This is a genomic window from Tabrizicola sp. T74, assembly GCF_057219935.1.
Genome location: NZ_JBXVVT010000001.1, coordinates 548101 through 601946, shown reverse-complemented (window position 1 = coordinate 601946; position 53846 = coordinate 548101). Strand labels below are relative to the sequence as shown.

The window sequence follows — 53846 nt, the reverse complement described above, 5'->3', positions numbered from 1 at the left end:
GCGGGTGATCGTGGCGGGGGGCACGTCGGACAGGTCCGCCAGGCGGACGAGGGTGGAAACGGCCACCTCCTCGGGGTGGTTCAAGCAGAACTGCGCCACCTGCGCCAGCCGCTTTGACAGACGGTCGGAGCGGGCGACCAGCGCCATGCGCAAGGCCTCGAAATCGCGGGGCGGGCCTGCCTCGGTCATCGCGCGCCTGCCACCCGCTGCTCGAAGTCGATGATCGCCCCGCTCATCGGGGTCGAGGCATCGGACAAGAGGAACGCCGCCAGCCGGGCGCATTCTTCGGCGGTGACGAGCCGACCCAGCGGCTCGGTAGCGGCGACCTTCGCCTCCCAGTCCGGTCCCAGAAGCGCGGTCTGAAGCCGGTCTTCGGTTTCCGTGGCGACCCAGCCCAGGTTGATGCCGTTGACCCTGATGCGGTCGGCCATGTGGGCGTTGGCGGCGTTCTTGGTCAGGGTGACCATCGCCCCTTTGGAGGCCGCATAGATCGCCAGGTCCGGGATGCCGCAATGGGCGTTCATTGTCAGGATGTTGACGATGGCCCCTGCCGCGCCGCGCCCCCGCATGTCGGCGATGGCGGCCTGCATCAGCAGGAACCCGGCGCGGGCGTTGACGGCAAAGAGCTGGTCCCAGGTCTCGGCTGTGCCGGTCACGAAGGACGCCCGGGTGGTCAGGCCCGCCGCGTTCACCAGCCCGTCGATCCGGCCAAAGGCCCTGCGCGCGGCGTCTGCAATCGTGGCGGGGGCGGCGGTGTCGGTCAGGTCGGCGACGATGGTCTGGACGGCGGTGGTCGGGGAAAGCTCGTCGCCGATCCGGGCAAGCCCCGATGCATCGCGGTCGGTCAGGAGCAGGGCGCCCACGCCCTCGGCCGCCAGCATCCGGGCGATGGCCGCACCGATGCCGCTTGCCGCCCCGGTGACGATCACCGCCTGCCGCTGAAGGTCCAGGTTCATCCGCCGATTCCCGCCAGAAGGCTTAGCCGATTCCGCCGGGCCATGGTGACGAATGCCCGCGCTTCCGGGAATACCCCTTTTGCGGGCAGGGTCGGGCCCAGGCTTGCGCGGTGGGGGACCTGCTGTTGACTCCCCCGGTTTCCCTTGTATAAGCCGCCCGTCCCGGAAGCGATTCCGGGGCTTTTCATTGGTGTTGGTGGCCCCTGCAAGGGGATGCCTGTCGCCGGGGAGACCCGGAGAGGACAACGCCCTTCATCGCCGCCCCGCGCGGCACCATAGAAGGAGATCAGCGGTGACCAAACGCACCTCTGCCAAGTACAAGATCGACCGCCGCATGGGCGAGAACATCTGGGGCCGTCCGAAGTCCCCGATCAACAAGCGTGAATATGGCCCGGGCCAGCACGGCCAGCGCCGGAAGAACAAGCTGTCGGACTTCGGTACGCAGCTGCGCGCCAAGCAGAAGCTCAAGGGCTACTACGGCGACCTGACCGAAAAGCAGTTCCGCAAGATCTATGCCGAAGCCGAGCGCGTCCGCGGCGACACCGGCGAGATGCTGATCGGCCTGTTGGAGCGTCGCCTGGACGCGGTGGTCTACCGCGCCAAGTTCGTCCCGACCATTTTCGCCGCCCGCCAGTTCGTCAACCACGGCCACGTCCTGGTGAACGGCAAGCGTGTGAACATCGCATCCTATCGCGTGTCGGAAGGCGACGTGATCGAAGTGCGCCAGAAGTCCAAGCAGATGGCCGCGATTACCGAAGCCATCGCTCTGACCGAGCGTGACGTTCCGGACTATCTGGAAGTCGACAACAACAAGCTGACGGCCAAGTTCGTCCGCACCCCGGGCCTGGGCGACGTGCCCTATCCGGTGCAGATGGAACCGAACCTGGTCGTGGAATACTACGCGAAGAACTAAGGTTGCAGTGCGCTGTAGCGCACCCTACGATCCTGGGCCGTGCCGTGAAAGGTGCGGCCCTTTGCGTTTCCGGGAGCGGGTGATGAGCGACAAGAATTTGGTCGAGACGACGTTCGAGAAGGGCCTTTTCGCCAGCCGCTGGCTGATGGCGCCGATGTACCTGGGCCTGGTGGTGACGCTGGGGATGCTGACGGTGATCTTCGTCAAGGAGCTGTTCTACTACCTGCCGCAGGTGCTGGACCTGACGGCCGAAGGGATGATCCTGGTGGCGCTGACGCTGATCGACCTGACGCTGGCGGCGAACCTGCTGCTGATCGTGATGTTCTCGGGCTACGAGAGCTTCGTGTCGAAGTTCGACATCGACGTGGGCGATGACAGGCCGGGCTGGATGGGCAAGGTCGATTTCGGCGGGCTGAAAATGAAGCTGATCGCGTCGATCGTGGCGATCTCGGGGATCCATCTCCTGAAGCGGTTCATGGAGATCAGCGACCTGGATACCGCGACGACCTTCGGCGAGACCGAGATGTACTGGCTGGTGGTGATCCATCTGACCTTTGTGGTCTCGGGCGTGCTGATGGCGCTGATGGATTGGCTGCAGGCCAGGACCTACAAGTAAGGAGAGAGCCATGACCTACCCGGTGCATGCGCGCGTGGACGGCGCGCTGGTGATGATCGGATTCGGTTCGATCGGGCGGGGCGTGCTGCCCTTGATCGAACGGCATATCGGGTTCGAGCGGGAGCACTTTACGGTCATCGAGCCGACGGATGAATATGCGCATATCCTGCGCGACCACGGCATCCGGCATCTGCAGGTGGCGCTGACGGCAGAGAACTTCGCCGAAGTGCTGCGCAGCCTGTTCCCGGCGGGGCGGGGGATGATCGTCAACCTTTCGGTGGACGTGGATTCGATCGAGCTGATGAAGCTCGCCCAGAAGATGGGGGTCCAGTACATCGACACGGTGGTGGAGCCCTGGCCGGGGTTCTACTTCGGGTCCTCGCTGCCGAATGCCGACCGGACGAACTATCCGCTGCGGGAACGCGTGCGGGAGCTGGGGAAGGCCTATGTCGGCGGGCCGACGGCGGTGTCGTGCTGCGGGGCGAACCCGGGGATGGTCAGCTGGCTTTTGAAAGAGGCGCTGCTCCGGCTGGCGGCGGATACCGGCGTCAAGGCCGATCCGAAGTCGCGCGGGGATTGGGCGGCGCTGATGCAGGGGCTGGGGGTCAAGGGCATCCATGTGGCCGAGCGGGATACCCAGGTTTCGGCCAAGGCCAAGCCGCTGGGGGTCTTTGTGAACACCTGGTCTGTGGATGGGTTGCTCTCCGAAGGCTATCAGCCGGCGGAACTTGGCTGGGGCACGCACGAGAAGAAGCTCCCCCCGAACGGCCATGCCTTCGACCACGGGCCGGGCTATGCGATCTGGATTGACCGGCCCGGCGCGGATACCCGCGTGCGGTCCTGGTGCCCGGATGTGGGCCCGCAGTTCGGCTATGTCATCACCCACAACGAGGCGCTGTCGATCCCGGATTACTACACCGTCTGGGACGGCGCGAAGGCGGTCTACCGACCGACCTGCCATTACGCCTACCATCCCTGCAACGACGCGATCCTTTCGCTGCACGAGATGAACGGCGCCGGCAAGCGCCAGGCGGAACAGCATATCCTGACGGCCGAGGAGATCGTGGCGGGCGGGGATGACCTGGGGGTGTTCCTCTACGGCCATGCCAAGGGCGCAATGTGGTACGGCTCGCGGCTGGCGTGTGAGGACGCGCGCAGGCTGGCGCCTTACCAGAACGCCACTGGGATGCAGGTGACATCCGCCGTGCTGGCGGCGATGGTCTGGGCGGCAGAGAACCCGAACGAGGGCTTCGTCGAGGCCGACGAGATGGACCATGTCCGCTGCCTGGAGGTCCAGCGCCCCTATCTGGGCCGGATCGAGTGCCATTACACTGACTGGACCCCGATCCAGAACCGGATCAACAGCTTTGCCGAAGATCGCGACGACGAAGACCCCTGGCAGTTCACCAACTTCCTTGCCGTGTGAGGCGAACCGCCACTCTGGGTGGAAGCCTCTGGTCTAAAGCGGTTTTGGCGGGTAAAGCGTCCTCAACCGGGGGGTCCAGATGAACGACCAGATCAAGCCGCAGCCAGGTATCCTTGACATCGCCCTTTACGAGGGCGGCAAGGCGCATGTGGCGGGCGTGGCGAATGTCGTGAAGCTGTCGTCGAACGAGAACCCGTTCGGGCCGTCGGACAAGGCGAAAGAGGCGTTTGCGCGCACCGTTCACAGCCTGCACCGCTATCCCAACACCGACCACGCCGACCTGCGCGCGGCGATTGCCGAGGTGCACAAGCTGGACGCCTCCCGCATCATCTGCGGGGCGGGGTCAGACGAGATCATCACCTTCCTCTGCCAGGCCTATGCCGGGCCGCGGGATGAGGTGGTGTTCACCGAGCATGGGTTCCTGATGTACCGCATCTCGACCATGGCCGTGGGTGCAACCCCGGTCGAGGTGCAGGAGCGTGAGCGGACGGCGGATGTGGATGCGATCCTGGCCGCCTGCAACCGGCGCACAAAGCTTGTCTTCATCGCCAATCCGAACAACCCCACCGGCACGATGATTTCGCCAGCCGAGATCGCGCGGCTGGCCGAAAACCTGCCGCCGCAGGCATTGCTGGTGCTGGACGGGGCCTATGCGGAATATGTCGAGGGCTATGACGGCGGCGCGGCGCTGGTCGATGCGCGCGACAACGTGGTGATGACCCGGACCTTTTCCAAGATCTACGGGCTGGGTGGGCTGCGGATCGGCTGGGGCTATGGCCCGAAGCACGTCATCGACGTCCTGAACCGCATCCGGGGGCCGTTCAACCTGTCGTCGACCCAGCTGGAAACCGCCGAGGCCGCCGTGCGGGATCAGGCCTATCTTGCCCACTGCCGGGCGGAAAACAGCCGGATGCGCTCGTGGCTGGCCAATGCGCTGGCCGAACTTGGGGTGCCGTCGGACACCTCGCTGGCGAACTTCATCCTTGCGCGGTTCGCCAGCCAGGAAGAGGCAGAGGCCTGCGATGCCCACCTGCAGAAGCAGGGCCTGATCGTGCGGCGGGTGGCGGGCTATAAGCTGCCGCACTGCCTGCGGATCACCATCGGCGATGAGGCGTCCTGCCGCCAGGTCGCCCATGCAGTGGCGCAGTTCAAGGGTGCGAAATGATGTACCAGCGCGTCGCCCTGATCGGTCTGGGGCTGATCGCCTCGTCCATGGCGCATGCGATGCGGGCGGGTGGGCTGGCCGGTGAGATCGTGGGTTACGCCAAGTCGGCCGAAACGCGGGCGGTGGCGAAGGAGCTGTTCTGCGACCGGGTGACCGAGACGGCGGCCGAGGCGGTCAAGGGCGCGGACCTGGTGGTGCTGGCGGTGCCGGTCGGCGCGATGGAAGCGATTGCCGCCGAGATCGGGCCGCATCTGGCTCCGGGGGCCACTGTGACGGACGTAGGCTCTGTCAAGCGGGCGGTCGTGGATGCGGTCGCACCGTATGTGCCTGCGGGGGTGCATTTCATCCCGGGCCATCCGCTGGCAGGGACGGAGTATTCCGGCCCGCGGTCGGGCTTCGCCACGCTGTTCCAGAACCGCTGGTGGCTCTTGACCCCTGCGCCGGATGCGGATGCTGGCGCGGTGGCCAAGCTGCGGTCGGCACTGGAAGCGATGGGCGCGAATGTCGACGAGATGGATGTCGACCACCATGACCTGGTGCTGGCGGTCGTGAGCCACGTGCCGCATGCGATTGCCTACACGATGGTGGGTGTAGCCGATCACATGCGGCGGGTGTCGCAGTCGGAGGTCATCAAGTATTCCGCCTCGGGGTTCCGGGACTTCACCCGGATTGCCGCAAGCGACCCGGTGATGTGGCGCGACGTGTTCCTGACCAACAAGGACGCGGTGCTGGATATCCTTGGCCGCTTTGCCGAAGAGCTGTTCGTGCTGCAGCGGGCGATCCGGATGGGGGATGGTGATCATCTGCACGCCTATTTCACCCGCACCCGCGCCATTCGCCGGGGCATCATCGAGGCGGGGCAGGATACGGCCGCGCCGGATTTCGGTCGCGCGGCGCCTTCGGGGGCCAACCGGTGACGGCGCTGCGGCGCTTGTGTCTGCTGCTGGGCCTCTGCCTGGCGCAGGCCGCCGTTGCGCAAGAGATCGACCGATCCCTGCGGCCCGTGGCCAACCCTCGGCTGGGCGAAGCGGTTGTCCTGCCGCAGCCGACGGGTGACCTGCAGTCCCAGGCGGCGGCCCTGGCCCCGGTGGCTGCGCAAGCGGCAGTGGCGGAAGACGTCCCGCCTGATGCGATGCTGCGCTCCCTGCGCCCCCTAGCCCGACCCAAGGCCCTGACTGCGCGACTGGCGGGGTTGAAGGCGGCCTCGAACGCGCCGGGACTGGATCTTGCCGCGCCCGCGCCCGAGGACGAGATCGACCTGGCCGCGATCCCGCCGCCGACCCGCAAGGAAGAGCGGAAGAAGCGGCGCGAGAAGGCCTCACGCGCCGGGTCGGTCTGCGGCGTGGCGGCGATCAAGGGCGAAGAGATCGCGCGGATCACCTCCAAGGTGAAAGGCTGCGGCGTCGAGGACCCGGTGCGCGTCACCTCGGTCGCCGGGGTCCGGTTAAGCCAGCCCGCGACGGTCGATTGTTCCATCGCCAAGGCGCTGAATTCCTGGGTGGATGAGGTCGCGCAGCCCGCCTTTGACGGCAAGCTGGTCGAGTTGCAGATTGCCGCGCATTACATCTGCCGCAGCCGCAACAACGTGAAGGGCGCGAAGATCAGCGAGCATGGCAAGGGACGTGCGGTCGATATCTCGGCCTTCATCCTGTCGAACGGCAAGGTGCTGACCGTGTCACAGAACTACAACAGGCTGCTACGGCGCATCTACAAAGCGGCCTGCGGGTACTTCAAGACCACGCTAGGCCCGGGGTCGGATGGGTATCACGAGGACCATTTCCACTTCGACACCTCGGCCCGGAAGGGCGGCGCCTACTGCCGTTAGCCGGAGGGCGGCACCATCAGGGGGGCCGGGCCAAGGGGGAAGGGGCCAAAGCTCATCCGGCCCTCGGCAAGCGTCAGTTTCAGGGACAGGATGGAAAGGTCCGGTGACTGCGCGGCCAAGGCCTGCATGCCGCGCGCGACGGTGGGGGCGGCCTCGGGCGTGATGGCCCCGGCGGCGACCAGGAGGGCGGGGAGGCGGTTCCAGTTGGTGACCTCGACCGTGACTTCGCCGGCAGCAAAGCCCTGGTCGTCAGCCGCGACGATGCCCTTCGCGGTGGCGGACAGCTGGCCCCAGGTGAGGTTGAAGCGACTGATGTCGATCTTGGTCAACAGCGGCCGCGTTTCACCCGCGTGGCGGTCAAGCGGCGCAGTGAAGGTGAGGTAGATTCCGGTGCGGAGGCCTTCGATGGTGGCGGGCAGGTCCGAGGCGGGCAGGTCCGGGATCGTCACGGATTGCACGGCGGCAAGGAAGGCGGGATCAGGCGCGATCTGGGCCAGGTCGGCGGCGAAGAGATAGGTGTTCGGGGCGTCACCCGCCCCCTCAACCTCTTCGTCGGCGCTGAACGAGATCACGCTGCGCCCCGTGCCTGCCGTCCAGCCTGCGGATGACGTCGCGGCCAGTTGATTGGCTTCCAGAACGATGGCGGCGAGCGGCAGGTCGGTCGCGGGTCTGGCGCGGAAGCTGGCCTTCAGGCCTTCGGAAGCGATGTCGATCTCTTGGCCAGGGACGGTCACTTGCTGGTCCGGCGGGAAGGCCGCGATCACGTGCCAAGGTTTCCAGGTCATCGCAAAGACCTGGACGAAGGGCGCCTTCCAGCCGAAGGTCTGCGATGGGTCGGACAACTGCAGCCCCTCGACCGTCACGTCGAAGCGGTTCGGGAAACCTGTGACCGTCAGTGCGGACTTTTCGGCCACCAGCCCCTGCGTTACGGCACCCGCGAATCCGTCCTCGACCCCCTGCCGGATCGCGCCTGCGCCGACGAACCAGTAGCCCGACCAGAGCCCCGCGCCCAAGAGGATGAGAAACAAAAGCTTGCGCATCGACCGGCCCTTTTCATTGCCTGTGGCCCGGTGTTTACAGGGCGAAACGCAACAGGACCAGACATGCACACGACCTTGTGGGTCTTCGGCTACGGATCGCTGATCTGGGACCCGGGCTTTCCGGTCGCAGAACGCCGCATCGCGCGTCTGGACGGCTGGCATCGCAGTTTCTGCATGCGGTCGATCCACCATCGCGGCACGGTCGACAGCCCAGGGCTGGTGCTGGCGCTGGACCGGGCCGAGGGCGCGACCTGCACCGGCGTCGCTTTTCGCGTCACCCCCGGGCATGAGGCCGCAACCCTGTCAGCTCTGCGGGAACGCGAGCTGGTTTCCTCTGCCTATCTGGAGCTGACCCTGCCCGTCGTTACCGATGTCGGTCCGCTTGACGCCCTGGCCTATGTCATCGACCCCGACCACTCGCAGTACTGCCAGCTGGATCACGAGGAACAGGCGCATATCATCGCCCGCGCCCATGGCGGGCGGGGCGCTAATCGGGATTACCTTTGGTCCACCGCCGCGCACTTGGCCGACCTTGGCATCGGCGACCCCGATCTGGAATGGCTGGCCGCCCGGGTGCGCGAGCTGACCTGACCTTTTGCTTGGCAGATTCCGCCATCCTGATAGTCTTGCCGGCAAGAGCAGGGACCAGAGGACAGACAGAGGACAAACATGTCCCATATTGACCAGCGGGCGGCCGAGGTTTCGACGACCTTCTCGCAACCGATCCGGGCGATCACCACGATGCTTCTGGTCTGCGCCCTGGTCGGCAGCGGGGCCTGGCTGATCCACGCGCAGATCGTCGACATCCTGCGCGCCAACACGATCCTGAACGGCGTCATCGCGCTGGTCTTCCTGTTCGGCGTCCTGTCCTGCTTCTGGCAGGTCTGGATCCTGGCGCAATCGGTCTACTGGATCGAGAACTTCGTCCGCGGCACCCCGGGCACCGAAGACGCCAGCCCGCCGCGCCTGTTGGCCCCGCTGGCGGCCCTCCTCCGCTCACGCTCGGCCCGGATGACGATTTCGGCCTCTTCGTCCCGGTCCATCCAGGAATCGGTCGTCCAGCGGATCGACGAGGCGCGCGACATCACGCGCTATCTGATCAACCTCCTGGTCTTCCTGGGTCTGCTTGGCACCTTCTGGGGCCTGGCGACCACCGTCCCCGCCGTGGTCGAGACCATCCGGTCGCTGGCCCCGCAGGAAGGCGAAAGCGGGCTGGATGTCTTCGGCAAGCTGATGGGGGGCCTCGAAAGCCAGCTGGGCGGGATGGGGACGGCGTTCTCCTCTTCGCTTCTGGGCCTTGCGGGGTCGCTGGTCCTTGGCCTCTTGGAACTGTTCGCCGGGCACGGCCAGAACCGGTTCATCCGCGAGCTGGAGGAGTGGCTCTCCTCGATCACCCGGCTTGGCTATGCGGGCGACGGCGAAAGCGCTGACCAGAACGCTCTGGGCCTTCTGGTTGACCACATGGCGCAGCAGTTGGAGGAGCTGCAGGCCCTGCAGTCGCAGACCGAAAACAGCCGCTTCCAGACCGAGATGAAGATCAGCGAACTGGTTACCGCGATCACCTCGCTGACGGATCGGATCGATTCGGAACGCGGTCAGGCTGCGCTCTTGCGCCGGATCGCCGAGGGGCAGGAGAAGCTTTTGGCCGCGCTGCAGACCGGAGAGGCGGGCGGCGGCAGCGACCCGGAAAGCCGGATGCGGCTGCGGTCGATCGACGTGCAGCTTCTGCGCATCCTGGAAGAGATGGCTGCCGGACGGCAGGAAACGCTGACCGACCTCAAGACCGACATTGGACAGCTGACCTCGGCCATCCGCCAGCTGGGTCGCAGCGCCGGGCGGGCCTGAGATGGTTGCACGGACCCGCCGCCGGGACAGCAGCATCATCTGGCCGGGCTTCGTCGATGCGGTGACCACGCTTCTGATGGTGCTGATGTTCGTCCTGACCATCTTCACCGTCATGCAATCGGTCCTGCGCGACACGATCACCACGCAGGACACCGAACTTGACGCCCTGACCGCCCAGGTCGCGCAGCTCGCCGATGCCCTGGGGCTGGAGCAGGCCAAGGCGACCGACCTTGAGGCGCGGGTGGCCGAACTGCAAGCGGGCCTCAGCACCGCCTTGGCCGAGGGCGAGCGGCAGGCCGGGCTGATCGCTTCACTAACCGCGGACCTGACGGCGCGGGAAGGCGAACTGGCCACGGCGAAAAGCCGGATCACCGATTTCGAGACGCAGGTGGCCGCGCTTCTGGTCGAACGCGACACGGCGCGGGGCGAGGCCGAGCGGCTGACCGCCTCGGTTGCCGATCTGGAAGCGGCCCGTGCGAAACTGGTCAGCGAGGCCGAAGCGATGGCGCTGGCGCTCGCCAAGGCGCGGGACGAGGTCGACGCCAATGCCGAGGCCGCCCGCCTTGCCGCCGCCCGCCGCGACGCGCTGGAGGCGCTGCTGGCGCAGGAAAAGACCAAGGGCGCTACGGATGCGGCTGCGCTGAAGGCCGCGCAAGAGCAGGTGACCGAGGCCGAAGCGGCACGTCTGGCCGATGCGGCAGCCTTGCAGGCGCTGCGCGACCGGCTGGCGAATGCCGACACCGAACTGACCGCGATGACCCTGGCGCTGGAGGAAGAGCGGAAGAAGGCAGAGGAGACGCTGACCCTTCTGGCCGCCGCGCGGACCGAGGCCGCGAAGGGCGCGACCGAGAAGGAGGCCGTCCTGGCTGCGGCCGAAGCGGCCCTGTTGGCCGAACAGGAAAAGGTGCTGGCCGCTGCGCGCGAGGTCGAGCTTTTGAACCAGCAGGTTGCCGCGCTGCGCAGCCAGCTTGGCAGTCTGCAATCGGTGCTGGATGAGGCCCGGGCCAGGGACGAGGCCGCCAAGGTGCAGTTGGAAACGCTGGGCAATGACCTGAACGCGGCCCTCGCCCAGGTCGCCGCCGAACAGCGCAAGCGGGCCGAGCTTGAGGCCGCCGAAGCCGCGCGGCTGGCTGCAGAAAACCTGGACCTCGCCCGGTTCCGGTCAGAGTTCTTTGGCCAGCTGTCGACCCTTCTGCAGGGGCGCGAGGGCGTGCGGGTGGTGGGGGACCGCTTTGTCTTCTCCTCCGAGGTGCTGTTTTCGGCCGGGTCCGCCGATCTTGCCCCCGAAGGGCGGGCGCAGATCGCCGGTGTGGTGCAGATCCTGGACGAGATCCGGGGCGAAATCCCCGAGGGGATCGACTGGATCATCCGGGTCGACGGGCACACCGACAACGTGCCGATCAACCCGGGCGCGGCCTTTGCCGACAACTGGGAGCTTAGCCAGGCCCGCGCGCTGTCGGTCGTCCGCTACATGCAGAACGAGCTGGGCTTTCCGCCCGACCGGATGGCGGCGACGGGCTTTGGCGAGTATCGGCCCGTCGCCCTGGGCGATGACGAGGCCTCACTCGCGCAGAACCGGCGGATCGAGCTGAAGCTGACCGAACGGTAGCGGGTCAGACGGCGGGTTTCGGCGCGACCGCACCTCGCGCGATGGTGGCCAATTGATCAAGCGAGATGGGCGCAACGATCGGGTCTGCATGGCGATGGGCCAGCCGCCATTCCTCGCCAAAGCGCTGATACACCAGCGTCGCGCGCAGGGACCAGTCCTGCTCGGTCAAGTTGCCGATAACGCCATGGGCCCGCTCAATGGCGACCAAAACGATCATGTCGGGCGTGGCATGGCTGGAGAGAAGCTCGAAGCTGGTATCCGCCCGCAAGAACCGGCGCGACATCGCCGCGATCTGGTCAGCGGACCAATCGATGCCGCCCGTTGTGGCGCCACCGAACGGGGTCATGATCGAGAAGTCGACCGTCTGTGGATTCAGTGCAAAGGACCCGGAAGCGTCGGCATTCATGAAACGATCGTGCGCCAGACGGGCGCGGTCGACAAGCTGGGCCAAAGGCGATTGGAGTTTGGGTGGCATGTGATCTGGTCCTAAAAAATCGCAGTTGAATAAGGACAAACCCGTCTGCCGCTTTGCCCGGAAAGTCAACCGGGCGAGGCCGCACCAATCCGTGACTGTATTGCGACGGGTTTCGTGGTAGGCTTCTATCACCAACAATTCGTGCTTGCCGTCGTTGCCACTGGGACGTCCCCAGGCAGGACCAGCCGGGCGTCCCCTTTGCGGGAGGACCCCTGATGCCGAAGACGATTGGAAACCCCCTGTCCTGGACCTTTGGTGCTCTCGGCTCGGCCGCGGGCTATGCGACCGATATCGCGGCGCATGCGTCGGCCGATCCGACCCTGCGGCCCGAGACCAGGGCGCTGGGTACGGGTGACCTGCGCGAGGCCCTGCGCAAGGGGTGGGACGACCTGGCTGCGATGCGGTCGGACGTGATGTTCGCCTGCATGCTGTATCCCGCGATGGGGGCGGTGCTGCTGGCACTGGCCAGCCAGGGCAACCTCAACCACCTTCTGTTCCCGGTCCTGTCCGGCTTTGCCCTGGTCGGGCCGGTGGCGGCGCTGGGGCTCTACGAACTCAGCCGGCGGCGTGAGGCTGGGGCAGAGGTCAGCTGGGGCGCGATGTTCGACGTGCTGCGGAATCCACGCTTCCCGCGCATCCTCATGCTGAGCCTGTTCAACGCGGTGATCTTCATGGCCTGGCTCTTGATCGCCGACGCGATCCATGCGTCGACCCTGGGGACGGAGCGGGTGATGGGCATCGGCGCCTTGCTGGCCGAGGCGGTGTCGACCCCGGCGGGCTGGGTGATGATCGTGGTGGGGACCGGGGTCGGGTTCCTGTTGGCGGTGGCGGTGCTGGCGATCAGCGTGGTCTCGTTCCCGCTGCTGCTGGACCGGAACGTGACGCTGCCGGTCGCGGTGATGACCTCGGTCCAGGTCGCGCGGGAGAATCCGGTGGTGATCGCCACCTGGGGACTGATTGTCGCTGGGGGGTTGGTGCTGGGGATCCTGCCGTTCCTGCTGGGCTTGGTGGTGGTGCTGCCGGTCCTGGGGCATGCGACCTGGCATCTGTACCGGCGGGCGGTGGTCTGACCCTGTCCACGGTGGACAAACGCTGATGGGTGAATGATTACAATGACTTGCGCGCGGGCGTTAGGGATCTGTTAACCTGCGCCCGCGCCGCGCGTCACGGCCCGACGGTGATGCCGATCTGCATCTTGTCAATTTCCTTGCCACCCCGGATCAGCGTCGCCGTGGCGCCATACTGGCCCGGTGGCCAGTCCGTAGTGCCTCGCTTCCAGCCATAGGCGCGAAAGGCCAGGGCCTGGGTCTTCTCCAGCGAAACCTCGTCGCCCCAGACCTCTCCGTCCGGCCAGGTCAGGGCGAACAGGATGGTGTCCCCGGCCCGTGGCCCGAAGAAATAGGCCCAGATCACCAGGGCGGGCGCGTCGGTGGGCAGATCGGGCGACGGCAGCCCGGCCTTGATCGCGTCAAAGCCCGGAACGGCGGTGCTGATCCCGATACCGAGAAGACCGCCGGGTTCGACCAGAGGGTCCTGCGCCCAAAGATCATCGACCGACGCCCCGCAGGTGCTGCTGCCCAGTGAGAACGGGTCGAGTTTCTGGCCGTTCTGGCGGACTGACAGGTGAAGGTGCGGAAACTCGGCCAGGCCAGATTGCCCGATCAGGCCGATGGGCGTGCCGGCCTGGACCTTGTCGCCAGGCCTGACGATCACCGAGCCATTCTTCAGGTGGCAGTACTGGGTTTCCCAGCCCTGCCCGTGGTCGATGACGGCGGCATTGCCGCATTCCTTGCCAGGCACGGCCGGGGCAAAGTCCGCGACCCCATCCCTTACCCGCGTGACGGTGCCGGGGGCGGCGGCGAGGACGGCGACGCCTTCCTCCATCGCGGCGCGGGTGGGAACGGCGAAATCGGTCCCGTCGTGACCGTCATAGACCAGCGGGCCGCAGGTAAAGTCCTTCGCGCCGGGCCCCGGATCGTGATCGAAATACTGCTGGATATAGCAGGTCTCGCCCAGGGTGCAGTCCACCGGCAGCACCAATTCAAAGGCCCCCGCCGGAAGGGCGAGGGCCAATGTCAGGACTGCAGCGGTGCGGATCACTCAGCCGTCAGCAGCGGCGGCTTGGACTTGGTGATCGCGGGCTTGGCCGGTTCCTCGATGTCGAGAACGATGGCGTCGTCCTTGACCTTGACCCGGACCACACCGCCCTTGACCAGCTTGCCGAACAGAAGCTCTTCGGCGAGCGGCTTCTTGATGTGTTCCTGGATCACGCGGCCCAGCGGACGCGCGCCCATCTTGTCGTCATAGCCCTTGTCGCCCAGCCACATAGCGGCTTCGGGGGACAGCTCGATATGGACGTTGCGGTCCATGAGCTGGGCTTCAAGCTGCAGAACGAACTTTTCCACCACCTGCATGATGATGTCCTTGCCCAGCGGGGCAAAGTTGATCACCGCGTCCAGACGGTTGCGGAATTCCGGCGTGAAGGTCCGCTCGATGGCGGCGGTGTCTTCCCCGGTGCGGCGTTCGCGGCCAAAGCCGATGGCGGCTTGCGACTGTTCCCGTGCGCCCGCGTTCGAGGTCATGATGAGGATCACGTTGCGGAAGTCGACGGTCCGGCCGTTGTGGTCGGTGAGCTTGCCGTGGTCCATCACCTGCAGAAGGATGTTGTAGACATCCGGGTGAGCCTTTTCCATTTCGTCCAAGAGCAGGACGGAATGGGGGTGCTGGTCGATGGCATCGGTCAGCATGCCGCCCTGGTCAAAGCCGACATAGCCCGGAGGCGCCCCGATCAGGCGGGAAACGGCGTGCTTTTCCATGTATTCCGACATGTCGAAGCGGATCAGTTCCACGCCAAGGCTGGACGCAAGCTGCTTTGCCACCTCGGTCTTCCCGACGCCGGTGGGGCCCGCAAAGAGGTAGTTGCCGATGGGCTTTTCCGGTTCGCGCAGGCCCGCGCGGGCCAGCTTGATCGCCGAGCAGAGCGCCTCAACCGCCTTGTCCTGACCGAAGACGACGCGCTTCAGCGTCTTTTCCAGATCGCGCAGGGTTTCGGCATCGTCCTTCGATACGGTCTTGGGCGGGATGCGGGCGATCTTGGCGACCACAGCCTCAATCTCTTTCACGCCAAGCGTCTTGCGGCGTTTGGAGTCCACCACCAGGTGCTGGGCAGCCCCGGCTTCGTCGATCACGTCGATGGCGCTGTCGGGCAGCTTGCGGTCATGGATATAGCGCGCGGCCAGTTCCACCGCCGACTTGATCGCGTCGTTGGTGTATTTCAGGTCGTGATGCTCCTCAAAGCTGGGCTTGAGGCCCATGAGGATCTTGATCGCATCCGGCACCGAAGGCTCATTCACGTCGATCTTCTGGAAGCGCCGCGACAGTGCACGGTCCTTCTCGAAGTGCTGACGGAATTCCTTGTAGGTGGTTGATCCCATGCAGCGCAGCTTGCCGCCCTGCAGCGCGGGTTTCAGGAGGTTCGAGGCATCCATCGCCCCGCCAGAGGTCGCGCCAGCGCCGATGACGGTGTGAATCTCGTCGATGAAGAGGATCGCGTCGGGGTGGTCTTCCAGTTCCTTGACCACCTGCTTCAGCCGTTCTTCGAAGTCGCCGCGATAGCGGGTCCCGGCGAGAAGCGCGCCCATGTCGAGCGAGAAGATCGTGGCCTTGGCCAGAACCTCAGGCGTTTCGCCGTTGACGATCTTGCGGGCAAGGCCTTCGGCGATCGCGGTCTTGCCGACGCCCGGGTCGCCCACCAGCAGCGGGTTGTTCTTGCGGCGGCGGCAGAGGACCTGGATCGCCCGCTCCACTTCGGATTCGCGGCCAATCAGCGGGTCGACGTCGCCCTTGCGGGCCTTCACGTTGAGGTCGACGCAGTATTTGGACAGCGCCGATTCCTTGGCTTCCCCCGCCTCAGCCTTGGGGGTTTCCTGCTGGTCTTCGGCGCCCTGGACAGGGCGGGATTCGCCGTAGGACGGGTCCTTCGCCACGCCATGCGCGATGAAGTTGACCGCGTCGTAGCGGGTCATGTCCTGTTCCTGCAGGAAGTAGGCGGCGTTCGATTCGCGTTCGGCGAAGATTGCCACCAGGACGTTGGCGCCCGTCACTTCGGTGCGGCCCGAGGACTGGACGTGGATCGCGGCGCGCTGGATCACGCGCTGGAAGGCGGCGGTGGGGACGGCTTCGGACCCTTCGACATCGGTGACGAGCGTCGACAGGTCGTCGTCGATGAAGTCGGTCAGGGTCTTGCGTAACTCATCCAGGTTGACCGCGCAGGCCTTCATCACGCGGGCCGCGTCGGGTTCGTCGATCAGCGCCAGCAGCAGATGTTCCAGCGTGGCGAGTTCGTGGCGGCGCGAATTGGCCAGGGCCAGGGCGCTGTGGATTGCCTGTTCAAGCGTGGTCGAAAACGATGGCACGTCAGTGCTCCTGTCCTGCAGGTTGGCCCGGGCGTATGGGCCCGTACCAACCGTGGCCTCATAAACTTAAAGTTCGGTTTTCTTCACCGCACTTCAAGCGCAATTTTCCAGATTTTGGGGTTTCCCCCGGACTCTCACGCCATTTGTGATAGTGCGCGCCTAGAACTTGTCTTTTCTGGCCCGGATTTCGGCGAAAACCGTGGCAGCGTCGGCATCTGGGAGGCCGACGGCTGCCTGAAGCGCGGGCAGGTGGGCCCGCAGATAGGGGTTCGTCGCCAGTTCTTCTTCGAGTGGAACGGGGACGGTGGGAAGCCCCTTGGACCGCCGGTCGGCGACCCAATCGCTACGGGAGATAAGGCGTGGATTGTCCGGTTCAAGGGTCAGGGCGAAGCGGAGGTTCGAGGCGGTGTATTCGTGGCCCGAGCAGATGAGGGTGTCGGGCGGTAGCGCGGCGAGCTTCTGGAGGGAGGCGTGCATCTGGCGGGCGGTGCCTTCGAAGAGCCGTCCGCAGCCGCCGGCCATCAGGCTGTCGGCGGTGAAGGCGAGTTTGGACTGCGGGAAGTGGAAGGCGATGTGGCCGAGGGTGTGGCCGGGGACGTCGATGACGCGGGCGAATTCGGTGCCGACCGAAAAGGACGAGGTTTCGTCGAGCGGAAGGTCGAGACGCGGCAGGCGGTGGGCGTCGGCGGCGGCGCCTAGGACCATTGCCCCCGTGGCCGTGCGCAGCGCGTCGACGCCCTGGATGTGGTCGTCGTGGTGGTGGGTGATGAGGATGTCGGTCAGTCGCCACTGGTGGGCAGACAGCGCGGCGAGGATCGGGCCTGCCTCGGGCACGTCGATGACGGCGGTCTGGCCGGTGCCTGCGTCGTGGATCAGGTAGGCGTAGTTGTCTTGCAGGCAGGGGATGGTGACGAGTTCAAGCGGCATGGTTTTTCGCACCCTAAGTGACTAGGTTACGGGCAGACTGACCGGAAGGATGCGCCCCCGCAATGCACCTTGATGTGCTGGACCTGAGGAATTTCTACTACCGGACGCAGCTGGGCCGGGTGGCGCAGCGGGCGATCCGGGATCAGGTCGTGCGCCTCTGGCCGCCGCAGGCGGGCGAAACGGTGGTGGGGTTCGGCTTCGCGGTACCGCTGCTGCGCCCCTACCTGGCAGAGGCGCGGCGGGTGATCGGGCTGATGCCGGGGCCGCAGGGGGTGATGCCCTGGCCGGCCGGGATGGAGAACGTGAGCGTCTTGTGCGAGGACACCGCCTGGCCGGTGCCGACGGGTCTGGTGGACCGGCTGGTGCTGATGCACGGGCTGGAAACCTCGGAAAACCCCTCGGCGGTGCTGGAGGAGGCGAGCCGGGTGCTGGGCCCCGGGGGTCGCGCTCTGTTCATCGTGCCGAACCGGTCGGGTCTGTGGTCGCGGCGGGACGAGACGCCCTTCGGCTTTGGTCGACCCTATTCGGTGTCGCAGCTGGAGACACAGCTGAAGCGGCACGGCTTCACCCCTGAACGCAGCTGTTCGGTCCTGTTCGCGCCGCCGTCGGGCACGCGGTTCTGGCTGCGGTCGGCGGACTTCTGGGAGGGCTTCGGGCGGAGGATGCCCTGGCTGGCCGGGGGCGTGCTGATGGTCGAGGCGTCCAAGCAGGTCTACGCGCCCACGCAAGGCGGTCTGCGTGCGGCGGTCAAGAAGCCGCTGCGGGTGCTGGAGGGCGTGGGCCAAGGCGCGCCCGAGCCTGCCTTGAACCGCGAGACCTCGTCGCGCTGAGCGGTCTGGCTGCGCCCGGGTGGCAACAGCGACAAAGTGACCGGGCACAGCGCCCAGAATCCCTCACGAAACGGCGAGCAACCCGGTTGCGGGGTGGGAAAGCCTCTGCTAAGGACCCCGCGACGGACTGCGCCGCTTGCGACGACTGTCGAGGTGTGTGCGGAAGGGATGGCCCGGTTCATCAGAGCCCTGGGCACAAGACATACGGAAGGGTTGACGTGTCAGAACCAGCTTCGATCTCTCTGGGCATTGCCGCACGCTATGCTTCGGCCTTGTTCGATCTGGCCAAGGACGGCGGCGCGCTGAAGGCACTGGAATCGGATGCAACCGCGCTGGCCGATACGCTGGCCGCCAGCGAAGAGCTGCGGGGCGTGATCGCCTCGCCGGTCATCAGCCGGGAAGATCAGGGCAAGGTCATCGCGGCGATCGCCGCGAAGCTGGGCCTGAGCACGCTGATGTCGAACACTCTGGCCCTGATGGCCGACAAGCGCCGCCTGTTCGTGCTGCCGCAGTTCGTGACCCAGCTGGCCGACCTGATCACCCAGGAAAAGGGCGAAGTGACCGCCGAGGTCACCGCCGCCCGCGCGCTGACTGCCGCACAATCCAAGAAACTTGCCGAGACGCTGAAGGCCCGCGTCGGCAAGACCGTGAAACTGAAAACGACCGTCGATGAATCCCTCATCGGCGGTCTTGTCGTCAAGCTGGGCTCGACCATGATCGACACTTCGGTCAAGGCAAAGCTCGCGGCCCTGCAAAATGCAATGAAAGAGGTTGGGTGATGGGAATCCAGGCTGCTGAAATCTCTGCGATCCTCAAGGAGCAGATCAAGAACTTCGGCAAGGACGCACAGGTGGCCGAAGTCGGTCGCGTGCTGTCGGTCGGCGACGGGATTGCCCGTGTGCATGGCCTCGACAACGTGCAGGCCGGCGAGATGGTCGAATTCCCCGGCGGTATCCGCGGGATGGCGCTGAACCTCGAAGTCGACAACGTCGGTATCGTTATCTTCGGGTCCGACCAGGACATCAAGGAAGGCGACACCGTCAAGCGCACCAAGGCCATCGTGGACGTGCCGGTGGGCAACGCCCTGCTGGGCCGCGTCGTGGACGGCCTGGGCAACCCGATCGACGGCAAGGGCCCGATCGCTTCGACCGAGCGTCGCGTGGCCGACCAGAAGGCCCCGGGGATCATTCCCCGCAAGTCGGTGCATGAGCCGATGGCGACTGGCCTTAAGGCCGTGGACGCGATGATCCCCGTTGGCCGCGGCCAGCGCGAACTGATCATCGGTGACCGCCAGACCGGCAAGACCGCCGTGGCGCTGGACACGATCCTGAACCAGAAATCCTACAACGACGCTGCCGGTTCGGACGAATCGAAGAAGCTGTACTGCATCTACGTCGCTGTCGGACAGAAGCGGTCGACCGTGGCCCAGCTGGTGAAGAAGCTGCAGGAAACCGGCGCGGACGCCTATACCATCGTCGTCGCTGCGACCGCTTCGGACCCGGCCCCGCTGCAGTTCCTGGCGCCTTACGCCGCGACCGCGATGGCGGAATTCTTCCGCGACAATGGCCGCCATGCCCTCATCATCTATGATGATCTTTCGAAGCAGGCCGTCGCCTACCGCCAGATGTCGCTGCTGCTGCGCCGTCCGCCGGGGCGTGAAGCCTATCCGGGCGACGTGTTCTACCTGCACTCGCGCCTGCTGGAGCGTTCGTCGAAGCTGAACGAGGACTTCGGTGCCGGTTCGCTGACTGCGCTGCCGATCATCGAAACCCAGGGCGGCGACGTGTCGGCCTTCATTCCGACGAACGTGATCTCGATCACCGACGGCCAGATCTTCCTGGAAACCGAACTGTTCTACCAGGGCATCCGTCCGGCCGTGAACACCGGTCTGTCGGTGAGCCGCGTGGGCTCCTCGGCCCAGACCAACGCGATGAAGTCGGTCGCGGGCAAGGTGAAGCTGGAACTGGCGCAGTACCGCGAAATGGCGGCCTTCGCGCAGTTCGGTTCGGACCTCGACGCCTCGACCCAGCAGCTTCTGAACCGCGGCGCGCGCCTGACCGAACTGATGAAGCAGCCGCAGTATTCGCCGCTGACCAACGCGGAAATCGTCTGCGTGATCTTCGCGGGCACCGCCGGTTACCTGGACAAGATCGCCGTCAAGGACGTGGGCCGGTTCGAGCAGGGGCTGCTGAAGCACCTCCGCTCCTCGGGCAAGGCGCTTCTGGACGACATCACCAAGAACGACCGCAAGGTGGCGGGCGATCTGGAGAAAGCGATCCGCGCGGAACTTGACGCCTTCGCCAAGACCTTCGCGTAAGTGGCCCTGAGGGAGTAGGCAGATGCCCAGCCTTAAGGACCTGAAGAACCGGATCGGAAGCGTGAAGAACACGCGGAAGATCACCAAGGCCATGCAGATGGTCGCGGCGGCAAAACTGCGCCGCGCCCAGGAAGCTGCCGAAGCCGCGCGTCCGTTCGCTGAACGGATGACGGCGGTCATGTCGGCGCTGGCTGCGGGCGTGGGCACCGGGGAAGGCGCACCAAAGCTTCTGGCCGGGAACGGCAAGGACCAGGTGCATCTTCTGGTGGTCATGACCAGCGAGCGCGGCCTGTGCGGCGGCTTCAACTCGTCGATCGTCAAGCTGGCCCGGACCCGGGCGAACGAGCTGGCGGCGGCGGGCAAGACGGTGAAGATCCTCACTGTCGGCAAGAAGGGCCGCGAGCAGCTGCGCCGCGACTGGGGCCAGGCGTTCATCGGCCACGTCGACCTGAGCGAAGTGAAGCGCGTGGGCTATGCCAATGCGCAAGGCATCGCGCGGGAAGTCATGGCGGCGTTTGAGGCTGGCGAAGCGGACGTGGTCACGATCTTCTACAACCGCTTCCAGTCGGTGATCAGCCAGGTCCCGACCGAACAGCAGGTCATCCCGGCCAAGTTCGAAGCCGCCAGCGCGACGGCACTGTACGACTACGAACCCTCGGAAGAGGCGATCCTCGCCGACCTTCTGCCGCGCGGGGTTGCCACGCAGATCTTCACCGCTCTCCTGGAAAACGGCGCCTCGGAGCAGGGCGCGCGGATGTCCGCGATGGACAACGCGACCCGCAACGCCGGCGACATGATCAACCGACTGACGATCCAGTACAACCGGAGCCGTCAGGCCGCGATCACCAAGGAACTCATCGAAATCATTTCGGGCGCCGAGGCGCTCTGACGAACCCGGAGTAGACAACAATGGCAAAAGCCCCGAAAGCCTCTGCTGGCGCTGGCAAGGTGACCCAGGTCATCGGCGCGGTCGTCGACGTGCAGTTCGACGGCGCGCTTCCCGCGATCCTGAACGCGCTGGAAACCGACAACAACGGCAAGCGTCTGGTCCTGGAAGTGGCCCAGCACCTTGGCGAAAACACCGTCCGCTGCATCGCGATGGACGCGACCGAAGGCCTCGTCCGCGGCGCTGGCGTCAAGGACCTTGGCGCGCCGATCTCGGTTCCGGTGGGTGACGCGACGCTCGGCCGCATCCTGAACGTCATCGGCGAGCCGGTGGACGAAAAGGGCCCGGTCGTGGCCAAGGAAATGCGCCCGATCCACCAGCCTGCCCCTTCGTTCAGCGAACAGGCGACGGAATCCCAGGTGCTGGTCACCGGCATCAAGGTCATCGACCTTCTGGCGCCCTACGCCAAGGGCGGGAAGATCGGCCTCTTCGGCGGCGCCGGTGTGGGCAAGACGGTTCTGATCATGGAACTGATCAACAACATCGCCAAGGTGCACTCGGGCTATTCCGTGTTCGCCGGTGTGGGTGAACGGACCCGTGAAGGGAACGACCTCTATCACGAAATGATCGAATCGGGCGTTATCAAGATCGACGACCTGACCGCCTCGAAGGTGGCGCTGGTCTACGGTCAGATGAACGAACCCCCGGGGGCCCGTGCCCGTGTGGCGCTGACCGGCCTGACCCTGGCCGAGCAGTTCCGTGACCAGTCCGGGACCGACGTTCTGTTCTTCGTCGACAACATCTTCCGTTTCACCCAGGCGGGTTCGGAAGTGTCGGCGCTCCTCGGCCGTATCCCTTCGGCCGTGGGCTACCAGCCGACGCTGGCCACCGACATGGGTGCGCTGCAGGAACGCATCACCTCGACCAAGGCGGGGTCGATCACCTCGGTGCAGGCGATCTACGTTCCGGCCGACGACCTGACCGACCCTGCGCCTGCCACCTCCTTCGCCCACCTCGACGCCACGACGGTTCTGTCGCGTGCGATCTCGGAGCTTGGGATCTACCCGGCGGTGGACCCGCTCGACTCGACCTCGCGTCTGCTGGACCCGGCGGTCATCGGGGAAGAGCACTACAACGTCGCCCGTTCGGTGCAGGGTATCCTTCAGCGCTACAAGTCGCTGCAGGACATCATCGCCATCCTCGGCATGGACGAACTGTCGGAAGAGGACAAGCTGACTGTGGCCCGCGCCCGGAAGATCCAGCGCTTCCTGTCCCAGCCGTTCGACGTGGCGAAGGTGTTCACCGGCTCGGACGGTGTGCAGGTTCCGCTGGAAAAGACCATCGCGTCCTTCAAGGCGGTGGTGAACGGCGAATATGACCACCTGCCGGAAGCTGCCTTCTACATGGTTGGCGACATCGACGAAGTGAAAGCCAAGGCTGCCAAACTCGCCGCAGCTGCAGCGTAAGGGGGCGACATGGCAACCAGCACGGTTCAATTCGACCTGGTCAGCCCGGAACGCCGCCTTGCGTCGTACCAGGCGACCGAGGTCCAGATCCCGGGCGCGATGGGCGATCTGACGGCGATGGAGGGTCATGCGGCCACCATCACCTCGCTGCGGCCGGGCCTCCTCAAGGTGGTCAACGCCGACGGCATGAAGGCCTATGTCGTCACCGGCGGCTTTGCCGAGATCAGCGCGACCGGCGTTTCGGTTCTGGCCGAACAGGCGGTGCCGCTGGACGAGATGACCCCGGCGCAACTGGACGCGCTGGTGGCCGATGCCTGCGAGGCGGCAGCCGTCAACTCGGACAAGGACACGGCTGACAAGGCGGTGGCAGACCTTTACGCGATGCGGGCCGCTGCGGGCATCTAAGCCTTCAGGCCCTGCAAGAATCTTGGAAAGACCCCGGGTGCGCCCGGGGTCTTCCTGTTTTCGGGGGGCCTAAGCGTCGATCGGCTCTGCCTCGCCCACCGGGCAGCAGCGATACTCCTGGCTCTTTTCCAGCAGGTCGATCTGCTTGGCCAGCAGCTTGTTCTCCAGCGCCTTCCGCTCCAGGTCCAGCGCGATCGACTTCTGGCGGCTGTCCTCGCAGGTGTTGCAGCGGTCAAGGCACCCCTTCACCACGATGCCTTGCGTCGGCAGGCAGAAGGTCCGCTCGAAGTTCAGCTCTGCCGCAAGCTTGGCGCCGACCTCGTCCGAGCCGACCTGGGCCAGCACGCCTTCCTTGACCAGATCGGCATCGACCTTCTTCAGGACAGCATCCTGCGCCTCGACGGCAAGCGGCTGGGTGGCGATGGCGACCCGGAACGGCGTCAGGACCGGGGCGAAGCCGCCGACGCTGCCGATCCCGTTCGGGGTCCCCAGCACGTTCGCCTGCTGTGCCGCTGCCGAAGTGCGGCCTTCGGTCTGCACCGCGATCCGCCCAGCCTGGGTGGCCAGGATGCCCGCAGGCAACACTTTGACCCCGGTCCCCGGCCGCACCGGCCGCGCCACGACCGAGCTGTCCCCAGCCGCATCGACCACCCGGCGCAATACCGACACCACGCGGAACTTCAGCGTCTGCTGCTTGACCAGCTGATAGGCGAAATATGTGACGGCGTGGCACTGGTTCTTGTTCTCGAAGGTCCGGGTCGAGGCTTCATAGGCGTCCTCGCTTTCACCTTCGGTATGGGTCCGGCTTTGCACCTCGCCCATCTGCACCGCATTGGCCGCCCGCGTCGACTGCACCGACCGGTCATGCGAGGTCCGGACATGGTTCGACAACTCCCGCATGAAGGACGAGGCGCTGCGCGAGTTGAAGTTGCCCTCGACATTGACGCTGCCGCCGCCGGCAAAACCGATCGAGGCATAGGAGGCGTCGACATCCGTCTCGAAGTCCGAATGCGACGAAGACGATGCCGAACCGCGGTCCGTCGCCGTCAGGTCCGAGGCATAGCGGTCCATCGCGCGCATGTAGTAGGTCTCTTCCGACGACTGCTCGTGCCGGTAGCTGACCTTCGATTCCGAATCGTAGGTAAAGCGGGTGTTGCGGGTGGAGTTGAACAGCCGGACCTTTTCGCCCGGCAGTAGGGTGGTCGAATAGACCACGTCGCCCAGCGACAAGGGGCCGGGGCAGCGTTCTAGTTCGGCAACGATGATGATCTCGACCGGGATGTCGCTCTGGCGGTTGGTGAGGCGGTAGGAAAACCGCAGCCGTTCGCAACAGGGTTCCTTCGCCACCTCGGGGCAGCAGGGCAAGTCATTGATGGAAATGGTTTCGTGTTCCATGTGAAGCACTCCATGAAAAAAGCGGGGTTCAAAAAGCCTCTTCCTGGACAGACGGCTGAAATTGCCCTTGCGACCAGAAGAGGAGAACAGGGTAGCACGAGTCGCCCCATGCGCTAAGTAACGCAAACCCCATGTCGGGCGGACAGTAGGGGAAGACCAGCGGCTTCTGGCCGTTTGAAGATGAAGGACAGGCCATTTCCCGCCGGTGGGCCGGGCCGACTGGGCCCCAGCATTTCTCTGGCCATGGAACCGAAACGGCGGCATCATCATGTACGGGGTTGGCGTTGGGTGGGTAATGCGGCGTTTTACGGGGCCAATTGGGGTCCAGCACGGTAGCAGGATACTGTTTTCGGACTTTGCCCATGACGGGGCGATGTGGACAGGCTCTGGCCCCCGCGAGGTGCGCCAGGTGCAAGAGTTCAGCGAGCCCTTTCAGTCCGTGCCCGTCGTCAGTGTCGGCATCTCGATGTGGGACATCGACCAGAAGACCAACTCGCGCGTCGACCTAAGCGCCGAGAACGTCACTGCGAAGGGGTTCGAGATCGTGTTCCGCACCTGGGCCGACACGCGGATCGCGCGGATCCGGGCCGACTGGATCGCCATTGGCCAGGCGCGGGACGAGGACGACTGGGACGTCAGCTAGCACCGGGCGGGTGGCGGATCAGGCGGTTGGTGATCCAGACCGACAGGGCAAAGACCACCAGCCCCGCGAGAAGGTCGACCAGATGATGCCCGCCGTGCGTCAGCGTTGCCGGGATCATCAGCGTGTTGACGCCGGCAAGCGGCAGGAAGGCGAAGGTGCCGCGCAGGAACCAGACCACCATCAGCGCCATGATCATGTGATAGGACGGAAAGGCCACGACCCCGGTGATGACCTCGGGGCTGATCTGGCGCGGGCCAACCTCGACCAGGTTCAGCAGGAACTGGCCATAGGCCGGGTTGAAGTAAAGGCCGGTGGCCTGCCGGTCAGCCTCGGGGATCGACTGGAAGGCCGATGGCCCGACGCTGGGGATGACCCACCAGATCGCGACCGCAATGACCAGAGTGATGATTCCGACCAAGAGGAAGCGGTGCAGCGCGACCTCACGCGACAGGGCGGACAGCAGGACGATGGTCAGCAGGATCTGCGGCAGCGAGGAGTGGTAGATGTAGCTTAGAACCACCGCAAAGCCTGGGTACTGGGCCAGCCAGGCCACGACCGTGGGCCAGTGATAGCCCACAATCGCGTCAGCCTCGATCAGGGCCGGGTCGATCAGCGGGTTGGCCAGGGGGAACAGCGCAAAGATGAAGATCGACGAGACGGCGGTAAAGCCGGTGAAGATCGCCGCACCGATCAGCGCCAGGGCCAGGCGCGGGGTGGCCTTGGTCTGCCGGACATAGGCACCGATGCCTGCCAGGCCAAGCGTGGCGAAGTAGCCGCCGAGGAAGGGCAGCCAGTTCACCTGCCGCTGCATCAGCACCGCCAGCGCCACCGCCATCAAGCCGACGAAACCGATGAACCACAGCATCACCGCCTCGGCTGGCAAGAGCCGGAGCATTCGGCTTGATCCGTGTCCAGCCATCGCAGTCTTTGACCACATCTGACGCCTGCCCATTCCCACCGGGGGCCCGCGATCTTGCGCGACCCTGCAACAATGCATGGACTATCGGGAAATTGGGCAGACTTTATGGCAATACCAGCGCCGTTTCGCGTCAGCTGCGCTGGTAGAGACCCTCATAGATCGGGACGAGGGTATCGGTCTCGAAGAGGGAGGACACCGACATTCCCCCCCAGATGTTCAGGATGGCCTGAGCGAACATCGGGGCGGTGGGGACGATGCGGATGTTCTTCGCGGCCTTCACCTGTTCGGTCGGCGCGATGGAATCGGTGATCACCAGCGACTTCATCACCGAATTCTGCACGCGTTCCACCGCAGGACCGGACAACACGCCGTGGGTGATGTAGCTGTGGACCTCGGTGGCGCCCGCCTCCATCAGCGTTTCGGCCGCCTTGCACAAGGTCCCCGCCGTGTCGCAGATGTCGTCGACGATGATGCACTTGTGGCCGCGCACGTCGCCGATCACCGTCATGCCCGCGACCTCGCCCGCTTTCTCGCGCCGCTTGTCGACGATGGCGAGCGGGGCGTTGATCCGTTTCGCCAGTTCCCGCGCGCGGGCCACGCCGCCCACGTCCGGCGAGACGACCATCAGGTCCTGCATCTGGCCCTTGAACTGGTGCTCGATATCCAGCGCAAAGACCGGCGAGGCGTAAAGGTTGTCGACGGGGATGTCGAAGAAGCCCTGGATCTGCGCTGCGTGGAGGTCAAGCGTCAGGACCCGGTCAACGCCCGCCTGGGTGATGAGGTTTGCCACCAGCTTGGCCGAGATCGGCGTGCGGGCCTTGGCACGGCGGTCCTGGCGAGCGTAGCCGAAATAAGGGATCACGGCGGTGATGCGGCTGGCCGACGACCGCCGCAGGGCGTCGGTCATGATCAGCAGTTCCATCAGGTTGTCATTCGCCGGGTTCGAGGTCGACTGGATGACGTACATGTCCTCGCCGCGGACGTTCTCGAACACCTCGACGAAGATTTCCTGGTCGTTGAACCGTTCGACCCGCGCGTCCACCAGGTTCACGCTCATCCCCCGGTGCATCGACATCCGCCGGGCGATGGACTTGGCGAGGGGGAGGTTCGCGTTCCCGGCGATGAGCTTCGGTTCGGTGACGGCGGGCATGGCGGCTCCGTGGCAGCGGATTCGGGATGCGCACCGCTTACCACCGGGTTTAGCGGTTGCAAACCGGCGCGACCGCTAACGGTACGAAAATCCTTGGCTCGTGGCGGAATGGGGTCAGAAGGCGTTCAGGAAGCGGTCGACATCGGCCTCGGTCGTAGACCAGGAGGCGACGAGGCGGGCCTTTTCGCGGCCCTCGGGGGCCGGGAAGCGGTAGTAATGCGCCCCGGCGGCTTCCAGCCGTTCGTGATGGCCGGTGCCCCACTCGGGGAAGAGCATGTTGGCATCGGCGGGCGGGACATGGGCCTGCCGGTCGCGCAGGCCGGTGACAAGACGCTGGCCCATCGCATTGGCCTGCGCCGCCAGCCGCAGCCAGAGGCCATCGGTCAGGTAGGCCTCCATCTGCGCCGACAGGAAGCGGTGCTTGGAAAAGAGATGCCCGCCCCGCTTGCGACGCAGTTCAAGTTCCCAGGCCTTGGCGGGGTTGAAGAGGACGACGCCTTCGACCCCCAGGCAGCCGTTCTTGGTGCCGCCCAGCGAAAGGACGTCGATCCCGGCTTTCCAGGTCATCTCGGCGGGTGTTGCGCCGGTGGCGACCAGGGCATTGGCAAAGCGCGCACCGTCGAGGTGGCAAGGGATACCCTTGGCCTTGGCCAGCGCGGTCAGGGCGGCGATCTCGGCGGGGGTATAGACGGTTCCGGCCTCGGTCACGTTGGTGAGGGAGAGCATGCCGCGCTGGACGCCGTGGACGCCGCTTTCGCCGGTGGTGGCGAGGGCTTGGGTGAGGGCGTCCGGGGTGATCTTGCCGTGATCGCCGGGGACGAGGACCAGCTTGGCACCGGAGTAGAATTCGGGCGCGTTGCATTCGTCTTCGGCGATGTGGGCGAGGCGGTGGCAGAAGACCGCGTCCCAGGGCTGGACATGGGTGGCGATGGCGAGAGCGTTGGCGGCGGTGCCGGTGGCGACAAGGCGGACCTCGGCCTGGGGCGCCTCGAACAGCTCGCGCACCAACTCGGTCACGCGCCCCATCGCGGCATCGGCGCCGTAGCTGCGCTCATAGCCCTCGTTGGCCTTGACGATTGCGGCCATGATCTCGGGGGCCGCGCCGGAAGTGTTGTCAGAGGCAAAGCGCATCAGGGGGTTTCCTCGATCAGATAGTCTTCCCAGTCGTCCTCGGGGATATCGCTTTCCGACAGGGTGATGCCCTGGATGGAATTGCCCGAGCTATGCGTGCTGTTCGGATCGCCGGTCACCAGCGGGTGCCATTCCGGCAGTTTCTTCTTCTTCCACAACAGCTTGTAGGCGCAGGTCGCGGGCATCCAGTAGGCGATCTTCGGCAGGGACTTCGGCGTGAGGACGACGCACTCTGGCACGTGGACCTTGCGGTTCGGGTAGTCGCGGCACTGGCAGGTGCTGCCGTCGAACAGGCGGCAGGCGATGCGGGTATAGGCGACCTCGCCGGTGTCCTCATACTCCAGCTTGTTCAGGCAGCATTTGCCGCAGCCGTCGCAGAGCGCCTCCCACTCGGCTTGCGTCATCTTGTTCAGGGGAACGGTTTCCCAGAAGCGGGGGCGAAGTGTGGTCATGCGCGAGAGGGTGGGGCGGCGGTGTGAAAAAGGGAAGGGTCAAAGCGCAGACAGGATCGCGCGGGACTTGGCGCAGTCGGCGTCCATCTGGGTGATGAGCGCGGGCAGGCCGTCGAACTTCAGTTCCGGACGCAGGAAGTCGACCAGAGCGACGGACAGGTGATGGCCGTAGAGGTCGCCCTTGAAGTCGAGAAGGAAGGTCTCCAGGTTCGGCACCTCGCCCGCGAACATCGGGCGCACGCCAAGGCTGGCCGCGCCCATGTAGGTGCCGGCATGCGGGCCGGTCAGCACGTCGACCTTGACGGCATAGACGCCAAAGCGCGGCAGGTGCAGGCCGGAAAGCGCCATGTTTGCCGTGGGATAGCCAAGCTCTCGACCCCGCTTTTCGCCGTGGATCACTTCGCCCTCAATCCGGTGCAGGTGGCCGAGCATGGCGGCTGCGTCACGGGGGCGGCCCTCGGTCAGGGCCTGGCGGATCGCGGTGGACGACACCTCGCGGCCCGCGATTTCGACCAGGGGCGCGATGGTGGTGGCGAAGCCGAAGCGGTCGCCCAGTGCGCGGAGGTCCTGGGCGGTGCCGCTGCGGCCCTTGCCAAAGCAGAAGTCGGCCCCGACGACGACGTGCGAGATGCCAAGCCCCTCGGCCAGAACGGTTTTCGCAAACTCTTCCGGCGTCAGGGCGGCGAGCGCGCGGTTGAAGGACAGCTGGAACAGATGCCGGACCCCCAGCTTGGCCAGCCGGTTGGCGCGGGCCTCGGCGTTCATCAGGCGGAAGGGCGGCGCGTCGGGGGCGAAGAACTGGCGGGGGTGCGGTTCGAAGGTGATGATGCCCAAGGGGCCACGGCCGCGCGCGAGGTCGATCACCGACTGATGCCCCAGATGCACGCCGTCGAAATTGCCCATGGCGACGGAGGCACCCCGGGCGTTGGGGTCAAGCCACTGGAAGTCCTGATGAATCTGCATCCGCGCCCTTCAAGGGGGCGTCTGGCCCCATCAGTCGAACTTGCGGCTGGGCGCCAGAACCAGCGCCTCACCCTTCAGCACTACGGTTTTACCCACCGAGGCCAGGGTTTCAAGGGTGACTCGGCGCTTTGCGTGGTCGATGGCGGTGACGATCACCTCGGCCCGGACCATGTCGCCGGGACGGACGGGGGCCATGAACTTGAGCGATTGCCCAAGGTAGACGGTGCCGTGGCCGGGAAGCTGTTCGCCGATGACGGCAGAGATCAGGCCGGCGGTCAGCATTCCATGGGCGATGCGGCCTTCGAAGATGGTGTCCTGGGCGTAGCTGTCATCCAGGTGTACGGGGTTCCGGTCGGTGGAAACCTCGGCAAAAAGCTCGATATCCCGGTCGGTTACAACTTTCGACATGTGGCGGGACATGCCGATTTCGATGTCCTCGATGCAGATCGTGCCGCGGGGCATGTTGTCCAGCATGGTAAGCGAATCCTTTCCGGCGCGCGGAGAGGCTAGCACATGCTGCAGCGCGGCACAATCCGTTGCGCAAGAATTGTTCAATACGACCTTGGTACGTGAACTAATCTTGCGGGTCGGTCAGCGAAGACGACCCATGGCGAAAGTGGGGGAGAGTTCCTTGCCCTCCAGCCAGTCGTCCAGGAGTGATTGGTCGGGGGCCTCGACATCCGCGCCGAAACGGTCTGCCTCCAGCCCGCCAGTGATGAAGAGGGTGTCGAGACCTTCACCGATACCGCCTTGAATATCCGTGGAAATCCCGTCGCCAATGCAAAGGATCTGCGGGTCGGCGGGTGCCCCGGATTCAGCCAGGCGGCGGCGGGCGAGGTCGTAGATCGGGGGGTGCGGCTTGCCGAAGTAGAGCGTCCAGCCGCCCATTTCCTCATAGGCCTGCGCCAGCGCCCCGGCGCAGTACAGCCGCCGGTCGCCGAGGTCGACGATGATGTCCGGGTTGGCACAAAGCATTGGCAGGCCTAGGGTTTTTGCCATGAGGAGCGTGGAGCGGTAGTCGTCGGGCGTCTCAGAAAGGTCGTCGGCGAGGCCGGTGCAGACGATCCCTTCCGCTTCCTGCAGGGGGACGCGGGTGATGGGCGGCTGCGTGGCGGCGTAGGCCGCAAGATCCTCGGCGAAGTCGGTAAAGAAAGGCTCATCCTTGGGCGCGCCGATGAAGTGGACCTTGCGGCCCACGGCGCCGGAGAGCATCCCCATCTGGGCGGCGTCGCCGGAGGTGACCACCAGGTCATAGGCGTCGCGGGGGACGCCCAGCCCGTCCAACTGCTTGATCACACTGGATTTTGGCCGTGGCGCGTTGGTCAGGAGGACGACCTTGCCGCCCGTCGCGCGGAAGCCCTGCAAGGCCGCGACGGCGGCGGGGTAGGCGGTCTTGCCGTTGTGCAGGCAGCCCCAGAGGTCGCAGAAGACGGCATCGTAGCGGCCGGTCAGGTCGGCGAGGGAACGGATGATCTCGGTCATTCGGGGCCCTTTCAGAGCGGAACCGGCAGTCTACGATGTGTCTACATCGCGTATACCGCCCATGCATACGCGCGTATGCACGGACGGTTGCGCAACAGGGCCTGAAATCAGAGTTTCAGCGCCGGGATGATCTGCTTCTTGCGGCTCATGATGCCCGGCAGGACGACGGTGTCGCCGGTGACCTTGGCGCCGAACGAGGCTTCGGCCATCTGCTTCACCAGATCGTTCGGGACGAGAAGGGTCGCCTCTTCCTTGATGATGTCGACGACGAAGAGGAGGACCTGATCGGCGCCGTCTTCCTTGGCGACATCGACCATCGAGCGCATCAGGCTGTCCTTGCGGTCAAGGACGACCTTGGGCGCAGTGGTTTCAAGGACGGAGACGCGAAGCTCTTTCCCGGCGACATTGTATTCCTTGGAGTCCATCCGCAGAAGCTCGGCGTCAGAAAAGGCGGAGACGTCGGATTTCGCCTCGAACATCTTCGTGGCGAGGTCGTTGATGTTGACGCCCAGGTCGGCGGCCAGCTTTTCGGCCACGGCGCGGTCGTGGGGGGTGGTGGTGGGCGACCGGAACTCCAGCGTGTCCGAAAGGATGCAGGAGAGCATCGCGCCCTTGATCGCCTTCGGCGCCTTGGCCACGTGCGCACCCATCAGGTCGTGCATGATGGTCGCGGTGCAGGCCAGCGGGCGGATGGTGATGTCGATCGGGGTCTTGGTCTTGATGCCGCCGACCAAGAGGTGGTGGTCGATGATGCCCTGGATCTTGGCCTCGTTGATCGAGGGGGGCAGTTCGGCCGGGTTGTTGGTGTCGACGATGACGACCTTGTCGTCGGCGGTGACGTCGGAAATGATAGCGGGCTTTTCCAGACCCCAGTGCTTCAGCACGAAGGCGGCTTCGGTGTTGGGTTCACCCAGAAGGACGGGCTTTGCCGGGGTGCCGGTCTCGGTCAGGTACCAGGCCCAGATTAGGGCTGAGCCGGTGGAATCGGTGTCGGGGGACTTGTGGCCGAAGACGAGGGTGGTCATGGAGAATGCCCTTACGGTTTCGCGATTTTCGGGCGCGGTATAGGCGAGGGCGCGGGGAATGTCACGCAGGCGCGGTCAGGCCTTTCGTGCCATGCGGCGGCGGCGTTCCTTGATGCGTTCCGTCGCCTCGTCCGAGCCATCGTGGAACGAGCCGAACCAGCGGTCCCAGGGGACCTCGGCGGTGCCGTAGTTGCATTCGAAGAAGCGATGATGGAGCTGGTGGTGGAAGTCGCCGGCGTTGATGACGCGGGTGTCCTTGGCCAGAACGCTTTCGAACCCGGCGTGGGAGAAGGAGGGGCCGATCATCTTGATGTAGATGTGGACGAGGAAGATCACCGGGTGCGACGGCACGATGAAGTGGATCAGGACGGCGGAGGCGTAGAGGAGGCTTTCCACCGGGTGCATCGAAAGGCCGGACCAGGGGCCGATGTTGATGGATCGGTGGTGGAGCGCGTGGACGCGGGCGTAGAGCGGCGGCCAGTGCAGGAGGCGGTGGACAAAGTAGAAGTGGGCCGAGGTGAAGATCGGCACGGCGAGGAGCCAGAGGAGGAACCAGACTTCATTGCCCTGGAAGGCGAAGGTGGGGATGACGCCGTTCGACACGCCCCACCAGTAAAGGACATCGAACAGTGTCCAGGCGGCGACGCCGGAGGTGAGGCTGTGGAACATGTTGTCCTTGACCTGGTCGCGGAAGGTGAAAGAGCCGTTGTCGCGCATCAGGGGGCGGGCGTCGTACTTCAGCCGGTCGCCCTGCATGGTGAAAGTGAAGAGCCAGAGGTGCAGGGTGCCTGCGTAGAGGGTGATGAGGATCAGGTTCCGCAGCCAGATCGTCAGGACCCAGCCGGGGGCGAGGGTCTGCATCGTCTCGGGGCTTGGCTGGAAGACGTTGTAGACGAGGATCGCGGTGGCGAGGAACAGGGTGCCGGAGGTGAGCTGGACCCAGCGCTTTGTCACCCACCAGAGCGCGGCCCTGGGGTTCAGGGGCCAGTGGAAGAGGGCTGAATCCGGGATGGGGAACGGGGGATGGTGGTTCCAGATTTCGCGGCGGGGGGGCTGGTCGGTCATGGGCTACTCGTGCGTCGGGCGGAGGCGGGCGAGGGCTTCGTGGAGCTTGTCGCGTTCCTCGGGCGGCATGGTTGTGGTGGTAGCTGGGTCGGGGAAGCTGCCGGTGCGGACGGCTTTGGCATAGGCGGTGAGGGCGCGGCGGCGTTCGGTGTCCAGCGCGGTGCGGAAGCTCGGGAGGTCGCCGAAGGATTTGGCGTGGCGGGGGAGTTTCGGGGTGTCGCCGCAGATGTCTGAGGTGAAGAGGAAGATGACGTCGGTGCCGGTCCCTGAGCCGATGCCGTGGGTGATGAGGGGGGTGCGAGCGCTGATAGCGGCGGCGGCTTCCTCGGCGACACATTCCAGTTCGACGGCGATGGCTCCGGCATCTTGCAAGCGTCTGACGTCGTGGAGGATCGACAGGGCCTCGTCGGCGGTGCGGCCCATCGCGCGCAAGCCCCCGGTGGTGATGGACTTGCGGGGGATGAGGCCGGCGTGGCCCTGGATGGACAGGCCTTCGCGCGCGAGCATCTCGATGATCTGCAGGCTGCGGATGGTGTAGATGCAATCGGCCCCGGCGGTGGCGACGCGGAAGGCCTCGCGGAGGACCTCGTCCGGGGTGACGATGTGCGGGGCGCCGATGGTGGCGATGATGTACTGGTCGGGGGCGGCGGCGCGGGCTTCGTCGTAGCGGAGCGAGGTGACGGAGAGGAGGTCGATGCCGGAGGCCGCGACGGCGGCGGCTTCCTCGGCGATGTCGCGGGTGGCGTTGGCTTGGGTCAGTTTGCGGCCCTCGGCTTTCGCCTGGCGGAGGTCGCGGAGCGTCAGGTTCCGCCGGGCGGGCTGGCCGCCGAAGGTGTAGATCGGGGTCATGTGCCGACCCCGATGCGGTAGCGGGTGGTGAAAGGGGTGCCGGGGTTGAAGCGGTGGGCGGTGCCGATGCCAAGCGTGCTGATCGGGTTCGGGGAGGTCGAGACTGCGGGGCCGAGGTCGAAGGCCGCGCAGACGGGTTCGACGCCAAGGGCGACGTGGCGGCTGTTCCAGGGCGCGTAGGCGCGGCCGCGGTTCGAGATCCAGAGGAGGAGGGAAGGGAAGTGGCTCGTGTCCCAGTCGAGGGTCACGTGCCAGCCGTCCGGGTGCTGCAGGCGAAAGCCGCCCGAGACGCCGCAGAGCTGGACGAGTTCTTCGGTGTCCTCCGTCAGCGGTAGCTGGATAAGGGAGAGGGTGCTGCCGTCGCGCCCTGGGACGGTGGACAGCGTCTTGAAGGAGGCACCGGGCTCTAGCAGGCCCTGGCCGGGTTCGACGTCGAGGGGGAAGGTGCGGCCCTGGCGGAAGGCGGGCGGGATCAGGCGGGCCTGGCCAGTGAGGGGCAGGCGGAGCGTGGGGTGCAGGCCAATGGGCAGGCGGCAGGGGCGGCGGGCCTCAACCGTAAGGGTGATGTCGAGGGCCGGGGCCTTGGGGTCGGCGGCGATGGTGCGGGTCAGGCGGCGGATCGGGTGGGTCTCGGGGTAATCGCAGGAGAGGGTGAGGTGGTCGGACGAGATTTCGGTGAAGACCCATTCGGCGTTGGAGGAATGGCCGTGGGGGACGCCTGCGCCGTCGAAGGTGTCTCCGGTGGCGGACCAGCCTTCGGGCAGCGCGCGGGGGGCGTCGGTGCCGAAGGGGACGCAGGGCCATTCGCCGCGCAGTTCGCGCAGGATCGGGGGATAGGCCTCGCGGTCAGGATCCTCGCCCCAGGGCGCGACGTGCAGGGGTGAGACCTCGCGGCCATCGGGCAGGCGGAAGGCGACGGGACCGAGCATGCCGCCCAGCGACTGCACGACCGCGAGCCCGTGTGACCAGAGGATCGCGCGCCGTTCGGTCACCGGATCGCCATCAGGTTTTCGGCCATGCCCGGCGTGTCGGTGCGCAGGCGGAAGAGGCTGCCGGCAAGCCGGTGGCCGGGGGGCGTGACGATGGAGGCGGTGGTGACGTAGAGGGTGCGCAGGTCCGCGCCGCCGAAAACGCAGGTGGTGACGTTGGGGACGCCGATGTCCACCTCGCCCTTCAGTTTGCCGTCGGGGCCGACACGGGCGATGCAGCCGCCGCCGAAGCGGCAGTTCCAGAGGTCTCCCGCAGCGTCGATGGCCGAGCCGTCGGGCAGGCCCCGGTCAAAGCCCCGGAAGTGGTCGCGGCGGTTGCTGATCTGGCCGCCATCGTAGTCGAAGGCCCAGATCACGTTGTCGAGCGTGTCGCCGAAGTAGAAGGTCTTGCGGTCCGGCGACCAGCAGAGAGTGTTGGAGATGCCGATACCTTCCACGAAGACGGTGACGCTGCCGTCGGGGGCGATGCGGAACAGTTTGCCCTCGCCCGGTCCGGCCTCGCCAAGTTCGCCATCGGGAAGGACGTTGTTCTTCATCGAGCCGACCCAGAAGTTGCCCAAGGGGTCGGTACGGCCATCGTTGAGACGGACCTTCGGGGAGCCCTCCAGCCGGAAGCCGTGGTCCTGGCGGCGGTCGGTGGCGGGCCACCACCAGATGAGTTTGGAGGCGAGGCAGACCAGCATCCTGCCGGGGTCGGTGGTCAGCGACAGGGCGACGACGGGTTCGTCGAAGAGCCAGGAGCGGGTGGCGGAGGAGGCCTCGTCAAAGCGGTGGATCAGGAAGCGGTTGATGTCGGTCCAGTAGACCGCGCGGTCGGGGGCGGACCAGACCGCGCCCTCGCCGCAGCGGTCGCCGACGGGGGTTGCGACCTCGACCGTCATTCTGCCGCCACCCGCAGGCTGCGCGCCGGGCCAAGGGCGTGGGCGTTCTGGACGAGGGCCTTCATGTAGCCCAAGGCGAAGGCTTTGCCCGCGTGCCAGGACGCATCGCAGGTCATTTCGGGCGTGTGGTCGGGGATCATCACGCCCTGGTAGTTCTCGTCGCGGAGGATGCGGACGATCTCGGCCATGTCAATGTCGCCGTCGTCGACAAAGGTTTCGACGTATTGCGGGACCTTGCCGCGCACGTTGCGGAAGTGGATGTAGCCGATCCTCCCTGTGCGGGCAAAGCGGCGGACGTGGTCGTAGATGTCGCCGCCGGGCATTTCCTGCAGCGAGCCGAGGCAGAGTTCGAGGCCGTTCCTCGAGCTGTCCACGAGGGACATGAGGCGGTCGTACTTCTCGGGCCGGTTCACCAGACGCGGGGTGTTTCTCAGGAGGTCGAGCGGCGGGTCGTCGGGGTGGGCGGCGAGGGTGACGCCGGCCTCTTCGGCCACGGGGATCATCTCGGACAGGAAGTGGCGAAGGCGATCCCAGAGTTCGGCCTCGGTGAGGGAGACCGGGGGCGCGCCGGGCCGTTCGGGGCGGTAGCGCATGTTCCAGACCATGCCGTCGGGGATCGGCGCGTCGAGTTCCGAGGGGGCCATGCCGAGGCCCACGGAATTGGCGCGGCCACGGGCATAAGGCCCCCGCGTCCAGCCGTAGACCCCGGCGATGGAGAAGTTGTAGCCGATGCAGGGGACGCCGGCCCTTCCGGCGTCGCGGATTAGGCGCTTCAGCCCCTCGATCTGGGCGGGGCGTTCGGGGCCGTCCAGAAGGACGTCGTACCAGAAGCGCGGGGAGAAGTTTTCAAGGGCGGCGAGTTCCAGGCCTTCGGCTTTCAGGGCGGCGACGAGGGCGGAGAGTTCGTCGTAGGTCCAGAGCGTGTCGGTGGAGCAGTCGCCCCACCCCTGCCGGGGATCGCCGCCGTGGATCTTCGGGTCGCGCCCCGCGAAGTAGTTGGTCAGGTGGGCGACGACATGGGTCGCGCCCGCCTGCACGGCGAAGCGGAAGTTGTCGGGGGTCAGCATTTCCCGATAGAAGCCGAGGCCGATTTTCATCACTTCACTCCAATTCCGGCGGTGAGGCCGCCGTCGATGCGGAAATCCGAGCCGGTGATGAAGCCGGCCTTGTCCGAGGCGAGGTAGGCGACGAGGTCGGCGACCTCTTCCGCCTCGCCGATGCGGCCGATGGGGTGGGCAGCGCCAAAGCGGGCGAAGGCCTCAGCCTCGGTCACGCCCTCGCCGCCGTAGGTGCGGGCGGCAAGCGACAGGAGCGGGGTGCGGACCGAGCCGGGAGAGATGGAGTTGACGCGAACTTTCTGGTCGGCGTGGTCCAGCGCCATCGCTCGGGTCAGAGCGTGGATTGCTCCCTTCGTGGCGACGTAAGCGGCGACGTTCTGCTGGCAATTGAAGCCCTGGACCGAGGCGATGTTCACGATCGCTCCGCCTTGCGCCATGTGGGGGATGCCGTGGCGGGCGATCAGGTAGATGGAGCCGACGTTGACCGCCATGCAGCGGGCGAAGGTGGCGGGGTCGGTGGTCAGGACCGTGCCATAGGGGTGGATCGCGGCGGAGTTGACGATGATGTCGAGCCGTCCGTGGCGGGCGATCAGGTCGGCCACGGCGGCGGCGACCTGGGTGTCGTCGGAGACGTCGCAGAGGCGGGCGGCCATCTGAAGGCCGTCGGTCTTGGCCAGCGCGTCGAATTCGGCGTTTGCTGCAGGATCGATGCCGAGGGCGAGGACCTTCGCACCGCCTTGCGCCAGCCGTCGGGCCGAGGCGCGGCCGATGCCGGAGGTGCCGGTGACGAGTGCGACTTTGCCTGAGAACTCCATGATGACCCCCTTAGCGGCTGCGATCGAGCATCTGGTTCAGGAGGACGGCGCCCAGGATGATCGCCCCCCGCACCACGTATTGCCAGTATTCCGAGACGTTCAGCAGCGTCATCCCGTTCGAGATGCAGCCGAGGAAGATGACGCCGACGAAGGTGCCCCAGATCCTGCCCTTGCCCCCGAACAGCGACGTGCCCCCGATGATGACGGCGGCGATGACGTCAAGCTCCATCCCCGTGGCGGTGGTACCGGTGCCGGAGCCGATCTGCGAGGCGATGAGGGTGCCGGAGACGGCGGTCAGGACGCCGGTGAGGGCGAGGGTCAAGCTCTTCACCTTCCAGACGTCGATGCCCGAAAGGCGTGCGGCCTCCATGTTGCCGCCGACGGCATAGACCTCTCGGCCAAAGGAGGTGTGGTTCATCAGGAAGTGCATGCCGATGAAGGTCAGGACGAAGAGGTAGACCGGGAAGGGGATGCCGAAGAGGTAGCCGCCGCCGAAGAAGCCGAAGCTGGGGGGCAGGTTCGACAGGGGGAAGCCCCCGGTGATCAGGTTCGCGGCGCCGCGGAGCGCGGTGAAGAGGGCGAGCGTGGTGATGAAGGAGGGGACGTTGAACCACTGGCGGAACTTGCCGGTCATGAAACCGGTGAAGAAACCGACGACCACCGCGCAGAGGAAGCCGAAGCCCAGCGCCGCGGTGCCGCCCCAGCTTTCGGTGTAGTTCACGCCGAACCAGGCGACGATGCACCCCGCAAGTGCCGCCCCCGCGCCCACCGACAGGTCGATCTCTCCGGCAATGATGACGGCGGTCATGCCGAAGGCGATGATCCCCAGCATGGCGACGGTGCGAAGCACGTTCAGGGTGTTCGCCAAGGACGCGAAACCGGGGGCGGTGAAGATCAGGAAGACGATCAGCGCGAGAAGGATCAGCTCCATCGTGTAGCGGCGGACGAAGGGCATCAGCCCTCCGCCAGCCCTTTGCGCGGTGGTGGCGTCGGTCATGTCTGGTCCTTCATGCAGATGGCGTAGAGGTCGTTCAGGGTGATTTCGGTCGGGTCCACCTCGGCCACGATGCGGCCCTGGCGCATGACGAGGATCCGGTCGGCGACTTCGAGGACCTCTTCGAGTTCGGTCGAGACGAAGACGGCCCCCAGGCCCTCGGACGCCTTCTGCCAGATGATGTCGAAGATCTGCCGCTTGGCCTGGACATCGACCCCGCGCGAGGGTTCGTCGAAGAACATCACCTTGGGCGCAGTGTTCATCCACTTGCCGATGACGACCTTCTGCTGGTTGCCGCCGGACAGGGACGAGACCGGCAGCATCGGGTCGGGTACCTTGATGGCGAGGTCCTTGATCTGGCGGTCGACAAAGCCCTGTTCGCCTGCCCGGCTGACGATCCCGGCCTGGCTGATGCGGCCAAGGCTCGCGAGGCAGAGGTTGTCGTGGGTGGACAGGATTTGCACCAGCCCGGCTTCCTTCCGGTTCTCCGGCGTGTAGCCGAGGCCCGCCTGTTTCATCGCCTTGAGGCCCGGGCGCTGGTAGCTGCGACCGGCGACCGTCACGGCCCCTGCATCCACCGGGTCCGCCCCGAAGACGGCGCGGAGGACTTCGGTGCGACCCGCGCCCAGTAGCCCCGCGATGCCGAGGATTTCGCCCGGGTGGACCTGGAAGCTGATCTCCTCGAACACCCCGTGCCGCGTCAGACCCTGCACGTCCAGAAGCGGCGGGCCGGAGCGGTCGATGGCGCGGCGGGTGGGGCGTTTCGCCTTGGCGGTTTCGCCGAACATCATCTCGACGATGCGGTCGGGGGTGGCCTGGGTCATGTCGATCGACCCGGCAAAGACCCCGTCGCGCAGGACCGTGCAGGTGTCGGCGATCTGGAAGAGCTCGTTCATCCGGTGGGTGATGTAGAGGATCGTCACCCCCCGTTCGCGCAGGCGGCGGACGAGGGTGAAAAGAAGATCGACCTCACGCGTCGCAAGGGCGGAGGTCGGTTCATCGAGGAGAAGGATCGCCGGGCGGAAGGACATGGCCTTGGCGATCTCGATCACCTGCTGCTGGCCGACCGAGAGGGTCGAGACGGTGGCGTGGGTGTCGAGGTCGAGGCCCATCTCGTGCAACAGCGCCGCCGCCTCGCGGTGCATCCGGGCCCAGTCGACGACGCGGACGCCCAGGCGGCGGGTCATCGGCAGGCGGCCAAGGAAGATGTTCTCGCCGATGGAGAGGGACGGGACGAGGGAGAGTTCCTGGTGGACGGTCACCACGCCCGAGGCGAAGGCGTCATGCGGCGAGGCGAAGCTCGCGGGCTTGCCGCCGACGCGCAGGGTGCCTTCGGAGGGCTGGACGACCCCGGCCAGGATCTTTACCAAGGTCGACTTGCCCGACCCGTTCTTGCCCATCAGGGCGTGCACCTTGCCCGGCGCGAAGTCGTGGCTGAAGCGCGACAGCGCCAGCGTCGGGCCATAGGCCTTGGAGACGGCGGTGAACTCCAGCCGCCCGCGGTCGGGGCTGTGGGTGGGTTGGGCGTCGAGCATCATGCGGCCTTCAAGGGGGTGGACCGGCCCTGGGAGCTTAGGGCCGGTCCGGAGAGTCAGCCAAGCGCCTTCAGCTGTTCGAGGAAGGCCTTGACCCCATCCGGGTTGGTGCGCGTCAGCGGCAGCACCGGGACGGACTGGTTCTTCTCGACCTCCTTGCCGTCAAGGACGGCGTTGGCGGCTTCCAGCGCCAGGCGACCGACTTCGAAAGGCTGCTGGGCGGTGACGGCCTGCAGCACGTTGTCGGGGTCGAGGAGCATGTTGGCCAGCTGTTCCGTCCCATCGATGCCGAAGACGAAGACCTTGCCTTCCAGACCCGCCTTCTTCACGGCCTGCGCCGCGCCGATGGTGCCGCCTTCGTTCGCGGCGTAGATCAGCTCGATCTCCGGGTTCGCGGTCAGGATGTCCGAGGCCACGGCCACGGCCTTTTCTGCCAGCCAGGCGTCCTGCTGGGCGACGACCTCGACCTGGTCCTTCACCTTGTCGAGGAAGCCGTTGACGCGGTCATCGCTTTGCTCGGGCAGGAGCGACTTGAAGGCGACGGTGGCGATCTTGACCTTGCGGTCGGGGGCGAGCGTCTTGAGGAAGGCGCTGGCGGCGTCGCCCGTGGCATTGCCAAGGTCGATGTTCGACGAGGTGATCGAGGCCTTGGGCAGGTCGCTGTTCACCGTGGTGCCGAAGGTGATGACGGTGATGCCTGCGTCGACGGCCTTCTGGATCGCGGGGATCGACCCGTCGGCCGACAGCGGCGTCAGCGCGATGGCCTGCACGCCGCGGGCGATGTAGGTGTCGATCAGCTGGGTTTCCTTCTCCAGCTTGTTGTCGCTGTTGGCTTCCAGAAGCTCGACCCCCGAAGCCTCGGCGGCGGCGGCCATGCCCATCAGCACGGTCCGCATGTACTGGTCCTGCTGGAAGACGATCCCTGCAATGGCCCGGTCCTGCGCAAAGGCGGGCAGGCCGATGCCCGCTGCGGCGGCTGCGCCTACGGACGACAGCAGCATACCACGTCTGGTAATCATGATTGGTCTCCTCCCGTTTCGGTGCGCTCTCTCCTCAGGACGACCGGCGCGTGAGCGCTTCGTTCCGGTCGCTGGGATGCGCAGCCCGCCAAGACGGACGGCGCGGCGGGTCAGGTCCGCTGGTCCTCTGCCGCCGCGACGAAGCGGAGGCCGAAGTCCAGATGGCGGCTAATCAGGTAGGCATAGGCGACGCGGTCGCGGGCTTTCAGCGCGGCAATCACCTCGGCATGGGCGGTGTGGGTGTCGGCCTGCACGGGCCGCGCGGACTTGCCGATGCGCATGACCTCGATGATGACGGGCGACAGCATCCGGTAGGCCGCAAGCGCGGTGCGGTTGCCGCCAAGAGAGAGGATCGCCTCGTGGAAGTCGTAGTCGGCCTGGGCGGCCTCATCGACGGTGCTGGCGGTCAGCAGCCTGTCGTTCACCGCGGACAGCGCGTCGATCTCGGCGTCCGTCGCCTTCAGGATGATCTCGTCGCCCACGCCCAGTTCGACGATCCGGCGAAAGCCCTGCAGGTCGCGGAAACTGTCGGGCGAGATACCGTTGTGGAAGGCAAAAAGCCGCTTGATCGCCTCGCCATGCCCGGCGGCGACCACGGCGCCGACCTTCGGGCGGGTCTCGATCAGGCCGTAGGCGCGCAGGACCACAAGCGCCTCACGCACCGTGTTGCGCGAGGCCTGGAACATCTCGCCCAGTTCCCGTTCGGTTGGGACCGGGTCGCCGATGCCAAGGCCGCGGTCGGTCATCATTTCGCGGATCTGCTCGACCAGACGGTCCACGGCCGAGACGCGAGGGGCGTCGGTCCCGCTGCCGTTTGCGCTGTCCTCGACCTCGTCCACCAGCACGTCGCGGCCCCCTGTTGGTTCTTCTATTCGTTGGACCAGGATTCGGATTCTGTCAATCGTCTTTGCTTTCGACTGCGGATTTTGCGGTGAAACCGGCGGTGAGGCGTTGATTTTGTCGAGAAAGCGGGTATCAACGGCGAAATTGGTCCAACAATAGGGGGCGGGGATGGAGAGGATGGAAGAGTGTTTCCGCTGGTATGGTGCAAATGACCCCGTGCCCCTGGCCCATATCGCCCAGGCCGGGGCGACGGGGATCGTGACGGCGATCCATGAGATCTACGATGGCTCGCCCTGGCCCGACGCGGCCATCGCGCGGCAGAAGGCGATGATCGAGGAAGCGGGGCTGCGCTGGTCGGTGGTCGAGAGCATCCCGGTGCATCCGTCGATCAAGCTGGGGACTGCGGAGCGCGACCGCTACATCGGCCATTGGCAGGACAGCCTGCGCGCGCTGGCTCGGCACGGGATTGGGACGGTCTGCTACAACTTCATGCCGGTGGTGGACTGGACGCGGACGGAACTGCGCCACCCGATGCCGAACGGCGCGCTGGCCTTGCGCTTCGACGCGGTGGATTTCGCGGCCTATGACGTCTTTGTCCTGAAGCGGCCGGGGGCGGAGGAGGACTACTCGGCAGCGCGGCTGGAGGAGGCCAAGGCGCGGCTGGCTGGCATGGACGAGGCGGCAGTGGCGCGGGTGGAGCGGAACCTGATCGCGGGCCTGCCCGCGACCGAGCAGAAGTATGACCGGGCGGGGTTCCTGCAGGCGCTGGCCGCCTATGACGGGATCAGCCCGGCGGATTTGGCCGAACACCTCAACCACTTCCTGCGGTCGGTGGTGCCGGTGGCTGAGGAGCTGGGGATCAACCTCTGCATCCATCCCGACGACCCGGCCTTTTCCCTGTTTGGCCTGCCGCGTGTGGTGTCCGACGCCGCCGACGTGCGCCGCATCTTCTCGGCTGCGGATACGCTGACGAACGGGCTGACCTTCTGCACCGGGTCCTTCGGTACGCGTGCGGACAACGACCTGACCGCCATGGCCCGGGAGTTCGCACCGCGCATCCACTTCACCCACCTGCGCAACGTCACCCGCGAACCGGACGGGTCGTTCCACGAGGCGGATCATCTGGGCGGGTCGTCGGACCTGCCGGAGGTGATCCAGGTCCTTCTGGACGAACAGGCGCGGCGGCGGGCCGAGGGGCGCGACGACTGGCGCATTCCGCTCCGGCCCGACCACGGGCATCTGATGGCCGACGACCTGACCAAGGACCGGATCAACCCGGGCTATTCGCTGATCGGGCGGCTGCGGGGGTTGGGCGAGATCAGGGGCGTGATGCACGGCATCGATGTCGCCCGCCGGATGCAGTGAGGAGACAGCCGATGAAGTTTGCGGATGACGCCGAGATGTTCGCCGCGATGCGCGCCCAACTCTTCACCGCCGTTGTAGGCGACATACTGGACACGATGGGCTTCCTCCACCAGTTCCTGCCGCCGCGCCTGCGCCCGGTGCGGGACGACATGGTGGTGTTGGGCCGCGCCATGCCGGTGCTCGAGGCGGACCATTTCGGCACCATTGTCCAGGGCCAGAACCCGCTGACCGCCAAACCCTTCGGGTTGATGTTCCGCGCATTGGACGACCTGAAGCCGCACGAGGTCTACATCTGCACCGGCTCTTCGCCGCGCTATGCGTTGTGGGGGGGCCTGATGTCGACGCGGGCGATCCACCTGAAGGCGGCGGGGGCGGTGCTGGACGGGTATTGCCGGGACACCAATGAAATCCTCGACCTCAACTTCCCCTGCTTCTGCATGGGGAGTTTCGCGCAGGACCAGGGGCCGCGGGGAAAGGTCGTGGATTACCGCGTGCCGATCGAGATCGAAGGCGTGGCGGTCCGGCCCGGCGACATCGTCTATGGCGACCGCGACGGGGTGCTGGTGATCCCGGAGGAAGCGGCAGAGGAGGCGATCACCAAGGCCTTCGAGAAGGCGACGACCGAGAACAAGGTCCGCCTTGCCATCCAGAACGGCATGAGCACAGTGGAGGCCTTCGAGCGTTTCGGGGTCATGTGATGCAGCTGGGACGGATCGCTTGCCTGGGCGAGGTGATGGTCGAGGTCGCCCGCACTGGCGGCGATGCGGCGCGGATCGGCGTGGCGGGGGACACGTTCAACACCGCCGTCTATCTGTCGCGCGCGCTGGGGTCGGGGCGGGTATCTTGCATCACAGCGCTGGGGACGGACCGACAGTCTGACCGGATCGTCGAGGCTTTGCACTCCGAGGCGCTGGACACGACCCACGTCGCGCGCCTGCCGGGCAAGATGCCGGGGCTGTACCTGATCGACACCGACGATAAGGGCGAACGGAGTTTCTCGTACTGGCGGTCGACCTCGGCGGCGCGGCAGATGTTCGCGCCGGGAAGCGGACTGGGGCCGGATGTGCTGAACGGCTTCGACACGGTCTATCTGTCGGGGATCAGCATCGCGATCCTGGACCCTGCGGCGCGGGATGTGCTGGCGGATGGGTTAAGCGCAGTCCGGGCGCGTGGCGGGCGGGTTGCGTTCGATTCGAACTATCGCCCGGTCTTGTGGCCGGATGTGGCGACTGCGCGCGCGCAGATGACGCGGTTCATGGCCTCAAGCGACATCGCCTTCCCCTCGCAGGACGACGAGGCGGCGCTGTTCGGGGATAGCGGGGTGGAGGCGATCCTGGGGCGGTACCGGGCGGCGGGCATCCGGCAGGGCGCGCTGAAATGCGGGGGCGAAGGGGCCATTGCGCTGGACGGCAGCGGTTTGCACCGGGCGGCGTCTGCCGGCGTGACGGTGGTCGACACCACGGCGGCGGGGGACAGCTTCAACGCAGGCTTCCTGGCGGCCTTGGATCGGGGCGCGGACATGGCGGCCTGCCTGGATGCGGCGGCGACGCTGGCGGAACGGGTCATCGGCGTCCGCGGTGCGATCCTGCCGCGGGGGTAAGTTGTCCCTGTCGTCGTTTTGTGGCATCCTATGTGCCTTGGCAGAGGAGTGCGACGCGATGGACAAGCAAGCCTGACGCCCCACGGGGGCAGTACGCGGGGCCGGTTGGCCCGGGACTTAGCCTTCACCCAAGGAGTACCCTGAGAATGGACAAGACCGTTTCGGCCTAAGCGCCTTTCGTGGCCGTCTGTCGGCCAAGTCTTTCTTCAACACAGGGGCAGAACATGCCGAACACCAAGACAGGAAAACCCGCTTTGGCGGGGTTGAAGCCGTTGCCGAAGACCGCGAAGGGGCCGGGGTTTGATCCCGGCCTTCTGAAGGGTCACAAGGGCCCGCAGGGGCCGAAGCTGGTCCCGAAGCGGGGGATGATCCCCGGCAAGTCGGGGCAGCGGTAACACTGGAGGGCGCCTCGCGTGGGGCGCCCTTTCCCTTGTGCGGAGGGGTAGGGTGTCGTACATGTATGACGTGTATGACGTGTATGACAGACCCGGAGGTGCGCCATGCTGTCGGTCAGGTTGCCGGAAGACATCGAAAAGCGGCTTGAGGCGTTGGCAAAGGCCACCGGTCGCAGCAAGACCTACTACGTGCGCGAGGCGCTGATCCAGAAGCTTGAGGATATGGAAGACCTCTACATGGCCGAAGCGGTGATGGAACGCATCGCAAGCGGCCAGGAGAAGACCACTCCGCTGGCCGATGTGGAGCGCGAGCTTGGCCTGGCAGATTGAAGTCTCGGATGCTGCCAAGAAGCAACTGGCCAAGATGGGCCGCGTCGAGGCCAAGCGAATAACGGCGTTCTTGCGAATGCGCGTGGCGTCCCTTGACGACCCGCGACAACTCGGCGGCCCGCTGCAGGGCGCGCATTTCGCGGGCCTCTGGCGATATCGCGTGGGCGACTACCGCATTCTCGTCGACATCCAGGACCAGAAGGTGACGGTGCTGGTCGTCGGCATCAGCCGTCGGGGCGAGGTCTATCGCTAGGCCGGCACGTCAGGTGCGTGCGCTGCGCAGGATGTGCCAGAACACGGCGCCGAAGACGATGGCTCCACCGAGAAGAGTGGCGGGTCCGGGGGTCTCTCCGAACATCAGCCAGACCCAGACCGGGGCAATGGGGGCCTCAAGGGCGCCGATCAGGGCGGTTTCGACCGCAGGGATGCGGCGCGAGCCAAGAATGAAGAGCGCGAAGCCGAGGAGCGAGTTCGACAGGCCGAAGATGGCGAGGATGACGATGGTGTCGGTCGGGGGCATGGTGGTTGCCACCCACGGTGCCACGGCGACAACGGTCAGCAAGGTCGCAACCAGCCCTGCGGCAAGGGCCGGGATCTCGGGGTTGCGGCGGGCGAGGACGACCAGGATCGCCATGCCGAAGGTCATCGCGAGCGCCAGCGCATCGCCAAGCGCGGTGCCGTCGGTACTAAGGCCGACCATGATGACCGCCCCCGCCAGTGCTAGGACCGAAGCGATGATGGCCGAGCGCGGGGCGACTTCGCGCAGGACGACCCATGCGAGGCCGGCGGTCATCAGGGGCACAGTGGCATAGATGATCGCGACATGGGCGATCGAGGTCAGGTGCAAGCTGGCCAGGTAGGCGGGCAGGGTCAGGACGGACACGAAGACATAGGCCCAGCCAGCCCTGCCCAGCCGCTTGAAGCTGCCCAGTCCGGCCCAGCCCTGGAAGACCAGCAGCACGACGGCCATGCCAAGGACACCAAAGGTGCCGCGCCAGAAGATGATGGTAGCAAGGTCGGTGTCTGCGGCGCGGATGAAGAGACCGGCCGTGCTCCAGGTCAGGGTCGAGGCGAGGACCATGGCCAGGCCTAGGCGACGGTCGGTCACCATGGCCGCGGGGCCTTTGGCAGAAGCGGCCATTGTGCGGGCTCGTGGCCGTAGATCAGGACGGCCTCGGGCGGAGCGAGGTTGAGGAGGTAATTGGCCGAGGCCCGCGCGGCAGCGGGGTCATCGGCGTCGGCGAAGTGCTCGGCCGGTTCCGAGGCGCGGTTTATGGCGTCCGCGGCAAGGATCGCGCTGCGGCCGTCGGGAAGGGTCACCAGGGCCGAGAGGTGACCGGGCGTGTGGCCTGGGGTGGGGATCAGGGTCAGGCCGTCGCAGACCGGGGTGTCGGTGTCGATGGTTTGGTAGGCGGCTTCAGGCCAGGCGATCGGGCGGGCCTGGCCAAAGTAAAGCGGCGCGGGTTCGGCGCGTTCGCGGGCGGTCAGGACGATGGGAGCATGGGCGAAAAGCGGCAGCGATCCGACATGGTCGATATGGCTGTGCGACAGGATCACCAGGTCGATGTTGGCAGGCGCAAGTCCAAGCAGGGCGAGGGCGCCTTCGGCGGTCTGCTCCCGGCGAAAGTCGATCAGGCGACCGAAGCGGGGAAGGCCGTCTTTCGCCGGGCGGTCCGGGTCGGTCAGGTAGTCGGGCGGAAAACCTGTGTCGAACAGGATGTTCGCGCCACGGTCGGTCTGCAGCAGATAGCCCGGGATGCCGATGACCCGCTCGCCACCGCGGACCTCGAACAGGCCCAGGTCAAGGATGTAAAGCCGTTCAAGCCCGCCGGGAAGGATCACAATGGCAGTTCTTCCAGGGTGAAGCCTTCCTTCTGCAGAAGGTTCAGCACGCCGTCCTCGCCCGAAAGATGCAGAGCGCCGAAGGCGGTGAAGACCGGGCCCTGGGCGGCGGCCTCGGTCAGGATCGGGATCCAGGCGCGGTTGCGGGCGGAGGAGACAACCTCCTCCATCTGGGCAAAGTCGGCGTCGATCTGTTCGCGGGTGAAGCCGGGCATGTCGTAGCCGGCAAACCGCATCAGTTCCCACGCCTTGCGACTTTCCCCGGCAAAGTAGCTGTCGACGAGGGTGGTGAAATAGTCCTCGCTCATGTGCTCGATGGCGAGGGTGGAGACCAGCATCTCGGTCAACTCTTCGGGCGTCATGCTGTCGAAGATGGTGAAGAGCGTGTTGAAGGGTTCAAGCCCGCGGACGGGGACACCGGCGGCCTGGGCGGTTTCGATCACCAGTCCGTCCAGGCCTTTCGGCTTGTCGGTCATCGCGGTCATGGCGCAGGGCGGGATCGACAGTAGCGTCAGCACGTACCAGGGCTGGAACTTGGCGGTCATGAATGGGGGTATGCCACGGTCCGAAAGCGCCTGTTTCAGCGGATCCCAGACCTCGGGCGGGAGGCGCTGGTTCAGGGGCGCACCTTCGGTGATGACCATGACCGAGGGATTCTCGGCGATGTGGCGCATCAGGGCCTTTTCTTCATCGGGTCCGGCCTCGACCAGGACGGTCGCCGCCGCCTCGATGTGGGGCGTCAGCGCAGCGATCGTAGGCCCGTGGCGGGCGTCGTCGAAATGGTAGGTCCCGGCGATGGTGATGACCTCCTCCCCCCGCGTCGCGCGCCAGAAGTTGCCGGTGGCGAAGGGGGTCGCATCTGCGGCGGCATTGATCTCGGCCAGGCGCCCGGGTTCCATCTCGGCAAAGAGGTTCCGGCCAACACACTCGGCCGATGCCGGGCCGGACAGGACAGCGCCCAGGAACAGGGCGGACAGGCAAGCGAACAGTCGGGACATGGGCAGGGATCACCTTGGTTTCACTGGCCGCCATCGTGGCATCGGGACCAGAAAACACAAAGCAAAAAGCCGCGTCCCGGGTGTTGACTCCCGCAAGGTCATCGCCTACCTCAGGCGACGTTAGCACTCGGGCAAGCTGAGTGCTAATCAAGATCAAACCTGGAAACTCAAGGGAGTACCCCAGATGGCTTTCAAACCGCTGCATGACCGTGTCCTGGTCAAGCGTATCGCCTCCGACGAAAAGACCAAGGGCGGGCTGATCATCCCCGACACCGCCAAGGAAAAGCCCGCCGAGGGCGAGATCGTCGCCGTGGGCGAAGGTGCCCGCAAGGACTCGGGCGAGCTGATCGCGCCGTCGGTCAAGGCCGGCGACCGTGTGCTGTTCGGCAAGTGGTCGGGCACCGAAGTGACCCTGAACGGCGAAGAGCTGCTGATCATGAAGGAAAGCGACATCCTCGGGATCATTTCCTGACGGATGGTGGGCGAACCGCCCACCCTACGCGTTTCCTGACATCAACCCATTCAAGGAGCTATCAAAATGGCTGCTAAAGACGTCAAGTTTGACACCGATGCCCGCGACCGCATGCTGCGCGGCGTCAACATCCTTGCTGACGCTGTGAAAGTGACCCTCGGCCCGAAAGGCCGCAACGTGGTCATCGACAAGTCGTTCGGCTCGCCCCGCATCACCAAGGATGGCGTCACCGTCGCCAAGGAAATCGAACTGGCCGACAAGTTCGAGAACATGGGCGCGCAGATGGTGAAGGAAGTCGCTTCCCGCACCAATGACGAGGCCGGTGACGGCACCACCACCGCGACCGTGCTGGCCCAGGCCATCATCAAGGAAGGCATGAAGGCCGTTGCTGCCGGCATGAACCCGATGGACCTGAAGCGCGGGATTGACCTTGCCACGACCAACGTCGTCGCTGCGATCAAGGCGATGGCCCGTCCGGTGAAGGACTCGGCCGAAGTCGCCCAGGTCGGCACCATCTCGGCCAACGGCGAATCCGAAATCGGCCGTCAGATCGCGGAAGCGATGCAGAAGGTCGGCAACGAGGGTGTGATCACCGTCGAAGAGAACAAGGGCCTGGAGACGGAAACCACCGTCGTCGAAGGCATGCAGTTCGACCGCGGCTACCTGTCGCCCTACTTCGTCACCAACGCCGACAAGATGATTGCCGAGCTGGAAGACGCCTTCATCCTGCTCCACGAGAAGAAGCTCTCGTCGCTGCAGCCGATGGTTCCGCTCTTGGAAGCCGTGATCCAGTCGCAGCGTCCGCTGGTGATCGTGGCTGAAGACGTCGAAGGCGAGGCTCTGGCCACGCTGGTCGTCAACAAGCTGCGTGGCGGGTTGAAGATCGCAGCCGTCAAGGCCCCGGGCTTCGGCGACCGTCGCAAGGCCATGCTGCAGGACATCGCGATCCTGACCGGCGGCCAGGTGATCTCGGACGACCTTGGCATGAAGCTGGAAAACGTCGGCCTCGACATGCTGGGTCGTGCGAAGAAGGTCATCATCAAGAAGGACGACACCACGATCATCGACGGCGCTGGCGACAAGGCCGAGATCGAAGCCCGCGTTGGCCAGATCCGCGCGCAGATCGAGGAAACCACCTCGGACTACGACCGCGAGAAGCTGCAGGAGCGTGTGGCGAAGCTCGCCGGCGGCGTCGCCGTCATCCGCGTCGGCGGCATGACCGAGGTTGAAGTGAAAGAGCGCAAGGACCGCGTTGACGACGCCCTGAACGCGACCCGTGCGGCAGTGCAGGAAGGCGTGATCGTCGGTGGCGGCGTTGCTCTGGTGCAGGCCTCGAAGGGTCTTGACGGGCTGAAGGGCGCCAACAGCGACCAGGATGCCGGTATCGCCATCGTCCGCCGCGCGCTGGAAGCTCCGCTGCGCCAGATCGCCGAGAACGCCGGTGTTGATGGTGCCGTGGTGGCGGGCAAGGTCCGCGAGTCGAAGGACACCTCGTTCGGCTTCAACGCCCAGACCGAAGAATATGGCGACATGTTCAAGTTCGGCGTGATCGACCCGGCCAAGGTGACCCGCACGGCGCTGGAAGACGCTGCGTCGGTGGCTTCGCTGCTGATCACCACCGAGGCGATGATCGCTGACCGTCCCGAGCCCAAGGCTGCACCGGCGATGCCGGGTGGCGGCGGCATGGGCGGGATGGACTTCTGATCCATCACGGTCCACGGATACGGAAAGGGCGCCTTTGGGCGCCCTTTTCTTTTGGTGTCGTGCTATTCTGCGCCAAGGCGGGAATGGGGGCGGCGATGGGACAGCTCGACTTCTTCTACTTCTTCGGCAGCGGTTATGCCTATCTGTCGGTGCTGCGGATCGCGGACCTTGCGGCGAAGGACGGGGTGACGGTCAACTGGCGTCCGTTCAACGTGCGGCCGTTGATGAAGGAAAACAACGTGATGCTGCGCGACGAGGCGCAGAAGGTCCGCTACCTGTGGCGCGACATCGAACGCCGGGCGGCCTTCCATGGGCTGCCGTTCGTCAAGCCGCCGCTCTGGCCGACCGAGCCTGACTTGCTGGCCAGCCGGGTGGCGATGGTCGCGGCCAGCGAGGGTTGGGTCGAGCCCTACACGGTAGCAAGCTTCCGCGCCTGGTATCTGGAGGGCCTGCCGCTGGGGACGCCGGAAAGCCTTGGCGCCATCCTGCCGCGCGTCGGGCAGGACCCGGCGCGGGTTCTGCCACTGGCTGACCGGCCCGACGCCTCGGCGCGGCTGGAGGCCGAGACCGAGGCGGCGCGCAAGCTGGGGGCCTTCGGCTCTCCGACCTTCGCGGTGGGGGACGAGCTCTTCTGGGGCGACGATCGGCTGGAAGAGGCGGTGGCCTGGGCAGCAGGACGTCATCCGGCGCAAGGTTAGGACCTTCGCGGGGTTGCCCTGGGTGGCCGGGACGGACCATGCTGCGGCGATGCGCCTGTTCCTGCTGACCGCCCTGACCATGCTGGCCTTCGCGGCCAATTCCGTGCTGAACCGCTGGGCGGTGGGGCAGGGCTGGATCGGTCCGGCGGGGTTTGCGATGGTCCGGCTGGTTTCTGGCGCGGCAATGCTGGCCATTATCCTGGTCGTGCGTCTTGCGCTGAAGCGTGCGGTGATCTGGCCGCAGGGGTGGCCGATCCTGTTCGGGGTGGGCGGTCTGCTTCTGTACCTCCTGGGCTTTTCGCTGGCCTACACCCACCTTGATGCGGGGACCGGGGCCCTGGTGCTGTTCGGCTCGGTGCAGGTGACGATGTTCGCGGGTGCCTTGCTGCTGCGCGAGCAGGTGCCCCCGCGCCGGTGGTTGGGAGCGGGCGTGGCATTGGCGGGGCTCTACGTTCTGGCCGCCCCAACGGCAGAGGCTGCGCAGCTGGGCAGCGCGATTCTAATGATGGCTGCTGCGGGGGTGGGTTGGGGGGCCTACTCACTGGTGGGGCGCGGTCAGAAGGATGCCCAGACTGCGACGGCGGTAAATTTTGTCCTCGCGGTGCCGGTGATGATCTTTCTTTACCAGAATGGTCTGGGCTGGGTCGACGTCATGGTGACCGATAACGAGACCCCAAACCTCGCCTGGGGTCTGGCACTGGCGGTGATTTCAGGTGCCATCACCTCGGGTCTTGGCTATGCCCTGTGGTACGCGATCCTGCCCCAGCTCGGCGCGGCGCGGGCGGCGGTGGCGCAGCTGACGGTGCCGGTGATCGCGGCGCTGGGGGGCGCGGTCCTGCTGGCCGAGCCGCCAGGGCTGCGGTTCTGGCTGGCGGCGGCGCTGGTGCTGGGCGGGGTGGCGCTGGCGAGCTTGCCCTACAAGGGTTTGACCAGACGCTCGACCCAGTGACCCGTGGTGCCGTCCTGACGGCGGATGCCCGTCGGCCTGAACCCCTCCCTCTCCCAGAACGCCCTTCCCCGCGTGTTGATGTCGAGGACCGCCAGGTACAGACGCGGGGCGTGGCGTTTGCGGGCGAGCGCTTCGGCGTGGGCGAGGAAGGCCTTGCCATGGCCCGCGCCTTGCGCCCAGGGGCCGAGGATCATCAGACCCAGGTAGGCGTCGCCGGGGTCCGGGAAGCCGTAGGAGACTTCGGCCACGCCCGAGAGCCGTTGGTTGAGGAAGAGGCCCAGCCGGTCGCTTTGGGCGGGGTCGCAGTTCGGCGGCGCGTCGGTGAAGAAGTCCTGTGCTTGCGCGGCGGGGTCGCAGCGGCCTTCGGCCAGCAGCCAGTAGTCCGGCGCCTCACGGTAGAATTGCGCGACGAGGGCGGTCTCAGAGGGGAAAAGCTCACGGATGCGCATGGGCTATCCTTGTGATTTCCAGATCGACAGCACCCGAGGGCCGCTTCCAGGTGACCACATCCCCGACCTGCGCGCCAAGAAGGGCGCGGGCGAGGGGGGAGTTCGGGGCGATGCGCTGGCGGGTGGCGTCGGCCTCGTCTTCGCCGACGATTTCGTAGGTGGTCTCGGCGCCGTCCTCGTCGGCTACGGTGACGGCAAGGCCAAAGGCGACCTTCGTGAGATCGTGCCGTGCCGGGTCAATCACCACGGCGGCCTTCAGGCGGGCCTTCAGCGCGGCAAGGTCGGCCTGGCGCTGCACGATCCTTGCTTGGAGCGTGACGAGCCCGCGCGGGGTGACGATGTTGGGGCCAGCCGGGACGGGGAGTTCGGGCAGGTCGGGTCGGTCGTTCCCGGCATCCTCGTTGACGAAGGCGCGGCTCATTTCAGGATCACTTCCAGCGGGTCGTAGAGCGCCTGCGCCTGACCCCAGGCGGCGTCGGGCAGGCTGTCGGGCTTGAAGCGGACATGACCGGCGGCGAGTTCGGTGCGGCTGAAGAAGCGGCGTTGGGTGACCACGCCCTCCGGGTCGGTCCATGTTTCATCCAGATCACCCGCGACAAGCTGGCAGCGGAAGAAAAGGTCGACCTGGTGGAAGCCGGAGTCCGGGTCATGGAATTCGTTCACCAGGACCGGCGGGCCGACAGATATGGTCAGGCCGGTTTCCTCATGCACTTCGCGGGC

Annotated in this window: 59 protein-coding genes (2 of these 59 only partly in view); 27 read left to right on the top strand and 32 right to left on the bottom strand. The window is 66.1% G+C overall.

Annotated features, from left to right (window positions below):
* Both AC2EAL_RS03175 and AC2EAL_RS03170 read right to left on the bottom strand, forming a co-directional pair.
* Positions 1-189: the beginning of a MurR/RpiR family transcriptional regulator gene (locus tag AC2EAL_RS03175; RefSeq protein WP_484722717.1), read on the bottom strand. 729 nt of this gene lie to the left of the window's left edge; 189 of the gene's 918 nt are visible here — the first part of the coding sequence; its start codon is at positions 187-189; its stop codon lies off the left edge, out of view.
* Positions 186-956 carry an oxidoreductase gene (locus tag AC2EAL_RS03170; protein ID WP_484722716.1) on the bottom strand — a complete coding sequence of 257 codons (771 nt, stop codon included), beginning with the start codon at positions 954-956 and terminating at the stop codon, positions 186-188. Before AC2EAL_RS03170 ends, AC2EAL_RS03175 begins: the two co-directional genes overlap by 4 nt.
* Before the next feature lie 292 nt (positions 957-1248).
* Here AC2EAL_RS03170 and rpsD point away from each other — a divergent pair, with 292 nt between their 5' ends.
* The 6 genes from rpsD (at position 1249) to AC2EAL_RS03140 (ending at position 6901) form a co-directional block, all read left to right on the top strand.
* Entirely contained in the window at positions 1249-1869 is a 621-nt protein-coding gene (gene rpsD / locus AC2EAL_RS03165; RefSeq protein ID WP_484722715.1) for a 30S ribosomal protein S4, read from the top strand.
* Positions 1870-1951: 82 nt separating this feature from the next.
* Entirely contained in the window at positions 1952-2485 is a 534-nt protein-coding gene (locus tag AC2EAL_RS03160; RefSeq protein WP_484722714.1) for a TIGR00645 family protein, read from the top strand.
* Positions 2486-2495: 10 nt separating this feature from the next.
* Positions 2496-3911 (top strand): homospermidine synthase, encoded by a 1416-nt coding sequence (locus tag AC2EAL_RS03155; protein ID WP_484722713.1) that lies wholly within the window; start codon positions 2496-2498, stop codon positions 3909-3911.
* Between the two features lie 79 nt (positions 3912-3990).
* Complete coding sequence (gene hisC, locus AC2EAL_RS03150; protein WP_484722712.1) at positions 3991-5076, top strand: histidinol-phosphate transaminase; 1086 nt, start codon at positions 3991-3993, stop codon at positions 5074-5076.
* On the top strand, positions 5073-5993 hold the full coding sequence (locus AC2EAL_RS03145; RefSeq protein WP_484722711.1) for a prephenate/arogenate dehydrogenase family protein: 921 nt from the start codon (positions 5073-5075) through the stop codon (positions 5991-5993). Before hisC ends, AC2EAL_RS03145 begins: the two co-directional genes overlap by 4 nt.
* Positions 5990-6901 (top strand): extensin-like domain-containing protein, encoded by a 912-nt coding sequence (locus tag AC2EAL_RS03140; protein WP_484722710.1) that lies wholly within the window; start codon positions 5990-5992, stop codon positions 6899-6901. The genes AC2EAL_RS03145 and AC2EAL_RS03140 overlap by 4 nt, the downstream gene beginning before the upstream one ends.
* Here the strand turns inward: AC2EAL_RS03140 and AC2EAL_RS03135 are convergent.
* Positions 6898-7941: a DUF2125 domain-containing protein gene (locus AC2EAL_RS03135; RefSeq protein WP_484722709.1), complete on the bottom strand. Its 1044-nt coding sequence runs from the start codon at positions 7939-7941 to the stop codon at positions 6898-6900. The two genes, AC2EAL_RS03140 and AC2EAL_RS03135, sit on opposite strands and share 4 nt — an antisense overlap.
* Positions 7942-8004: 63 nt before the next feature.
* Between AC2EAL_RS03135 and AC2EAL_RS03130 the strand changes: the two genes are divergently transcribed.
* From AC2EAL_RS03130 to AC2EAL_RS03120, 3 genes are all read left to right on the top strand, one after another.
* Positions 8005-8532: a gamma-glutamylcyclotransferase gene (locus AC2EAL_RS03130; RefSeq protein WP_484722708.1), complete on the top strand. Its 528-nt coding sequence runs from the start codon at positions 8005-8007 to the stop codon at positions 8530-8532.
* An 87-nt stretch (positions 8533-8619) separates the two neighbouring features.
* Positions 8620-9786 (top strand): biopolymer transporter ExbB, encoded by a 1167-nt coding sequence (locus AC2EAL_RS03125; protein ID WP_484723389.1) that lies wholly within the window; start codon positions 8620-8622, stop codon positions 9784-9786.
* 1 nt (position 9787) lies between these two features.
* A complete protein-coding gene (locus tag AC2EAL_RS03120) occupies positions 9788-11395 on the top strand; it encodes a peptidoglycan -binding protein (protein ID WP_484722707.1) in 1608 nt (535 codons plus the stop codon).
* Positions 11396-11399: 4 nt separating this feature from the next.
* Here AC2EAL_RS03120 and AC2EAL_RS03115 read toward each other — a convergent pair whose 3' ends face one another.
* Positions 11400-11870, bottom strand: a complete 471-nt coding sequence (locus AC2EAL_RS03115; protein WP_484722706.1) for a Cif family virulence factor — start codon at positions 11868-11870, stop codon at positions 11400-11402.
* 215 nt (positions 11871-12085) lie between these two features.
* On the opposite strand from AC2EAL_RS03115, the gene AC2EAL_RS03110 reads away from it, so the two are divergent.
* Entirely contained in the window at positions 12086-12940 is an 855-nt protein-coding gene (locus AC2EAL_RS03110) for a DUF2189 domain-containing protein (protein WP_484722705.1), read from the top strand.
* 94 nt (positions 12941-13034) lie between these two features.
* Here the strand turns inward: AC2EAL_RS03110 and AC2EAL_RS03105 are convergent, their stop codons facing one another.
* The 3 genes from AC2EAL_RS03105 to gloB all read right to left on the bottom strand — a co-directional run bounded on the left by AC2EAL_RS03105 (position 13035) and on the right by gloB (position 17212).
* Positions 13035-13970, bottom strand: coding sequence for a M23 family metallopeptidase (locus tag AC2EAL_RS03105; protein WP_484722704.1), 936 nt, complete (start codon positions 13968-13970; stop codon positions 13035-13037).
* Complete coding sequence (clpA, locus tag AC2EAL_RS03100; protein WP_484722703.1) at positions 13967-16285, bottom strand: ATP-dependent Clp protease ATP-binding subunit ClpA; 2319 nt, start codon at positions 16283-16285, stop codon at positions 13967-13969. The genes AC2EAL_RS03105 and clpA overlap by 4 nt, the downstream gene beginning before the upstream one ends.
* A gap of 159 nt (positions 16286-16444) precedes the next feature.
* The gene (gloB, locus tag AC2EAL_RS03095) at positions 16445-17212 is read right to left on the bottom strand and encodes a hydroxyacylglutathione hydrolase (protein ID WP_484722702.1); all 768 of its coding nucleotides are present in this window, start codon (positions 17210-17212) and stop codon (positions 16445-16447) included.
* Positions 17213-17274: 62 nt separating this feature from the next.
* Here gloB and AC2EAL_RS03090 point away from each other — a divergent pair, with 62 nt between their 5' ends.
* From AC2EAL_RS03090 to AC2EAL_RS03065, 6 genes are all read left to right on the top strand, one after another.
* Positions 17275-18042, top strand: coding sequence for a methyltransferase domain-containing protein (locus AC2EAL_RS03090; protein WP_484722701.1), 768 nt, complete (start codon positions 17275-17277; stop codon positions 18040-18042).
* A gap of 218 nt (positions 18043-18260) precedes the next feature.
* Positions 18261-18821: a F0F1 ATP synthase subunit delta gene (locus AC2EAL_RS03085; RefSeq protein WP_484722700.1), complete on the top strand. Its 561-nt coding sequence runs from the start codon at positions 18261-18263 to the stop codon at positions 18819-18821.
* Positions 18821-20359, top strand: a complete 1539-nt coding sequence (atpA, locus tag AC2EAL_RS03080) for a F0F1 ATP synthase subunit alpha (protein ID WP_484722699.1) — start codon at positions 18821-18823, stop codon at positions 20357-20359. Before AC2EAL_RS03085 ends, atpA begins: the two co-directional genes overlap by 1 nt.
* A 22-nt stretch (positions 20360-20381) precedes the next feature.
* Positions 20382-21248: a F0F1 ATP synthase subunit gamma gene (locus AC2EAL_RS03075; protein WP_484722698.1), complete on the top strand. Its 867-nt coding sequence runs from the start codon at positions 20382-20384 to the stop codon at positions 21246-21248.
* 20 nt (positions 21249-21268) lie between these two features.
* Positions 21269-22711 (top strand): F0F1 ATP synthase subunit beta, encoded by a 1443-nt coding sequence (gene atpD / locus AC2EAL_RS03070; RefSeq protein ID WP_484722697.1) that lies wholly within the window; start codon positions 21269-21271, stop codon positions 22709-22711.
* A 9-nt stretch (positions 22712-22720) separates the two neighbouring features.
* Positions 22721-23116 carry a F0F1 ATP synthase subunit epsilon gene (locus AC2EAL_RS03065; protein ID WP_484722696.1) on the top strand — a complete coding sequence of 132 codons (396 nt, stop codon included), beginning with the start codon at positions 22721-22723 and terminating at the stop codon, positions 23114-23116.
* A gap of 69 nt (positions 23117-23185) precedes the next feature.
* On the opposite strand, the gene AC2EAL_RS03060 is transcribed toward AC2EAL_RS03065, so the two are convergent.
* Complete coding sequence (locus AC2EAL_RS03060) at positions 23186-24511, bottom strand: hypothetical protein (protein ID WP_484722695.1); 1326 nt, start codon at positions 24509-24511, stop codon at positions 23186-23188.
* Between the two features lie 373 nt (positions 24512-24884).
* On the opposite strand from AC2EAL_RS03060, the gene AC2EAL_RS03055 reads away from it, so the two are divergent.
* Positions 24885-25154 carry an H-type lectin domain-containing protein gene (locus AC2EAL_RS03055; RefSeq protein WP_484722694.1) on the top strand — a complete coding sequence of 90 codons (270 nt, stop codon included), beginning with the start codon at positions 24885-24887 and terminating at the stop codon, positions 25152-25154.
* Here the strand turns inward: AC2EAL_RS03055 and AC2EAL_RS03050 are convergent.
* From AC2EAL_RS03050 to AC2EAL_RS02965, 18 genes are all read right to left on the bottom strand, one after another.
* Complete coding sequence (locus AC2EAL_RS03050) at positions 25147-26049, bottom strand: phosphatase PAP2 family protein (RefSeq protein ID WP_484722693.1); 903 nt, start codon at positions 26047-26049, stop codon at positions 25147-25149. The genes AC2EAL_RS03055 and AC2EAL_RS03050 overlap by 8 nt on opposite strands.
* A gap of 154 nt (positions 26050-26203) precedes the next feature.
* Entirely contained in the window at positions 26204-27223 is a 1020-nt protein-coding gene (locus tag AC2EAL_RS03045) for a ribose-phosphate pyrophosphokinase (protein ID WP_484722692.1), read from the bottom strand.
* Positions 27224-27337: 114 nt separating this feature from the next.
* On the bottom strand, positions 27338-28354 hold the full coding sequence (locus AC2EAL_RS03040) for a threonine aldolase family protein (protein WP_484722691.1): 1017 nt from the start codon (positions 28352-28354) through the stop codon (positions 27338-27340).
* On the bottom strand, positions 28354-28806 hold the full coding sequence (locus AC2EAL_RS03035) for a YcgN family cysteine cluster protein (protein WP_484722690.1): 453 nt from the start codon (positions 28804-28806) through the stop codon (positions 28354-28356). The genes AC2EAL_RS03040 and AC2EAL_RS03035 overlap by 1 nt, the downstream gene beginning before the upstream one ends.
* A 39-nt stretch (positions 28807-28845) precedes the next feature.
* Complete coding sequence (locus tag AC2EAL_RS03030) at positions 28846-29769, bottom strand: bifunctional riboflavin kinase/FAD synthetase (RefSeq protein ID WP_484722689.1); 924 nt, start codon at positions 29767-29769, stop codon at positions 28846-28848.
* Positions 29770-29799: 30 nt separating this feature from the next.
* A complete protein-coding gene (locus tag AC2EAL_RS03025; RefSeq protein WP_484722688.1) occupies positions 29800-30243 on the bottom strand; it encodes a MaoC family dehydratase in 444 nt (147 codons plus the stop codon).
* Between the two features lie 117 nt (positions 30244-30360).
* Complete coding sequence (locus AC2EAL_RS03020; RefSeq protein WP_484722687.1) at positions 30361-31251, bottom strand: TIGR01459 family HAD-type hydrolase; 891 nt, start codon at positions 31249-31251, stop codon at positions 30361-30363.
* A gap of 107 nt (positions 31252-31358) precedes the next feature.
* Positions 31359-32276: a manganese-dependent inorganic pyrophosphatase gene (locus AC2EAL_RS03015; protein ID WP_484722686.1), complete on the bottom strand. Its 918-nt coding sequence runs from the start codon at positions 32274-32276 to the stop codon at positions 31359-31361.
* Positions 32277-32351: 75 nt separating this feature from the next.
* A complete protein-coding gene (locus AC2EAL_RS03010; RefSeq protein WP_484722685.1) occupies positions 32352-33341 on the bottom strand; it encodes a sterol desaturase family protein in 990 nt (329 codons plus the stop codon).
* 3 nt (positions 33342-33344) lie between these two features.
* Complete coding sequence (locus tag AC2EAL_RS03005; RefSeq protein WP_484722684.1) at positions 33345-34190, bottom strand: 3-methyl-2-oxobutanoate hydroxymethyltransferase; 846 nt, start codon at positions 34188-34190, stop codon at positions 33345-33347.
* Entirely contained in the window at positions 34187-35182 is a 996-nt protein-coding gene (locus AC2EAL_RS03000) for a hypothetical protein (protein ID WP_484722683.1), read from the bottom strand. The genes AC2EAL_RS03005 and AC2EAL_RS03000 overlap by 4 nt, the downstream gene beginning before the upstream one ends.
* Positions 35179-36060 (bottom strand): SMP-30/gluconolactonase/LRE family protein, encoded by an 882-nt coding sequence (locus AC2EAL_RS02995; protein ID WP_484722682.1) that lies wholly within the window; start codon positions 36058-36060, stop codon positions 35179-35181. The genes AC2EAL_RS03000 and AC2EAL_RS02995 overlap by 4 nt, the downstream gene beginning before the upstream one ends.
* The gene (locus AC2EAL_RS02990; protein WP_484722681.1) at positions 36057-37157 is read right to left on the bottom strand and encodes a mannonate dehydratase; all 1101 of its coding nucleotides are present in this window, start codon (positions 37155-37157) and stop codon (positions 36057-36059) included. The genes AC2EAL_RS02995 and AC2EAL_RS02990 overlap by 4 nt, the downstream gene beginning before the upstream one ends.
* Positions 37157-37933: an SDR family NAD(P)-dependent oxidoreductase gene (locus tag AC2EAL_RS02985; RefSeq protein ID WP_484722680.1), complete on the bottom strand. Its 777-nt coding sequence runs from the start codon at positions 37931-37933 to the stop codon at positions 37157-37159. The genes AC2EAL_RS02990 and AC2EAL_RS02985 overlap by 1 nt, the downstream gene beginning before the upstream one ends.
* A 10-nt stretch (positions 37934-37943) precedes the next feature.
* Entirely contained in the window at positions 37944-38930 is a 987-nt protein-coding gene (locus tag AC2EAL_RS02980) for an ABC transporter permease (protein ID WP_484722679.1), read from the bottom strand.
* Positions 38927-40465 carry a sugar ABC transporter ATP-binding protein gene (locus AC2EAL_RS02975; protein WP_484722678.1) on the bottom strand — a complete coding sequence of 513 codons (1539 nt, stop codon included), beginning with the start codon at positions 40463-40465 and terminating at the stop codon, positions 38927-38929. Before AC2EAL_RS02975 ends, AC2EAL_RS02980 begins: the two co-directional genes overlap by 4 nt.
* Before the next feature lie 53 nt (positions 40466-40518).
* The gene (locus AC2EAL_RS02970; protein WP_374429012.1) at positions 40519-41481 is read right to left on the bottom strand and encodes a substrate-binding domain-containing protein; all 963 of its coding nucleotides are present in this window, start codon (positions 41479-41481) and stop codon (positions 40519-40521) included.
* Positions 41482-41591: 110 nt separating this feature from the next.
* On the bottom strand, positions 41592-42326 hold the full coding sequence (locus AC2EAL_RS02965) for a FadR/GntR family transcriptional regulator (protein WP_484722677.1): 735 nt from the start codon (positions 42324-42326) through the stop codon (positions 41592-41594).
* A gap of 175 nt (positions 42327-42501) precedes the next feature.
* On the opposite strand from AC2EAL_RS02965, the gene uxuA reads away from it, so the two are divergent.
* From uxuA to AC2EAL_RS02935, 6 genes are all read left to right on the top strand, one after another.
* Positions 42502-43689: a mannonate dehydratase gene (gene uxuA / locus AC2EAL_RS02960; RefSeq protein ID WP_484722676.1), complete on the top strand. Its 1188-nt coding sequence runs from the start codon at positions 42502-42504 to the stop codon at positions 43687-43689.
* A gap of 11 nt (positions 43690-43700) precedes the next feature.
* Positions 43701-44387, top strand: coding sequence for an RraA family protein (locus tag AC2EAL_RS02955; protein ID WP_484722675.1), 687 nt, complete (start codon positions 43701-43703; stop codon positions 44385-44387).
* On the top strand, positions 44387-45289 hold the full coding sequence (locus AC2EAL_RS02950) for a sugar kinase (protein ID WP_484722674.1): 903 nt from the start codon (positions 44387-44389) through the stop codon (positions 45287-45289). The genes AC2EAL_RS02955 and AC2EAL_RS02950 overlap by 1 nt, the downstream gene beginning before the upstream one ends.
* Positions 45290-45513: 224 nt before the next feature.
* Entirely contained in the window at positions 45514-45684 is a 171-nt protein-coding gene (locus AC2EAL_RS02945; protein WP_484722673.1) for a hypothetical protein, read from the top strand.
* 105 nt (positions 45685-45789) lie between these two features.
* Positions 45790-46014, top strand: coding sequence for a type II toxin-antitoxin system RelB family antitoxin (relB, locus tag AC2EAL_RS02940; protein ID WP_484722672.1), 225 nt, complete (start codon positions 45790-45792; stop codon positions 46012-46014).
* Entirely contained in the window at positions 45998-46267 is a 270-nt protein-coding gene (locus tag AC2EAL_RS02935; protein WP_484722671.1) for a type II toxin-antitoxin system RelE family toxin, read from the top strand. Before relB ends, AC2EAL_RS02935 begins: the two co-directional genes overlap by 17 nt.
* A 9-nt stretch (positions 46268-46276) precedes the next feature.
* On the opposite strand, the gene AC2EAL_RS02930 is transcribed toward AC2EAL_RS02935, so the two are convergent.
* From AC2EAL_RS02930 to AC2EAL_RS02920, 3 genes are read right to left on the bottom strand one after another with little or no spacing between them, the layout of a single operon-like run.
* Positions 46277-47125, bottom strand: coding sequence for a DMT family transporter (locus tag AC2EAL_RS02930; protein WP_484722670.1), 849 nt, complete (start codon positions 47123-47125; stop codon positions 46277-46279).
* A complete protein-coding gene (locus AC2EAL_RS02925) occupies positions 47119-47856 on the bottom strand; it encodes an MBL fold metallo-hydrolase (RefSeq protein WP_484722669.1) in 738 nt (245 codons plus the stop codon). Before AC2EAL_RS02925 ends, AC2EAL_RS02930 begins: the two co-directional genes overlap by 7 nt.
* The gene (locus AC2EAL_RS02920) at positions 47853-48854 is read right to left on the bottom strand and encodes a TraB/GumN family protein (protein WP_484722668.1); all 1002 of its coding nucleotides are present in this window, start codon (positions 48852-48854) and stop codon (positions 47853-47855) included. The genes AC2EAL_RS02925 and AC2EAL_RS02920 overlap by 4 nt, the downstream gene beginning before the upstream one ends.
* Before the next feature lie 184 nt (positions 48855-49038).
* Here AC2EAL_RS02920 and AC2EAL_RS02915 point away from each other — a divergent pair, with 184 nt between their 5' ends.
* The 4 genes from AC2EAL_RS02915 to AC2EAL_RS02900 all read left to right on the top strand — a co-directional run bounded on the left by AC2EAL_RS02915 (position 49039) and on the right by AC2EAL_RS02900 (position 52677).
* Positions 49039-49326 (top strand): co-chaperone GroES, encoded by a 288-nt coding sequence (locus AC2EAL_RS02915; RefSeq protein WP_484722667.1) that lies wholly within the window; start codon positions 49039-49041, stop codon positions 49324-49326.
* 66 nt (positions 49327-49392) lie between these two features.
* On the top strand, positions 49393-51030 hold the full coding sequence (gene groL, locus AC2EAL_RS02910; protein WP_484722666.1) for a chaperonin GroEL: 1638 nt from the start codon (positions 49393-49395) through the stop codon (positions 51028-51030).
* A 95-nt stretch (positions 51031-51125) separates the two neighbouring features.
* Positions 51126-51728, top strand: a complete 603-nt coding sequence (locus AC2EAL_RS02905) for a DsbA family protein (protein ID WP_484722665.1) — start codon at positions 51126-51128, stop codon at positions 51726-51728.
* Between the two features lie 49 nt (positions 51729-51777).
* The gene (locus tag AC2EAL_RS02900) at positions 51778-52677 is read left to right on the top strand and encodes a DMT family transporter (RefSeq protein WP_484722664.1); all 900 of its coding nucleotides are present in this window, start codon (positions 51778-51780) and stop codon (positions 52675-52677) included.
* Here the strand turns inward: AC2EAL_RS02900 and AC2EAL_RS02895 are convergent.
* The 3 genes in view from AC2EAL_RS02895 to AC2EAL_RS02885 are tightly spaced (each overlapping or abutting the next) and all read right to left on the bottom strand, a layout consistent with a single transcriptional unit that may run on beyond the window.
* The gene (locus AC2EAL_RS02895; RefSeq protein ID WP_484722663.1) at positions 52644-53126 is read right to left on the bottom strand and encodes a GNAT family N-acetyltransferase; all 483 of its coding nucleotides are present in this window, start codon (positions 53124-53126) and stop codon (positions 52644-52646) included. The genes AC2EAL_RS02900 and AC2EAL_RS02895 overlap by 34 nt on opposite strands.
* On the bottom strand, positions 53113-53547 hold the full coding sequence (locus AC2EAL_RS02890; protein WP_484722662.1) for a GreA/GreB family elongation factor: 435 nt from the start codon (positions 53545-53547) through the stop codon (positions 53113-53115). The genes AC2EAL_RS02895 and AC2EAL_RS02890 overlap by 14 nt, the downstream gene beginning before the upstream one ends.
* On the bottom strand, positions 53544-53846 hold the 3' portion of the coding sequence (locus AC2EAL_RS02885; protein WP_484722661.1) for an NUDIX domain-containing protein. 153 nt of this gene lie beyond the right edge of the window; the window shows 303 of its 456 coding nt (coding positions 154-456); the start codon falls outside the window, past its right edge; it ends in the stop codon at positions 53544-53546. The genes AC2EAL_RS02890 and AC2EAL_RS02885 overlap by 4 nt, the downstream gene beginning before the upstream one ends.

What these genes read in the sequence shown, in the direction of transcription:
- AC2EAL_RS02905 (WP_484722665.1), top strand. Translation starts at nt 51,126, where the DNA reads ATGGGACAGCTCGACTTCTTCTACTTCTTCGGCAGCGGTTATGCCTAT.
- AC2EAL_RS02900 (WP_484722664.1), top strand. Translation starts at nt 51,778, where the DNA reads ATGCGCCTGTTCCTGCTGACCGCCCTGACCATGCTGGCCTTCGCGGCC.
- AC2EAL_RS03035 (WP_484722690.1), bottom strand. Translation starts at nt 28,806, where the DNA reads ATGACCACACTTCGCCCCCGCTTCTGGGAAACCGTTCCCCTGAACAAG.
- AC2EAL_RS03110 (WP_484722705.1), top strand. Translation starts at nt 12,086, where the DNA reads ATGCCGAAGACGATTGGAAACCCCCTGTCCTGGACCTTTGGTGCTCTC.
- AC2EAL_RS03090 (WP_484722701.1), top strand. Translation starts at nt 17,275, where the DNA reads ATGCACCTTGATGTGCTGGACCTGAGGAATTTCTACTACCGGACGCAG.
- AC2EAL_RS03005 (WP_484722684.1), bottom strand. Translation starts at nt 34,190, where the DNA reads ATGACCCCGATCTACACCTTCGGCGGCCAGCCCGCCCGGCGGAACCTG.
- AC2EAL_RS03025 (WP_484722688.1), bottom strand. Translation starts at nt 30,243, where the DNA reads ATGCTGGACAACATGCCCCGCGGCACGATCTGCATCGAGGACATCGAA.
- AC2EAL_RS02945 (WP_484722673.1), top strand. Translation starts at nt 45,514, where the DNA reads ATGCCGAACACCAAGACAGGAAAACCCGCTTTGGCGGGGTTGAAGCCG.
- groL (WP_484722666.1), top strand. Translation starts at nt 49,393, where the DNA reads ATGGCTGCTAAAGACGTCAAGTTTGACACCGATGCCCGCGACCGCATG.
- AC2EAL_RS03170 (WP_484722716.1), bottom strand. Translation starts at nt 956, where the DNA reads ATGAACCTGGACCTTCAGCGGCAGGCGGTGATCGTCACCGGGGCGGCA.
- AC2EAL_RS02970 (WP_374429012.1), bottom strand. Translation starts at nt 41,481, where the DNA reads ATGATTACCAGACGTGGTATGCTGCTGTCGTCCGTAGGCGCAGCCGCC.
- AC2EAL_RS03065 (WP_484722696.1), top strand. Translation starts at nt 22,721, where the DNA reads ATGGCAACCAGCACGGTTCAATTCGACCTGGTCAGCCCGGAACGCCGC.
- AC2EAL_RS02975 (WP_484722678.1), bottom strand. Translation starts at nt 40,465, where the DNA reads ATGATGCTCGACGCCCAACCCACCCACAGCCCCGACCGCGGGCGGCTG.
- AC2EAL_RS03055 (WP_484722694.1), top strand. Translation starts at nt 24,885, where the DNA reads ATGTGGACAGGCTCTGGCCCCCGCGAGGTGCGCCAGGTGCAAGAGTTC.
- AC2EAL_RS02890 (WP_484722662.1), bottom strand. Translation starts at nt 53,547, where the DNA reads ATGAGCCGCGCCTTCGTCAACGAGGATGCCGGGAACGACCGACCCGAC.
- AC2EAL_RS02995 (WP_484722682.1), bottom strand. Translation starts at nt 36,060, where the DNA reads ATGACGGTCGAGGTCGCAACCCCCGTCGGCGACCGCTGCGGCGAGGGC.
- AC2EAL_RS03075 (WP_484722698.1), top strand. Translation starts at nt 20,382, where the DNA reads ATGCCCAGCCTTAAGGACCTGAAGAACCGGATCGGAAGCGTGAAGAAC.
- AC2EAL_RS02980 (WP_484722679.1), bottom strand. Translation starts at nt 38,930, where the DNA reads ATGACCGACGCCACCACCGCGCAAAGGGCTGGCGGAGGGCTGATGCCC.
- AC2EAL_RS02990 (WP_484722681.1), bottom strand. Translation starts at nt 37,157, where the DNA reads ATGAAAATCGGCCTCGGCTTCTATCGGGAAATGCTGACCCCCGACAAC.
- relB (WP_484722672.1), top strand. Translation starts at nt 45,790, where the DNA reads ATGCTGTCGGTCAGGTTGCCGGAAGACATCGAAAAGCGGCTTGAGGCG.
- AC2EAL_RS03015 (WP_484722686.1), bottom strand. Translation starts at nt 32,276, where the DNA reads ATGACCACCCTCGTCTTCGGCCACAAGTCCCCCGACACCGATTCCACC.
- atpA (WP_484722699.1), top strand. Translation starts at nt 18,821, where the DNA reads ATGGGAATCCAGGCTGCTGAAATCTCTGCGATCCTCAAGGAGCAGATC.
- AC2EAL_RS03130 (WP_484722708.1), top strand. Translation starts at nt 8,005, where the DNA reads ATGCACACGACCTTGTGGGTCTTCGGCTACGGATCGCTGATCTGGGAC.
- AC2EAL_RS03145 (WP_484722711.1), top strand. Translation starts at nt 5,073, where the DNA reads ATGATGTACCAGCGCGTCGCCCTGATCGGTCTGGGGCTGATCGCCTCG.
- atpD (WP_484722697.1), top strand. Translation starts at nt 21,269, where the DNA reads ATGGCAAAAGCCCCGAAAGCCTCTGCTGGCGCTGGCAAGGTGACCCAG.
- AC2EAL_RS03020 (WP_484722687.1), bottom strand. Translation starts at nt 31,251, where the DNA reads ATGACCGAGATCATCCGTTCCCTCGCCGACCTGACCGGCCGCTACGAT.
- AC2EAL_RS03160 (WP_484722714.1), top strand. Translation starts at nt 1,952, where the DNA reads ATGAGCGACAAGAATTTGGTCGAGACGACGTTCGAGAAGGGCCTTTTC.
- AC2EAL_RS02985 (WP_484722680.1), bottom strand. Translation starts at nt 37,933, where the DNA reads ATGGAGTTCTCAGGCAAAGTCGCACTCGTCACCGGCACCTCCGGCATC.
- AC2EAL_RS02955 (WP_484722675.1), top strand. Translation starts at nt 43,701, where the DNA reads ATGAAGTTTGCGGATGACGCCGAGATGTTCGCCGCGATGCGCGCCCAA.
- AC2EAL_RS03045 (WP_484722692.1), bottom strand. Translation starts at nt 27,223, where the DNA reads ATGCCCGCCGTCACCGAACCGAAGCTCATCGCCGGGAACGCGAACCTC.
- gloB (WP_484722702.1), bottom strand. Translation starts at nt 17,212, where the DNA reads ATGCCGCTTGAACTCGTCACCATCCCCTGCCTGCAAGACAACTACGCC.
- AC2EAL_RS03010 (WP_484722685.1), bottom strand. Translation starts at nt 33,341, where the DNA reads ATGACCGACCAGCCCCCCCGCCGCGAAATCTGGAACCACCATCCCCCG.
- AC2EAL_RS03115 (WP_484722706.1), bottom strand. Translation starts at nt 11,870, where the DNA reads ATGCCACCCAAACTCCAATCGCCTTTGGCCCAGCTTGTCGACCGCGCC.
- AC2EAL_RS02950 (WP_484722674.1), top strand. Translation starts at nt 44,387, where the DNA reads ATGCAGCTGGGACGGATCGCTTGCCTGGGCGAGGTGATGGTCGAGGTC.
- AC2EAL_RS02920 (WP_484722668.1), bottom strand. Translation starts at nt 48,854, where the DNA reads ATGTCCCGACTGTTCGCTTGCCTGTCCGCCCTGTTCCTGGGCGCTGTC.
- AC2EAL_RS03135 (WP_484722709.1), bottom strand. Translation starts at nt 7,941, where the DNA reads ATGCGCAAGCTTTTGTTTCTCATCCTCTTGGGCGCGGGGCTCTGGTCG.
- AC2EAL_RS03155 (WP_484722713.1), top strand. Translation starts at nt 2,496, where the DNA reads ATGACCTACCCGGTGCATGCGCGCGTGGACGGCGCGCTGGTGATGATC.
- AC2EAL_RS02895 (WP_484722663.1), bottom strand. Translation starts at nt 53,126, where the DNA reads ATGCGCATCCGTGAGCTTTTCCCCTCTGAGACCGCCCTCGTCGCGCAA.
- AC2EAL_RS03040 (WP_484722691.1), bottom strand. Translation starts at nt 28,354, where the DNA reads ATGCGCTTTGCCTCTGACAACACTTCCGGCGCGGCCCCCGAGATCATG.
- AC2EAL_RS02930 (WP_484722670.1), bottom strand. Translation starts at nt 47,125, where the DNA reads ATGGTGACCGACCGTCGCCTAGGCCTGGCCATGGTCCTCGCCTCGACC.
- AC2EAL_RS03050 (WP_484722693.1), bottom strand. Translation starts at nt 26,049, where the DNA reads ATGCTCCGGCTCTTGCCAGCCGAGGCGGTGATGCTGTGGTTCATCGGT.
- AC2EAL_RS03120 (WP_484722707.1), top strand. Translation starts at nt 9,788, where the DNA reads ATGGTTGCACGGACCCGCCGCCGGGACAGCAGCATCATCTGGCCGGGC.
- AC2EAL_RS03030 (WP_484722689.1), bottom strand. Translation starts at nt 29,769, where the DNA reads ATGCAGATTCATCAGGACTTCCAGTGGCTTGACCCCAACGCCCGGGGT.
- uxuA (WP_484722676.1), top strand. Translation starts at nt 42,502, where the DNA reads ATGGAAGAGTGTTTCCGCTGGTATGGTGCAAATGACCCCGTGCCCCTG.
- AC2EAL_RS02915 (WP_484722667.1), top strand. Translation starts at nt 49,039, where the DNA reads ATGGCTTTCAAACCGCTGCATGACCGTGTCCTGGTCAAGCGTATCGCC.
- hisC (WP_484722712.1), top strand. Translation starts at nt 3,991, where the DNA reads ATGAACGACCAGATCAAGCCGCAGCCAGGTATCCTTGACATCGCCCTT.
- AC2EAL_RS03060 (WP_484722695.1), bottom strand. Translation starts at nt 24,511, where the DNA reads ATGGAACACGAAACCATTTCCATCAATGACTTGCCCTGCTGCCCCGAG.